At 39.2% G+C, this 56851-nt stretch carries 59 protein-coding genes, 3 tRNA genes and 1 pseudogene (2 of these 63 only partly in view); 36 read left to right on the plus strand and 27 right to left on the minus strand.

The window, feature by feature from the left end:
• A protein-coding gene (locus INP95_RS03895) for a factor H binding protein domain-containing protein (protein WP_197560933.1) crosses the window boundary here: on the plus strand, positions 1-1638 show its 3' portion. Its footprint begins 309 nt before the window's first position; the window shows 1638 of its 1947 coding nt (coding positions 310-1947); the start codon falls outside the window, past its left edge; the stop codon is at positions 1636-1638.
• Between the two features lie 213 nt (positions 1639-1851).
• A complete protein-coding gene (locus tag INP95_RS03900; RefSeq protein ID WP_197560934.1) occupies positions 1852-3276 on the plus strand; it encodes a surface lipoprotein assembly modifier in 1425 nt (474 codons plus the stop codon).
• A gap of 84 nt (positions 3277-3360) precedes the next feature.
• On the opposite strand, the gene INP95_RS03905 is transcribed toward INP95_RS03900, so the two are convergent.
• Positions 3361-4575, minus strand: a complete 1215-nt coding sequence (locus INP95_RS03905; RefSeq protein WP_197560935.1) for an aromatic amino acid transporter — start codon at positions 4573-4575, stop codon at positions 3361-3363.
• Positions 4576-4751: 176 nt separating this feature from the next.
• Between INP95_RS03905 and INP95_RS03910 the strand changes: the two genes are divergently transcribed.
• The 8 genes from INP95_RS03910 (at position 4752) to murQ (ending at position 13429) form a co-directional block, all read left to right on the plus strand.
• Positions 4752-5615 (plus strand): YicC/YloC family endoribonuclease, encoded by an 864-nt coding sequence (locus tag INP95_RS03910; protein WP_197560936.1) that lies wholly within the window; start codon positions 4752-4754, stop codon positions 5613-5615.
• A gap of 8 nt (positions 5616-5623) precedes the next feature.
• Positions 5624-6463, plus strand: a complete 840-nt coding sequence (gene ygfZ / locus INP95_RS03915; protein WP_197560937.1) for a CAF17-like 4Fe-4S cluster assembly/insertion protein YgfZ — start codon at positions 5624-5626, stop codon at positions 6461-6463.
• Between the two features lie 290 nt (positions 6464-6753).
• Positions 6754-8355 carry a lactate permease LctP family transporter gene (locus tag INP95_RS03920; protein ID WP_049380159.1) on the plus strand — a complete coding sequence of 534 codons (1602 nt, stop codon included), beginning with the start codon at positions 6754-6756 and terminating at the stop codon, positions 8353-8355.
• Between the two features lie 96 nt (positions 8356-8451).
• Positions 8452-9183: a (Fe-S)-binding protein gene (locus tag INP95_RS03925; RefSeq protein WP_005696932.1), complete on the plus strand. Its 732-nt coding sequence runs from the start codon at positions 8452-8454 to the stop codon at positions 9181-9183.
• Between the two features lies 1 nt (position 9184).
• Positions 9185-10597 (plus strand): LutB/LldF family L-lactate oxidation iron-sulfur protein, encoded by a 1413-nt coding sequence (locus tag INP95_RS03930; RefSeq protein WP_005634829.1) that lies wholly within the window; start codon positions 9185-9187, stop codon positions 10595-10597.
• 5 nt (positions 10598-10602) lie between these two features.
• Positions 10603-11301, plus strand: coding sequence for a LutC/YkgG family protein (locus INP95_RS03935; protein ID WP_049368675.1), 699 nt, complete (start codon positions 10603-10605; stop codon positions 11299-11301).
• A gap of 97 nt (positions 11302-11398) precedes the next feature.
• Positions 11399-12517 carry an anhydro-N-acetylmuramic acid kinase gene (locus INP95_RS03940; protein WP_197560938.1) on the plus strand — a complete coding sequence of 373 codons (1119 nt, stop codon included), beginning with the start codon at positions 11399-11401 and terminating at the stop codon, positions 12515-12517.
• A 3-nt stretch (positions 12518-12520) separates the two neighbouring features.
• A complete protein-coding gene (gene murQ / locus INP95_RS03945; protein WP_197560939.1) occupies positions 12521-13429 on the plus strand; it encodes an N-acetylmuramic acid 6-phosphate etherase in 909 nt (302 codons plus the stop codon).
• Positions 13430-13489: 60 nt separating this feature from the next.
• On the opposite strand, the gene INP95_RS03950 is transcribed toward murQ, so the two are convergent.
• A complete protein-coding gene (locus INP95_RS03950) occupies positions 13490-15148 on the minus strand; it encodes a phosphoglucomutase (protein ID WP_197560940.1) in 1659 nt (552 codons plus the stop codon).
• A gap of 189 nt (positions 15149-15337) precedes the next feature.
• On the minus strand, positions 15338-15907 hold the full coding sequence (locus tag INP95_RS03955) for a DUF5358 domain-containing protein (protein WP_080972310.1): 570 nt from the start codon (positions 15905-15907) through the stop codon (positions 15338-15340).
• Positions 15908-16059: 152 nt separating this feature from the next.
• Between INP95_RS03955 and menB the strand changes: the two genes are divergently transcribed.
• The 11 genes and pseudogenes from menB (at position 16060) to fis (ending at position 25509) form a co-directional block, all read left to right on the plus strand.
• A complete protein-coding gene (gene menB / locus INP95_RS03960; RefSeq protein WP_005698319.1) occupies positions 16060-16917 on the plus strand; it encodes a 1,4-dihydroxy-2-naphthoyl-CoA synthase in 858 nt (285 codons plus the stop codon).
• A 69-nt stretch (positions 16918-16986) separates the two neighbouring features.
• On the plus strand, positions 16987-17976 hold the full coding sequence (gene menC / locus INP95_RS03965) for an o-succinylbenzoate synthase (RefSeq protein ID WP_197560941.1): 990 nt from the start codon (positions 16987-16989) through the stop codon (positions 17974-17976).
• A gap of 60 nt (positions 17977-18036) precedes the next feature.
• Entirely contained in the window at positions 18037-18489 is a 453-nt protein-coding gene (aroQ, locus tag INP95_RS03970) for a type II 3-dehydroquinate dehydratase (protein ID WP_049368670.1), read from the plus strand.
• A gap of 161 nt (positions 18490-18650) precedes the next feature.
• Entirely contained in the window at positions 18651-19115 is a 465-nt protein-coding gene (gene accB, locus INP95_RS03975) for an acetyl-CoA carboxylase biotin carboxyl carrier protein (RefSeq protein ID WP_049368669.1), read from the plus strand.
• 60 nt (positions 19116-19175) lie between these two features.
• A complete protein-coding gene (gene accC / locus INP95_RS03980; protein ID WP_197560942.1) occupies positions 19176-20522 on the plus strand; it encodes an acetyl-CoA carboxylase biotin carboxylase subunit in 1347 nt (448 codons plus the stop codon).
• A gap of 96 nt (positions 20523-20618) precedes the next feature.
• On the plus strand, positions 20619-20873 hold the full coding sequence (locus INP95_RS03985) for a YhdT family protein (protein WP_070591851.1): 255 nt from the start codon (positions 20619-20621) through the stop codon (positions 20871-20873).
• A complete protein-coding gene (gene panF, locus INP95_RS03990) occupies positions 20873-22297 on the plus strand; it encodes a sodium/pantothenate symporter (protein ID WP_197560943.1) in 1425 nt (474 codons plus the stop codon). The genes INP95_RS03985 and panF overlap by 1 nt, the downstream gene beginning before the upstream one ends.
• 16 nt (positions 22298-22313) lie before the next feature.
• Positions 22314-23188: pseudogene (locus INP95_RS03995) on the plus strand (EamA family transporter).
• Between the two features lie 12 nt (positions 23189-23200).
• Positions 23201-24088, plus strand: a complete 888-nt coding sequence (gene prmA, locus INP95_RS04000; protein ID WP_005696910.1) for a 50S ribosomal protein L11 methyltransferase — start codon at positions 23201-23203, stop codon at positions 24086-24088.
• 147 nt (positions 24089-24235) lie between these two features.
• A complete protein-coding gene (gene dusB / locus INP95_RS04005; RefSeq protein ID WP_197560944.1) occupies positions 24236-25216 on the plus strand; it encodes a tRNA dihydrouridine synthase DusB in 981 nt (326 codons plus the stop codon).
• Positions 25210-25509, plus strand: a complete 300-nt coding sequence (gene fis, locus INP95_RS04010; protein WP_005696908.1) for a DNA-binding transcriptional regulator Fis — start codon at positions 25210-25212, stop codon at positions 25507-25509. The genes dusB and fis overlap by 7 nt, the downstream gene beginning before the upstream one ends.
• Before the next feature lie 50 nt (positions 25510-25559).
• Here fis and INP95_RS04015 read toward each other — a convergent pair whose 3' ends face one another.
• The 4 genes from INP95_RS04015 to bcp all read right to left on the minus strand — a co-directional run bounded on the left by INP95_RS04015 (position 25560) and on the right by bcp (position 27892).
• Complete coding sequence (locus tag INP95_RS04015; protein WP_197560945.1) at positions 25560-26360, minus strand: energy transducer TonB; 801 nt, start codon at positions 26358-26360, stop codon at positions 25560-25562.
• Complete coding sequence (exbD, locus tag INP95_RS04020; RefSeq protein WP_049373578.1) at positions 26357-26794, minus strand: TonB system transport protein ExbD; 438 nt, start codon at positions 26792-26794, stop codon at positions 26357-26359. Before exbD ends, INP95_RS04015 begins: the two co-directional genes overlap by 4 nt.
• Before the next feature lie 2 nt (positions 26795-26796).
• Positions 26797-27249, minus strand: a complete 453-nt coding sequence (gene exbB, locus INP95_RS04025) for a TonB-system energizer ExbB (RefSeq protein ID WP_049365293.1) — start codon at positions 27247-27249, stop codon at positions 26797-26799.
• Positions 27250-27424: 175 nt separating this feature from the next.
• Entirely contained in the window at positions 27425-27892 is a 468-nt protein-coding gene (gene bcp, locus INP95_RS04030) for a thioredoxin-dependent thiol peroxidase (protein WP_049368659.1), read from the minus strand.
• A 117-nt stretch (positions 27893-28009) separates the two neighbouring features.
• On the opposite strand from bcp, the gene dapA reads away from it, so the two are divergent.
• Both dapA and bamC read left to right on the plus strand, forming a co-directional pair.
• Positions 28010-28906, plus strand: a complete 897-nt coding sequence (gene dapA / locus INP95_RS04035) for a 4-hydroxy-tetrahydrodipicolinate synthase (protein WP_197560946.1) — start codon at positions 28010-28012, stop codon at positions 28904-28906.
• A 100-nt stretch (positions 28907-29006) separates the two neighbouring features.
• On the plus strand, positions 29007-30008 hold the full coding sequence (bamC, locus tag INP95_RS04040; protein WP_197560947.1) for an NlpB/DapX family lipoprotein: 1002 nt from the start codon (positions 29007-29009) through the stop codon (positions 30006-30008).
• Positions 30009-30069: 61 nt separating this feature from the next.
• On the opposite strand, the gene INP95_RS04045 is transcribed toward bamC, so the two are convergent.
• The 3 genes from INP95_RS04045 to arsC form a co-directional block, all read right to left on the minus strand.
• Positions 30070-30366: a DUF5377 family protein gene (locus INP95_RS04045; RefSeq protein WP_049365297.1), complete on the minus strand. Its 297-nt coding sequence runs from the start codon at positions 30364-30366 to the stop codon at positions 30070-30072.
• A 25-nt stretch (positions 30367-30391) separates the two neighbouring features.
• Complete coding sequence (locus INP95_RS04050; protein ID WP_070591812.1) at positions 30392-30646, minus strand: alternative ribosome-rescue factor A; 255 nt, start codon at positions 30644-30646, stop codon at positions 30392-30394.
• Between the two features lie 65 nt (positions 30647-30711).
• Positions 30712-31062 (minus strand): arsenate reductase (glutaredoxin), encoded by a 351-nt coding sequence (gene arsC / locus INP95_RS04055; RefSeq protein ID WP_070591810.1) that lies wholly within the window; start codon positions 31060-31062, stop codon positions 30712-30714.
• A gap of 94 nt (positions 31063-31156) precedes the next feature.
• Here arsC and INP95_RS04060 point away from each other — a divergent pair, with 94 nt between their 5' ends.
• Complete coding sequence (locus INP95_RS04060) at positions 31157-32203, plus strand: AI-2E family transporter (protein ID WP_054419087.1); 1047 nt, start codon at positions 31157-31159, stop codon at positions 32201-32203.
• Between the two features lie 36 nt (positions 32204-32239).
• Here the strand turns inward: INP95_RS04060 and tsaA are convergent, their stop codons facing one another.
• Positions 32240-32977 carry a tRNA (N6-threonylcarbamoyladenosine(37)-N6)-methyltransferase TrmO gene (tsaA, locus tag INP95_RS04065; RefSeq protein WP_197560948.1) on the minus strand — a complete coding sequence of 246 codons (738 nt, stop codon included), beginning with the start codon at positions 32975-32977 and terminating at the stop codon, positions 32240-32242.
• 61 nt (positions 32978-33038) lie between these two features.
• Here tsaA and INP95_RS04070 point away from each other — a divergent pair, with 61 nt between their 5' ends.
• From INP95_RS04070 to INP95_RS04080, 3 genes are all read left to right on the plus strand, one after another.
• A complete protein-coding gene (locus tag INP95_RS04070; RefSeq protein WP_197560949.1) occupies positions 33039-33950 on the plus strand; it encodes a 1,4-dihydroxy-2-naphthoate polyprenyltransferase in 912 nt (303 codons plus the stop codon).
• 45 nt (positions 33951-33995) lie between these two features.
• Positions 33996-34496 carry a ribonuclease E activity regulator RraA gene (gene rraA / locus INP95_RS04075; protein WP_049368652.1) on the plus strand — a complete coding sequence of 167 codons (501 nt, stop codon included), beginning with the start codon at positions 33996-33998 and terminating at the stop codon, positions 34494-34496.
• Between the two features lie 163 nt (positions 34497-34659).
• Complete coding sequence (locus tag INP95_RS04080; protein ID WP_197560950.1) at positions 34660-36045, plus strand: DASS family sodium-coupled anion symporter; 1386 nt, start codon at positions 34660-34662, stop codon at positions 36043-36045.
• 60 nt (positions 36046-36105) lie between these two features.
• Here the strand turns inward: INP95_RS04080 and plsB are convergent, their stop codons facing one another.
• Positions 36106-38562, minus strand: coding sequence for a glycerol-3-phosphate 1-O-acyltransferase PlsB (gene plsB / locus INP95_RS04085; protein ID WP_197560951.1), 2457 nt, complete (start codon positions 38560-38562; stop codon positions 36106-36108).
• A gap of 217 nt (positions 38563-38779) precedes the next feature.
• On the opposite strand from plsB, the gene lexA reads away from it, so the two are divergent.
• Both lexA and dapF read left to right on the plus strand, forming a co-directional pair.
• The gene (gene lexA / locus INP95_RS04090) at positions 38780-39406 is read left to right on the plus strand and encodes a transcriptional repressor LexA (protein ID WP_005698192.1); all 627 of its coding nucleotides are present in this window, start codon (positions 38780-38782) and stop codon (positions 39404-39406) included.
• Positions 39407-39527: 121 nt separating this feature from the next.
• Positions 39528-40352 carry a diaminopimelate epimerase gene (gene dapF / locus INP95_RS04095; protein ID WP_197560952.1) on the plus strand — a complete coding sequence of 275 codons (825 nt, stop codon included), beginning with the start codon at positions 39528-39530 and terminating at the stop codon, positions 40350-40352.
• Positions 40353-40404: 52 nt separating this feature from the next.
• On the opposite strand, the gene INP95_RS04100 is transcribed toward dapF, so the two are convergent.
• From INP95_RS04100 to dauA, 6 genes are all read right to left on the minus strand, one after another.
• On the minus strand, positions 40405-41157 hold the full coding sequence (locus INP95_RS04100; protein WP_197545217.1) for a carbonic anhydrase: 753 nt from the start codon (positions 41155-41157) through the stop codon (positions 40405-40407).
• Between the two features lie 154 nt (positions 41158-41311).
• Positions 41312-42244 (minus strand): tRNA dihydrouridine(16) synthase DusC, encoded by a 933-nt coding sequence (dusC, locus tag INP95_RS04105; protein WP_049384455.1) that lies wholly within the window; start codon positions 42242-42244, stop codon positions 41312-41314.
• The gene (gene djlA, locus INP95_RS04110) at positions 42244-43110 is read right to left on the minus strand and encodes a co-chaperone DjlA (RefSeq protein WP_005698193.1); all 867 of its coding nucleotides are present in this window, start codon (positions 43108-43110) and stop codon (positions 42244-42246) included. Before djlA ends, dusC begins: the two co-directional genes overlap by 1 nt.
• 106 nt (positions 43111-43216) lie before the next feature.
• Complete coding sequence (gene pyrE, locus INP95_RS04115) at positions 43217-43858, minus strand: orotate phosphoribosyltransferase (RefSeq protein WP_197560953.1); 642 nt, start codon at positions 43856-43858, stop codon at positions 43217-43219.
• A gap of 9 nt (positions 43859-43867) precedes the next feature.
• Positions 43868-44584, minus strand: coding sequence for a ribonuclease PH (rph, locus tag INP95_RS04120; RefSeq protein ID WP_197560954.1), 717 nt, complete (start codon positions 44582-44584; stop codon positions 43868-43870).
• A gap of 62 nt (positions 44585-44646) precedes the next feature.
• On the minus strand, positions 44647-46389 hold the full coding sequence (gene dauA, locus INP95_RS04125; RefSeq protein ID WP_197560955.1) for a C4-dicarboxylic acid transporter DauA: 1743 nt from the start codon (positions 46387-46389) through the stop codon (positions 44647-44649).
• A gap of 124 nt (positions 46390-46513) precedes the next feature.
• Here dauA and INP95_RS04130 point away from each other — a divergent pair.
• Positions 46514-46603 (plus strand) — tRNA-Ser (locus INP95_RS04130).
• A 114-nt stretch (positions 46604-46717) separates the two neighbouring features.
• Here the strand turns inward: INP95_RS04130 and INP95_RS04135 are convergent.
• The 3 genes from INP95_RS04135 to INP95_RS04145 all read right to left on the minus strand — a co-directional run bounded on the left by INP95_RS04135 (position 46718) and on the right by INP95_RS04145 (position 48240).
• The gene (locus INP95_RS04135) at positions 46718-47851 is read right to left on the minus strand and encodes a YadA C-terminal domain-containing protein (RefSeq protein ID WP_197560956.1); all 1134 of its coding nucleotides are present in this window, start codon (positions 47849-47851) and stop codon (positions 46718-46720) included.
• A gap of 183 nt (positions 47852-48034) precedes the next feature.
• A tRNA-Arg gene (locus INP95_RS04140) sits at positions 48035-48111 on the minus strand.
• Between the two features lie 52 nt (positions 48112-48163).
• Positions 48164-48240 (minus strand) — tRNA-Pro (locus tag INP95_RS04145).
• Positions 48241-48417: 177 nt separating this feature from the next.
• Here INP95_RS04145 and folD point away from each other — a divergent pair.
• Positions 48418-49275, plus strand: coding sequence for a bifunctional methylenetetrahydrofolate dehydrogenase/methenyltetrahydrofolate cyclohydrolase FolD (gene folD / locus INP95_RS04150; protein ID WP_197560957.1), 858 nt, complete (start codon positions 48418-48420; stop codon positions 49273-49275).
• 42 nt (positions 49276-49317) lie between these two features.
• Here folD and INP95_RS04155 read toward each other — a convergent pair whose 3' ends face one another.
• The 6 genes from INP95_RS04155 to INP95_RS04180 all read right to left on the minus strand — a co-directional run bounded on the left by INP95_RS04155 (position 49318) and on the right by INP95_RS04180 (position 54833).
• Positions 49318-50652, minus strand: coding sequence for an NAD(P)/FAD-dependent oxidoreductase (locus INP95_RS04155; RefSeq protein ID WP_197560958.1), 1335 nt, complete (start codon positions 50650-50652; stop codon positions 49318-49320).
• Between the two features lie 100 nt (positions 50653-50752).
• On the minus strand, positions 50753-51376 hold the full coding sequence (locus INP95_RS04160) for a glucose-6-phosphate 1-dehydrogenase family protein (RefSeq protein ID WP_197560959.1): 624 nt from the start codon (positions 51374-51376) through the stop codon (positions 50753-50755).
• Positions 51377-51385: 9 nt separating this feature from the next.
• Positions 51386-52213, minus strand: a complete 828-nt coding sequence (gene apaH / locus INP95_RS04165; protein WP_049383887.1) for a bis(5'-nucleosyl)-tetraphosphatase (symmetrical) ApaH — start codon at positions 52211-52213, stop codon at positions 51386-51388.
• 14 nt (positions 52214-52227) lie between these two features.
• Complete coding sequence (rsmA, locus tag INP95_RS04170) at positions 52228-53091, minus strand: 16S rRNA (adenine(1518)-N(6)/adenine(1519)-N(6))-dimethyltransferase RsmA (RefSeq protein WP_197560960.1); 864 nt, start codon at positions 53089-53091, stop codon at positions 52228-52230.
• 40 nt (positions 53092-53131) lie between these two features.
• A complete protein-coding gene (locus tag INP95_RS04175) occupies positions 53132-54163 on the minus strand; it encodes a glycosyltransferase family 9 protein (protein WP_197560961.1) in 1032 nt (343 codons plus the stop codon).
• A complete protein-coding gene (locus INP95_RS04180; RefSeq protein ID WP_197560962.1) occupies positions 54156-54833 on the minus strand; it encodes a glycosyltransferase family 25 protein in 678 nt (225 codons plus the stop codon). The genes INP95_RS04175 and INP95_RS04180 overlap by 8 nt, the downstream gene beginning before the upstream one ends.
• A gap of 328 nt (positions 54834-55161) precedes the next feature.
• Here INP95_RS04180 and infA point away from each other — a divergent pair, with 328 nt between their 5' ends.
• The 5 genes from infA to rplI all read left to right on the plus strand — a co-directional run.
• A complete protein-coding gene (infA, locus tag INP95_RS04185) occupies positions 55162-55380 on the plus strand; it encodes a translation initiation factor IF-1 (RefSeq protein WP_005627617.1) in 219 nt (72 codons plus the stop codon).
• Between the two features lie 190 nt (positions 55381-55570).
• On the plus strand, positions 55571-55948 hold the full coding sequence (gene rpsF, locus INP95_RS04190) for a 30S ribosomal protein S6 (RefSeq protein ID WP_005627620.1): 378 nt from the start codon (positions 55571-55573) through the stop codon (positions 55946-55948).
• Entirely contained in the window at positions 55935-56261 is a 327-nt protein-coding gene (priB, locus tag INP95_RS04195) for a primosomal replication protein N (protein ID WP_005627623.1), read from the plus strand. Before rpsF ends, priB begins: the two co-directional genes overlap by 14 nt.
• A gap of 11 nt (positions 56262-56272) precedes the next feature.
• Complete coding sequence (rpsR, locus tag INP95_RS04200; protein WP_005696867.1) at positions 56273-56503, plus strand: 30S ribosomal protein S18; 231 nt, start codon at positions 56273-56275, stop codon at positions 56501-56503.
• Positions 56504-56517: 14 nt separating this feature from the next.
• Positions 56518-56851: the 5' portion of a 50S ribosomal protein L9 gene (rplI, locus tag INP95_RS04205; RefSeq protein WP_049368816.1), read on the plus strand. The gene runs 116 nt beyond the window's last position; 334 of the gene's 450 nt are visible here — the first part of the coding sequence; it begins with the start codon at positions 56518-56520; its stop codon lies off the right edge, out of view.

Raw genomic sequence — 56851 nt, forward strand, 5'->3', positions numbered from 1 at the left:
GCCTTAAAACAAGCGGAATTTCAATCAGCGGTAAGCCAAAAAGAAAGAGATTCGCTACAGAAACAATTGCGTCAAGCCGAACAAGATTTATCTAAGGCTCAACAGGAAAAATTATTAGCTGAAAAAGAGCTAAGTAATAAACTTACTGAAGCCAATAAGCTTATGAGCCGTAAAGAGGTGTTAGATTTTGCTTTACATAATGGATTGCATACTCAGGATTCAGAAGAGTTTGCAGATGATTTCCAAAATAAACCAAAATCCTATGTTATCGATCAATTACTTGATGTCCATAAAATCATTGCCATTAAAAATTTAGCAAGAAGATATGGTTTGCCTGAAGCTGATGTGCGTCAATTTGCTAAAGAGAATAAAAATAAAACATTAGAGGAATCAACTAAACTTCTGGATAGTAAAAAAGAAGAAATTGCCCAAAAACGTGAAGCACTTAACAAAGAAGTATTTGAACTAGCTAAAGCAAAAGGTTTAGAGGAGTGGGAAGCTCGTAATTTTGCTTATGGCAGACATCATTCAGATAAAGCGGGAGCGTTAGAGGACTTAAATAAATATCTTACTGAAAAAGCGGAAAGAGAAAATAAAATTAATGAATTAATTAACCTTGCTAAAGAAAAAGGATTGGAGGAGTGGGAAGCTCGTAATTTTGCTTATGACAATCTTAATAATGATCGAGAACAAGTGCAAAAGAATTTGGCTCAAATTGAAAATAGAAAAAGCGTTATTAAGGAATTGACTAAGTTAGCTAAGGAGCATGGTTTAACAGATATTGATGCTAATAGATTTGCTAATGAAAATGTAGATAAGGAAAGTTCAACTATATTAGAACATCTGGAAAAATTTATCATGGATAGTGCAGTTGAACAAGCTAATGAAATTAAGCTTAAAGTTGGAGATAATATACCACAAGGGTTTACACCAAAATATGATGATAAAACTCAATCAATATATAATCAACAGGCAAAAGAAATTGGTAAAGAAAGAACATATAAAGATATTTATAATCAAAGATACTCAATTGTTGCTGCAAAATATGAAAGCTATGATAACTCTCAGAACCCAGAATCATCTGGGGTAGATTATAGTTTAAGTATACAACCTATAAGCGGAAGATTTGGGGGATTTGAAACTAAAATACTACCAACAGAAGGGAGTGCAATATATCAGGGGAAAGCATTTACTATCGAGCGTCAGGGTAACCTAACTTACAATGTTGATTTTGCAAGAAGAGAAGGGGAAGGGAATATTACTGAACTAAAAGATTTAGGAACTTTACATCTTGATAAGGGAAATATTGTTCGTCCATTTAATTATGAGGGCTGGGGATTAGGTATAAATTCTAGTATAACAGCAAAAGAATGGCAGGGACAAAATGTGAAAGGGCAATATCAATTGTTTTTTTATGGTCCAAATGCCGAGGAAATTGCTGGTGTAGCGGGGATAGTTCAAGTCCAATCAGATAGCAATGCTAAAAAACTATCTGATGTGCTTCCTACCTCTGGAGGCTATAGTGGATATTCAGAAAATCTTTTACAAGAACTACCTAATACCTATCGAAATGATCCTAATGGGGGATTCGGAGTTGATATAGGTTTCGGTGGCACTCGCGGCGAAATTCAAAAATAATCTAAATATTTAGTAAAAATGCCGTTTAAATTGGTTTAAACGGCATTTGTTATTAAAAAATTTCAGAATGTATACTTATGCCGATGAGGCTAATAACTTCATTATGATGATTTGATAGATTAACATGAGAAGCCATATAAAAATATGGCAATCATAATAATCTTTAAAGTTTTGGTATTCGCGGTTTTACACCTCTATTTAGAGATCTATCACATGAAAAAAATTATAAATTTCCTTATTTTTCTGCCACTTGTTGGTCAAGCGGAAACCTTTCACGCACCACAACCCGTTTTTTTTGAAAATAACATCTTACCAAAACAGTCCGAGTTGCAAATTAAAACTCAATCTAAAACTGAAAATCTAACAGCACCTTCAATTACACTGTCAGAGCAAGATCACGCAAAGAACAAACTGGAGAAATTGATTAATTATGGCGTTGTAAAACAACAATGGGCTTTGCTAAAACAAGTTTTACCGTTGTATCAACAGCAAGCTAATTATGATGTTACGCTTTATCGCTACGCAAAGGGAGCGATGCTGAGAGCTGAACAGGAGTATGCAGAGGCTATTGCTCTTTATCAACAAATTTTAGTAGATAAACCTGAGTTATCTTATCCTCGCTTTGATTTAGGTGTGATGTTATTTGAGAACAAGCAATATCGACAAGCCGAGATGGAGCTAAAACAAGCGAAACCAATGCTTTTCCCTCAAATGCAACAATTAGCAGATCGTTATTTGCAAGCAATAACAGAACGCCAAAGTTGGCAGCCAGATGTTGAATTGCAATATACGCAAACAGATAATGTGAACAATGCGTCCTCTCAACAAGATATTATTTTAGGTGGTTTACGTTTTAAAAAAGATGAAGAATCCTTACCACAAAAGGCGCATGGTTTTCGTTATGGTTTGGGGCTGAATCGTGAATTGAACCTGGATGGTAATCATTTTATTGCGTTTAATAGCCGTTTCAGTGGAGTACATTATTGGGATAATCAAGATTATAGCGAAAAATCACTTTATGCTTCTCTTGGATATCGACATCGTTCAGCTTTACAAGCTTTTGGATTTATGCCATTTTTTGAACAGAATTGGCTAGGTTCTCCACGTTATAGTAAAAATTATGGGATGGTTGCAGATTTTCGGCGAGAATTAAGCACTTATTGGGCAATTTCAACTTCGATTTCTCATACGCAAAAACGTTATGTTGATCCATCAGTTGCTCGCCGACATAATGGTTACATTAATGGCGTCACACTCTCTTTAAGCTATCAAGTCAAACCGAATTGGCTATTGTTTGGTGGCGTTGAAGGAAGCATTGACCGTAGTAAAGATAAAGCTGAGTCTTCACTTCGCCGTGGCGTAAATATCGGTACAGTATGGGAGCTCAAAGATTTTGTGAATCGTGTGAGTTTACGTTATATAAAACGTGATTTCCGAGCAGAAAACTTTTATTTTCCCGAGAAAAAACGACAAGATAAGGAATATAGTTTGAATGCAACGCTTTGGCATAACAAATTGCAGTGGAATGGTTTTATACCTAAACTGAATTATCGTTATCGTAAAATTGATAGTAATATTCCTGAATTCTATTCACGTAAAAGTAGTGAGTGGTTTGTTTCGGTGGAAAAGCAATTTTAAATTTGATCAAAATAAATAAAAAGTCTTGCTCATTTGCTGTGAGCAAGACTTTTTTATTGAAGTGCGGTCTTTTTTTGTTTCATTTTAACCCACGACAAAAGGTAAGTAACCCGCTCGGATGGCAAAAGGAATCGAAGTAATAATTACCCCAAGCACTAAGACGAGCACTAACAATGCTTTACCGCCCCATACTCGGTATGGCAAGTTTGGATGAATTTTGCGTGCTTTCCAAACTAATGCTACCGGTAAAACTACAGCGTAGAACGCGAACATTTGACCGGCATAACCCAGAGCGAGAATAAAACCTTCCGGATAGAAAAGGGAGAAAAGCACTGGGGGAATAAAGGTCATTAGACCTAATGAAATACGCCCTGCATGAATATCAAAAGATTGTTTGAGTAAGTCTTCAATACATTCTAATAAGCCTAATGCCACACCTAAGAATGAGGTTACTAACGCTAAAGTCGAGAAGATTTTTACTGCATTAGCAATAATTGGGCTTTGGGTGATTTCTAAGGTTGCTTTCACTAAGCCATTTAATGTAGCGTCTTCACGTAAAATTTGTAAAAACTCATTTTGGCTGAGTAAGCCGTGCGTAGAAAGCTGCCATAAAAAGTAAGCAAATAACGTGATGCCAGAACCCACTAAAATCGCAATGCGTAAGGATTTTACATTACCGTCTAAGTATTTATTTAAACTTGGAATGGAACCATGGAAACCAAATGCCGTGAAAAATACAGGGCTTGCAGAAATAATTAAAGCGTTATCAATTGGCATCGCCATTAAGTTATCAAATTTGATGTTCGGTAGCATTAACGCGAGTACTAAGATAAAAGCAGCAATCATCACAAAGAATAACACGCGATTGATTTTATCTACACTGTGTGTGCCGATGACAATAAAACTACCGAAGAAAATGGTGAATACAAGCACCGCGATTTTGTTCATGGTGTCTTTATCGCCCATGGCTGGGAGTAAATCCATTAATAAGGAACCACCACCACTTACGTAAGCAGCAATTAAGGCATATAAGAAGACAATTAAAACCGCGGTGGAAATAATTCGCCCTGCTTTACCAAAATATTGAGCAGCAAGTGTGCCGATCCCCGCATCGCTGTCAGCGGTTTGATACAGTTCCACGAATAAAAGTGCGGTGAAAGTAAGCACTGCCCACAAGCCAATTAATAAGAAAACAGTTGCAGTTAAGCCAATTCCTGCAGAGGTCAGTGGCATTGCCAACATCCCCGCCCCAATCATGGTTCCTGCAACAAGTAAGGTACTTCCCACGGTCTTGTTCATTTTATCTTCCTTAGGTTGTAATAATAAATTTACGTTGATTGTATTTTAATCTTTACAGTGTGTAAAGTAGGGAAAACAAAATTCTTCTACAAAATGTACGGTAGAAATGACCGCACTTTCCCGATAAAATAGCCGGCAAATCAATTAAGACAAGAGACAATAGTAGGAGAGCGCTTATGATTTATAGTATGACAGCCTTTGCACGCCTTGAAATCAAGAAAGATTGGGGCGATGCAGTTTGGGAAATTCGTTCGGTTAACCAACGTTATTTGGAAAACTTTTTCCGCTTGCCAGAGCAATTCCGTGGCTTGGAAAATGCTTTGCGTGAGAAACTTCGTCAAAATCTCACTCGCGGTAAAATTGAATGCTCATTGCGTATTGATAGCAAAAAACAAGCAGCGGCTGAGATCAATTTAAATAAAGAATTAGCGAATCAAGTTATTCAATCTTTACAATGGATTAAGTCGCAAGCTGGCGAGGGCGAAATCAATTTAACGGATGTATTGCGTTATCCTGGCGTGGTGGAAGCGGCTGAGCAAGATTTAGATGCGATCAGTCAAGATTTGTTGACAGCTTTTGATGAGTTGTTGGTGGAATTTATTGCAATGCGTGGACGTGAAGGCGAAAAATTACAAGCTATTATTCAACAACGTTTAGATGGCATTACGGTAGAAGCCGAAAAAGTGCGGTCACAAATGCCGGCGGTTTTACAATGGCAGCGTGAGCGTTTATTGCAACGTTTTGAAGAAGCGAAAATTCAACTTGATCCACAACGTGTCGAACAAGAAATGATTTTATTGGCGCAACGTGTGGATGTGGCGGAAGAATTAGATCGTTTGCAAATGCACGTGAAAGAAACCAATAATATCTTGAAAAAAGGCGGGGCAGTGGGCCGTAAATTGGATTTTATGATGCAAGAGCTGAATCGTGAATCTAACACGTTGGCATCAAAATCCATTAATGCAGAGATCACCGCTTCTGCTGTGGAATTAAAAGTATTAATCGAACAAATGCGTGAGCAAATTCAAAACCTTGAATAGGAAAAATCATGGCAACATTTATTTCATTAAACCACTATGATTTGGTGGAAGTGGCGGGCGTGGATGCAGAGAAATATCTGCAAGGCCAATTAACTTGTGATGTGGTGAATTTAGCAGCTGGCGCTTCAACGCTTACAGCACATTGCGATCCTAAAGGCAAAATGAATTCGTTATTCCGCTTAATTAAGCTTTCAGTAGAGCAGTTTTTGATTTTAATGCCGAAAACTTTATTGGCTCCACTCGATCATTTAAAAAAATACGCGGTGTTTTCAAAAGTCACTTTCCAAGTATTGGATTGGCAAATTGTCGGCTTGATTGGTGAAAAGTGCGGTCGAATTCATGCGCAGATTGAATTAGATATTGATGAAAACCGTGCAATTTTGATCAATCCAACACCGTTAGATGTCACTTTTAATGGCGATGAAAAACAATGGCTTTGTGCGGATATTCAAGCGGGCTTACCAAGCTTGAGCGCGGAAACGCAAAATGAATTTATCCCGCAGGCATTAAATCTACAAGCGATTGAACAAGCGATTTCTTTTACTAAAGGCTGTTATATCGGGCAAGAAACTGTTGCGCGAGCCAAATATCGTGGCGCCAATAAACGTGCGATGTATGTGCTTTCGGGGGAAACCACGGTTACACCGAAAATCGGCAGCGAAATTGAAATGCAGTTAGAAACAGCTTGGCGTAAAACTGGCACTATCGTAAGTGCGGTCAATTTTGACGGCGTTTTATGGTTACAAGTGGTGATGAACAACGATTTAGAAGAAGGGACGCATTTCCGTTTACCTGAAGATGGAACAGTTCTGAAAATTAAATCTCTTCCTTATTCCATAAACAACTAAAGATATTGTCTCTTAATCTATTTTAAACTTAAAAATCCTTGGCGAAGTCAATCTTTGCAAGGATTTTTTTATTATGCCTTTTGTAATGAAAATTTATTTTCTAGCACAATTTCTGTATTTTTGTCAGATTTTTTGAATAGTTAAAAAAATGTTACAAGGATAAAAGGGAAATGTTAAAAAATTATGAGATCTTTGTCACATTTTCAATAAATTTCACTTAATAGGGTATAGGTTTTTTCTTTAAAACCCATAGAATACGCGCAATTTTTAGTTATGTAAGAGGAGTAAGTATGACCCTATCTTTTATTCTTAGTGTTTTTCCGATCATCCTGTTGATCTATTTAATGGTAAAGCGTAATGCATTACCTTCTTATGTTGCATTACCTTGGATTGCAACTCTAGTAATGGGGGTTCATCTTCTTCATTTTAATACCGATATAGTGACAATTAGTGCGAATGTGACTGCAGCAATCGTGGCTGTTCAAACACCAATTACTGTTATTTTTGGTGCAATTCTCTTTAACAAATTTTCAGAAGTATCTGGCGCAACTGATACGATGCGTAAATGGTTAGGCAATATTAATCCAAACCCAGTTGCACAATTAATGATTATCGGTTGGGCATTTGCTTTTATGATTGAGGGGGCAAGCGGCTTTGGTACACCAGCAGCGATTGCAGCTCCAATTTTAATGGGGTTAGGTTTTAATCCATTAAAAGTCGCCATGTTAGCTTTAGTGATGAATTCGGTTCCGGTTTCTTTTGGAGCTGTAGGTACACCAACTTGGTTCGGTTTTGGTCCGTTAAAATTAGATTCAAAATCGATTCTTGAAATTGGTTCGATGACAGCGTTTGTCCACTCCATTGCGGCATTAGTGATTCCATTGATGGCATTACGCATCATGGTGACCTGGAAAGAAATCCGTCAAAATATTGTTTTCATTTATATCAGCGTATTCTCTTGCGTGATTCCTTACTTCTTAATTGCACAATTTAACTATGAGTTCCCATCATTAGTTGGTGGCGCAATTGGTCTCTTTATTTCTGTATTTGTAGCGAATAAAGGTATTGGTTTAGCGAAAGTTGAAAACAAGTTAGATAATAATGCTGTTAGCGCAGGCCAAGTTGCTAAAGCATTACTACCAACCGGTTTATTAATTTTATTCTTAATCGTTACACGTATTCCAGAATTAGGCTTAAAAGGCTTAATGAATAACAAAGATGTGTGGTTCTCCACAGCGTTAGGTTCATTAGGCACATTTGAAGTCAGCAAAGGTTTAATTTTTAGTTTGAAAAATATCTTCGGTTCAGAAGTGAGTGAAAGCTATAAACTTCTTTATGTACCTGCGTTAATTCCATTTGTAATTACCGTATTAATTTCATTACCACTTTTCGGAGTGAACTTCAGCAGAACAAAAGGCATTTTTAGTACAAGCTTAAGCCAAGTAAAAAATCCATTTATTGCCTTAATGGGAGCCTTAGTGATGGTAAACTTGATGTTAGTGGGTGGCGAGCATTCTATGGTAAAAATCATAGGTCGTACCTTTGCAGAAGTTACCGGTAGTGACTGGACAATCTTCTCATCCTTCTTAGGTGCTGTAGGCGCATTTTTCTCAGGTTCAAATACCGTATCTAACTTAACATTCGGTAGCGTACAATTATCGACAGCAGAAACTACAGGTTTATCTGTGACTTTAATTCTGGCGTTACAATCAGTCGGTGGTGCGATGGGTAATATGGTATGTATTAATAATATCGTAGCAGTTTCTTCCGTGTTGAATATTCAAAACAAAGAAGGAACAATCATTAAGACTACGATTGTACCAATGGTCGTTTACGGTATCATTGCAGCCCTTTGCGCAAGTTTCTTAATTCCGCTATTCTATGCGCTCTAAAATAGAGGCAAAAAGCAACCGCACTTTGTGGGCGGTTGCTTAACTTTTATCGAATATTTTACTTTTTATTTTCTATTATTGTTGGAGTAATTATTTATGAACGTAAATTTCTACGTTACTTGTATTGCCGACGTAGTAAAGAGCGGTGTGGCAAAAAACACTGTATTACTACTGGAAAAACTCGGTTGTAATGTTATCTTCCTTGAAAAACAAGGCTGTTGTGGGCAACCAGCATTAAACAGCGGTTACACCAAACAAGCCATCCCTGGCATGAAAAACTTAGTCGAAACCTTTGAAGTGAACGATTATCCCATTGTTGCCCCTGCAGGTTCCTGTGTTTATGCTATCAAAAACTATCCTGACTATTTCACTAAAGCTGGTGAGTTAGGTTGGGCTGAGCGAGCGAAAAAGGTCGTCGCACGTTTCTGTGATTTAACGGATTTCATCGTCAATAAATTAGGTGTAACAGATGTTGGCGCCTATTTGCCTGGTAAAGCGGTTTATCATCCTTCTTGTAGTCTTACTCGTAAATTAGGCATTGTTGATGAACCAATCGCTCTCTTGAAAGGTGTAAAAGGGTTAGATCTTCTTCCTATTCATAATCAACAAACTTGCTGTGGCTTTGGTGGAACTTTCTCTGTGAAAATGGCAGAGATTTCTGGCGAAATGGTGAAAGAAAAAGTTGAGCATATTGAAGAGGTTGAACCGCAATATTTAATCGGTGCAGATGTAAGTTGTTTATTAAATATTGGTGGTCGTTTACAACGCGAAGGCAGCAAGATCAAAGTGATGCACATTGCGGAAGTATTAATGCAAGGGGAGAAATAAGATGTCATTGAAAACCAGTAATCTTCCTTTTAAAGCGCGTGTCGATCATGAAGTGCATAACACCATCATGCGTAAAGCGGTGGTGAAAGCTCAAGAAACTATTGGGGCTAACCGTCAAAAAATGGTGGACGAATTAGGTCATTGGGAAGAATGGCGTGATTTATCTAAACAGATTCGTAACCATGTTTTAGCTAATTTAGATGCTTATTTGTATCAATTAAGCGAAAAAGTGATGGAAAATGGCGGTAAAGTGTATTTTGCTGAAACGGCCGAAGAAGCGAGTGCTTATATTCGCAAAGTAGCATTAGAGAAAAATGCGAAGAAAATCGTAAAATCCAAATCCATGGTGACAGAAGAAATCGGTTTAAACGAAGTGCTTGAAAAAGAGGGCATGCAAGTGATCGAAACCGATTTGGGTGAATATCTATTACAAATTTCAGGTGATAAACCATCCCATATCGTTGTGCCTGCAATTCACAAAGATCGTCACCAAATCCGCAAAGATTTATCTGAAAAACTCGGCTATGAAGGTGAGGAAACGCCTGAAGATATGACGCGTTTCGTACGTGAAAAAATTCGTCAAGATTTTTTAGAGGCTGATATCGGTATCAGTGGTTGTAACTTTGCTGTAGCGGAAACCGGCTCAGTTTGTTTAGTGACAAACGAAGGTAACTTACGTTTAGCGACGACCTTACCAAAAACACATATTGCCGTGATGGGAATGGAGCGTTTAGCGCCAACTTTCCAAGAGGTGGATGTGTTAATTACGATGCTTGCTCGTAGTGCGGTAGGGGCGAAATTAACTGGTTATAACACTTGGTTAACCGGTCCTCGTCTTGCTGGTGAAACCGACGGTCCTGAAGAATTCCATTTGGTTATTGTGGATAATGGCCGTTCAGATATTTTAGCGTCTGAATTCCAAGAAGTTTTACGTTGTATCCGTTGCGGTGCTTGTTTGAATACTTGTCCGGCATATCGTCAAATCGGTGGTCATGGATATGGTTCTATTTACCCGGGGCCAATTGGTGCAGTGATTTCTCCATTATTGGGTGGCTACGATGAGTTTAAAGAATTGCCGTATGCTTGTTCTTTATGTAATGCGTGTAACTCTGTCTGCCCAGTGCGTATTCCATTAGCGCAGTTAATCTTAAAACACCGTGAGAAAATGGTAGAGTTAGGTAAAACTCCCGCGATGGAACGTTTATCTATTTTTGGTTTCACCACAGCCAATGCCAACCCAACACTATGGAAAACAGGTGTGAATATCGGTGCAAAATTAGCGGGTAAGCTGATCAAAAATGGGAAAGCACCAATTACATTTGGTGCATTGGGTGAATGGACAAAAGCACGAGATTTACCACAAGCAGATGGCGAAAGTTTCCGTCAATGGTTTAATAATAGAGAGAGAGGGTAATAAGCATGGATTTACAAAATCGCGAAAATTTTCTTAATAAATTAGCGGCGAAAATGGGTAAAGCCCGTGCTATCATACCTGAACCGATGGATGTACCAGTCAATACATACCCAACTGAGCGTTTAACTCATTTAAGTGCGGTTGATTTAGCGAATGAATTTACCAATTCTGCTAAAACCATGATGGTGGATGTAAATGTGTGTAGAGAGTCTGATGCAGTACAAACCTTACTTGCTCTCTGTGAAAAATATGGCGGCGGTGATGTTGTGCTTAATTCCGATGAAAGATTGACCGCACTTGGTATTCCAGCGGCGCTTGAAGCGAAATATACTTGCCATACATGGTCACCAGAAACGGCACAAGATAATATTAGTTTTTCTGAAAAAGCTAATCTTGGTGTGGTTTATGCAGAATATGGTTTGGCGGAAACTGGCGGAATCGTCTTATTCTCTAGTGCAGATCGTGGACGTTCAGTGAGTTTATTACCTGAAAAATCGATTGTTGTTGTACGTAAAAGCCAAGTACTTCCACGTGTTGCACAAGTGGCGAAAGTATTACACGATAAAGCACAACAAGGCGAGCGTATGCCATCTTGTATCAATATTATCTCAGGTCCAAGTTCAACGGCAGATATTGAATTGATTAAAGTGATTGGCGTACATGGCCCAGTAGCAAAAATCTATTTAGTCATTGACGACTTATAAGAATCATCCATGATGAAAAGAGAGAACTACAATGTTCTCTCTTTTTTTATTTTTTTAAAATCCGCTATAATTCTGAAAAACTCACGAATTGAATATTATGACTTATTATCTTGGCATTATGTCGGGCACCAGTCTTGATGGTGTCGATATTGCTCTTACTGACATCCATTCGAATCAAACCAAATTAATTGCGGCCGATTTCACGCCGATGCCAGCAAATTTACGTGAAAAAGTGACCGCACTTATTCAATCTGGCGAAACCACTTTACAGGCTCTAGGGGAGCTTGATCATCAATTTGGCTTGCTTTATGCCGATTGCGTAAATGCCTTTTTACGTAAACACCAGTTAAAGCCAGAACAGATTGAAGCCATTGGCTGTCATGGACAAACAGTGTGGCATTCCCCAAAAGGTCAATTTCCGTTTACCATGCAAATCGGTGATATGAATTTATTAGCCGCTAAAACAGGCATTACGGTCGTAGGTGATTTGCGCCGTAAAGATATGGCGTTTGGTGGACAAGGTGCGCCTTTGGTACCCGCTTTTCATCAAGCGGTCTTTTTTGATCCTCATTGGGCAACAGTGGTGCTGAATATTGGCGGTATTAGCAATGTATCGTTATTGATACCCGAACAGCCAGTCATTGGCTTTGATACGGGAACGGGTAATACCTTGCTTGACCAATGGATCGAAAAACATCAAGGCAAAGCCTACGACCAAAATGGTGAATGGGCATCTTCAGGTCAAGTGAATTCAACCTTGTTAGAAGCTTTATTAGATGAGGATTTTTTTCAACTCCCTCTACCGAAAAGCACGGGGCGTGAATTATTTAATCTAACTTGGTTAGAGAATAAAATTCAAAAAATAGCAGCCAAAACAACCGCACTTTTACCACAAGATGTGCAAGCCACTTTGGCTGAATTTACCGTGCAAAGTATTGTTTTAGCCCTTAATAATATTCAGACGACATTACCATGTCTATTACTTGTTTGTGGCGGAGGTGCTAAAAATCAGGCGATCATGAATGGCTTAAAACAGGCGTTGCCAACTTGGCGTATTCAACTGACGACTGAATTAGAGCTTGATATCGATTATGTGGAAGCGGCAGCTTTTGCTTGGTTGGCTTATCGTCGTATGCATAATTTGCCGGCTAATTTGCCGAGTGTGACGGGCGCCACAAGTGCGGTCAGTTTAGGGGCGATTTTTCCAAAGGAATAAACCATGGCAGAAAATTTATTACAAACCCTTTCAACTTTAATTACTGAACAACGGAATCCGAATTCCATGCATGTAGATAGCTTGTCTGCATTGGAAATTGTGCAGTTAATGAATGAGGAAGATAAACAAGTGCCTTTAGCAATTGAAAAATGTTTACCTCAAATTGCCCAAGCGGCCGAATGTATCGTAGCTGCATTTCAACAAGGCGGTCGATTAGTCTATATTGGCGCTGGAACCAGTGGTCGATTAGGCGTACTGGATGCCTCTGAATGCCCGCCAACATTTGGCGTGTCACCTGAAATGGTGAAAGGTATTATTGCAGGCGGCGAGCGCGCATTGCGTCATCCAATTGAAGGGGCGGAAGACAGTAAAGCACAAGCTGTGGTTGACTTACAAACAATTCACTTTTCCTCAAAAGATGTGTTGGTGGGTATTGCTGCAAGTGGACGAACACCTTATGTGATCGGTGCATTGGAATATGCGAAAAGTCTAGGTTCAGTAACTGTTTCGATTGCAAGTAATCCGAATTCAGCGATGGCGAATATTGTGGATATTGCCATTGATACAGTAGTAGGGCCTGAAGTGCTGACTGGTTCGAGCCGTTTAAAATCAGGCACAGCACAAAAATTAGTACTGAATATGCTGACTACGGCTTCTATGATCTTAATGGGTAAATGCTATCAAAACTTAATGGTGGATGTTCAGGCAAGTAACGAAAAGCTGAAAGCTCGTGCCATTTGTATCGTCATGCAAGCCACGGATTGTGATAAAGCACTCGCAGAAGAGACATTAAAGCAGGCTGATCAAAATGCGAAATTAGCGATTATGATGATTCTGAGTGGATTAGATCGTGCTCAAGCAGAGGCTTTATTAGAAAAACATCAGGGCAAGTTACAACTTGCATTGAAATAAGCAAAAATAAAACGCTAGGCATCAAACCTAGCGTTTTTTATTATTTAATAGTTTGCTCAATTAGCAATCTTGTTTGCCGTAAGCATCTTGACGCAGAATTTGGCGAACGCCTTCATCAAATTGAGCTAAAACTTGATCCGCGTCTTTTGGATCTTTACCGCGAGCATCAAGATAGAACTTGATTTTTGGCTCAGTACCAGATGGGCGAACGATTAAGCGGCTACCGTTTTCTAGTACGAATACGAGGATGTCGCTTTGGCGATCAGTTTTAGTGTGGTCGATGAATTGTGCCACTTTAACACCACCTACTTCAGCTGGAGGCGTGTTACGAAGTGCAGTCATTAATTTACCAATTTCAGATAAATCGCTTACACGGATAGAAATTTGGCCGCTTACATAAGCACCGAATTCTTGTGTGAAGTCATTGGCATAATCCGCTAAGGTTTTGCCTTGTGCTTTTAAATGACGCACTAAATCTAAGAATACGATCGCCGCTGAAATACCGTCTTTATCGCGTACTTTATCTGGGTCTACTAAGTAACCAAGCGCTTCTTCGAAACCGAATAATAAGCCTTGAACTTTACCGATGTATTTGAAACCGGTTAAGGTTTCTTCTGATTGGAAGCCGTATTTTTTCGCAATTTCAGCAAGTGCAGGAGAAGACACTAAAGAACACGCTAATACGCCTTTCTCACCTTTTGCATGATATTGTTTTGCTAAATACCAACCTAAGAAACAGCCTACTACGTTGCCGTGTAAAGATTTCCAGTTACCTTGTGCATCTGGAACAGCCACCGCTAAACGGTCTGCATCTGGGTCATTAGCAATAATGAATTCTGCATTGTGTTCTTTTGCTACTTTAATGGCTAAATCTAATGCACCTTTTTCTTCCGGGTTAGGGAAGTTTACTGTTGGGAATGTGCCATCTGGCCATACTTGTTCAGCCACAATATGAGGTTGTGGAAGACCTGCTTTGGTTAAGGTTTTGCTTAATACTTCATAGCCTACACCGTGCATCGCGGTATAAACGTAGTTAATGTCTGCTTGAGGTTCTTTAGCAAGAGAAGCGGTTTTTTCAATATAAGCGTTAACCACTTCATCATCTAGCACAACATAATCTTGACTACGTGGTAAATCTTTTACATTGCCTGCTGCTACTTTGTCGATTAATGCCGCGATATCTTTATCTGCAGGAGAAACGATTTGGCCACCGCCGTTCGCTTTACCCAAATAAACTTTATAACCATTATCTTCTGGTGGGTTGTGACTTGCAGTCACCATGACACCTGCGGTGGTATCAAAATATTGGATTGCGTAAGCTAATACTGGCGTTGGTAATTTACGTGGAAGTAAATAAGCTTTCACGCCTGCACCCGCCATGATTTCAGCGGTATCACGTGCGAAAACATCAGAGTTTTTACGACCATCGTAACCAATCACGATGGAAGGTTGTTTGTCGTAATCTTTTAAATAATCTGCTAAACCGCCCGCAGCTTGTGCCACTAAAACACGGTTCATACCCATAGGGCCTGCTTGTAATGGTCCACGAAGCCCCGCAGTACCAAATTGTAAACGGCCACTAAAGCGAGCTTGTAATTCAGATTGTGCTTTTTCATCACCATTTTTCGCCGCCGTTAAAAGTGCGGTTAATTCTGCGTGAGTTTCTGCATCAGGATCTTGATTTAACCAGTTTTGTGCAATATCAAAAAGCGTTGTCATGATGTTTTCTCCTTGTAAAAACTAATTCTTGTTAGACTAGCTGAAAATGACTTTAATTTAAATGACTATTTTGCTTTTTTACTGAAAATTTAAGCTTTTTTTGATCGCAACCGTTTTCTCTTGATATAAAAACGGCGTAAAAATATTTACGCCGTGAGAGTGATATAAATTTATATAAAATAATAAAAATTAGAGAAGAAGGGCAGAACCCCATTTAATAATATCAAAGAAGAATTTGTTTTGATTGGTTGCAATACCATCACCCGTTTTCTTCAATGTGCCGTCATCATTTTTCGTTTCATCTACCATGCCATTTACATACTGGCCTTTCACCACATCTAAGTCTTCTTTTGCCTGAGTACGTAAGATTTGGCAAGCTTTTGGTTCTAATGCATCGACATCACCAATTTCTGCGCGGAATTTCTTAAATTGATAGGTTGCATAATTCATCGATTTTTCATCTTTTTGAATCATTTTTACATAATCTTCACCGATGATTTTTTCTAACGGATAGAAAAAGACATATTGGGAATGAATATAGCTATCTTCTTTGGCAAAATGTTGTTGCTGAATACGAGTTAAATTTGGATAGATACATTGCTCAGCTTGTTTACTTGCTGTAGCCCATGCTTTCGCATTCTCATCTGAAAGGAGATAATCAGCTTGTGCGAATTCAGCAGGAATAGTTGATTGTGATGAACCAAATAAACTACAAGCATTCAATAACATGATGCTGCTTAAAAAAATAATTTTTTTCACTTAAATTTCCTTATAACATCTAGAATGGCAAAATTTTAACAACAACAATCTGATTGTAAAGTGATTCTCTAATTGAGAAGTGATTTTCTTTCCCGAACTAAAAAACTTCCGCTATAATGACCGCACTTTTTACACTTATAAAGGAAAGAACAATGCAAAATCCAAAAGATGATGTTTTATATGCACCAGTTGAGTGGGTTGATCATAGCGAAGGTTATACTGATATCCGTTTCCACAAATCGACTGATGGTATTGCAAAAATCACGATTAACCGTCCGGAAGTGCGTAATGCATTTCGTCCGCAAACAGTCAAAGAAATGATCCATGCTTTTTCTAACGCGCGTTTCGATGAAAAAATTGGCGTGATTGTGTTAACCGGTGAAGGCGAAAAAGCATTCTGTTCTGGTGGTGACCAAAAAATTCGTGGTGACTACGGCGGTTACAAAGATGAAAGCGGTGTGCATCACTTAAATGTATTGGATTTCCAACGTGATATTCGTACTTGTCCAAAACCAGTGGTGGCAATGGTCGCAGGTTATGCGATTGGTGGTGGTCACGTACTTCATATGTTATGTGATTTAACTATTGCGGCAGACAATGCGATTTTCGGTCAAACTGGTCCTAAAGTCGGTTCATTTGATGGTGGCTGGGGCGCAAGCTATATGGCACGTTTAGTGGGGCAGAAAAAAGCCCGCGAAATTTGGTTCTTATGCCGTCAATATAATGCACAAGAAGCATTAGATATGGGCTTAGTGAATACTGTTGTACCTTATGCAGATTTAGAAAAAGAAACTGTGCGTTGGTGCCGTGAAATGTTACGTAACAGCCCAATTGCATTACGTTGCTTAAAAGCCGCATTAAATGCAGACTGTGATGGTCAATCAGGTTTACAAGAGCTCGCAGGTAATGCAACCATGTTGTTCTATATGACTGAAGAAGGTCAAGAAGGTCGTAACGCGTTTAACGAAAAACGCGCACCAGACTTCAGCAAATTCAGACGTAATCCTTAATTTGAACATGAAAGTGCGGTTAGAAATCTGTGTGTTTTTAACCGCACTTTTGTCATCAAGGAGAATAAGATGGAAACCAAATCATTTAATCTTTATCGTTATTCTATTCCCGTCGATAGTCAGTTGATTTTACGTGGACGTTTTTTAAAACGCCGTGAAGGCTTGATTGTGCGTGTTGCTTGCAGTCGTGATGGATGGGGAGAAATTGCACCTTTACCTGGTTTTAGCGAGGAAACCATCGAGCAAGCGCAAGAGCAAGCTATTGAATGGCTGACGAATTGGTGTCATGCAAGTTGTGAAGCACCAAGAGTCCCCCTTGATGGTTGTTATCCTTCTGTTGCTTTCGGTATTAGCACAGCGATGGATGAGATGAAACGTTATTTAAATGAGGAAGGTAACTATCATACGGCACCGTTGTGCTATGGCGATCCTGATGAGTTATATGCAGAACTGAATCAAATGCCAGGTGATAAAGTCGCTAAAATTAAAGTCGGCATGTATGAAGCTAATCGTGATGGCTTGATTACGGATATGTTTCTTGAAGCCATTCCTGATTTGCAATTACGTCTAGATGCGAATCGTCAATGGACCTTGGAAAAGGCGTTAAAATTTGCGGAGAAAGTAAAACTACAACATCGTTCTCGCATTCAATTTTTGGAAGAACCTTGTAAAACCCGTGAAGAAAGCCGCCAGTTTGCTGCTCAAACAGGTATTAATATTGCTTGGGATGAAAGTGTGCGAGAGCCAGATTTTCTTTTAGAAAAAGAACCTCACTTAAGCGCCATTGTGATTAAACCAACATTGATTGGCTCGCTGCAAGATTGTCAAAAGCTGATTGCACAAGCGCATAGCTTAGGCATAAAAGCGGTGATCAGCTCGAGTATTGAAAGTAGCCTTGGATTGACGCAACTCGCTCGTATCGCTGCGCAATATACGCCTAACGTGATGCCTGGATTAGATACATTGAATTTGATGCAACATCAGGTATTACGAGCATGGCCGGGCTCAGATTTACCGTTAATTGATCTAAATTCAGAATTTATTACCAAAATTATCTAGAGATACGACCACCATTACACAAAAAATCGCTATAATTCGCACAAGTTAAAGGATGTGAAAATGTCAAAAAAATTCAATATTTTGCTGTTAAATGGCCCGAACTTGAATATGTTGGGCGCAAGGGAACCAAAACATTATGGTTCACTTTCATTATCTGCCATTGAAGAAAATGTGGGTAAACTTGCTGAGCAGCATGGTGTGAATTTGGAGTGTTTCCAAGCAAATAGCGAAGAAAAGTTAATTAATAAGATTCATCAAAGTTTTCAGAAAGTGGATTTTATTTTAATTAACCCGGCAGCTTATACGCATACCAGTGTTGCATTGCGCGATGCGTTGCTTGCGGTGTCAATTCCTTTTGTCGAAATTCATTTGTCTAATGTACATAAACGCGAGCCATTCCGTCATCATTCTTACTTTAGTGATGTGGCTGAAGGTGTGATTTGTGGCTTAGGTGTAAAAGGCTATGAGTTTGCTCTCCAATTTGCGTTAGATTTTTTAAATAAAAAAGCATAAAATTTCACAAAATTTACAGATTTTCGCAGAAATTTATCGCAAAGTTCATGATTTTGCGGTAATCTTGCCGACACAAAAAAACAGGTTTCAAAATGACCGCACTTTGGAAATCAATTCTGAAAGTGCGGTTAACAATTCATTATTATTTTTAGGAAGAACGTATGGACATTCGTAAAATCAAAAAACTGATTGAATTAGTAGAAGAATCGGGTATCACTGAATTAGAAGTGCAAGAAGAAGAAGGTACAGTACGTATTAGTCGTGCGGCACCAGCTGTTGCACCTGCTGCAATTCAATATGCAGCGGCGCCAGTCGCACCGGTTGCGGCTCCGGCAGCAGCCTCAGCACCTGCAGCGGCTGCACCTGCGGAAGCGCCTGCAGCTGAAGTGTCTGGTCACCAAGTACGTTCACCAATGGTGGGTACATTCTATCGCAGCCCAAGCCCAGAAGCGAAAGCTTTCGTAGAAGTGGGACAAACAGTCAAAGTAGGCGATGCACTTTGTATCGTTGAAGCAATGAAAATGATGAACCGTATCGAAGCAGATAAAGCTGGTGTGGTAAAAGCAATCTTAGTAAATGATGGCGAAGCGGTTGAATTTGATCAACCATTGATCGTTATCGAATAATCCCTATCAATCTGAAATGGCGAGCTTTCTCGCCATTTTTTCACACAAGTGGAAATTGTTATGTTAGAAAAAGTTGTGATTGCTAACCGTGGTGAAATTGCACTGCGTATTTTACGTGCCTGTAAAGAATTAGGCATTAAAACTGTGGCGGTTCACTCTACCGCTGATCGTGATTTAAAACACGTGTTACTTGCAGATGAAACAGTCTGTATTGGACCTGCTCCATCTGTAAAAAGTTATTTAAATATTCCAGCTATTATTGCAGCTGCAGAAGTAACTGGTGCGGATGCTATTCACCCTGGTTATGGATTCCTTTCTGAAAATGCAGATTTTGCAGAGCAAGTTGAGCGTTCAGGCTTTACTTTTATCGGTCCAACAGCAGATGTCATTCGTTTAATGGGTGATAAAGTTTCTGCGATTAAGGCAATGAAAAAAGCGGGCGTACCTTGTGTTCCAGGTTCTGATGGTCCAGTAGGTAGCGATATCGCAAAAAATAAAGAGATTGCAAAACGTATTGGCTATCCAATTATTATCAAGGCGTCTGGTGGTGGCGGTGGTCGTGGTATGCGCGTGGTACGTAGCGAAGATGCACTTGAAGAATCCATTGCGATGACAAAAGCAGAAGCAAAAGCAGCGTTTAACAATGATATGGTTTACATGGAAAAATATTTAGAAAATCCACGCCATATTGAAATTCAAGTTTTAGCTGATACGCATGGTAATGCAATCTATCTTGCTGAGCGTGATTGTTCAATGCAGCGTCGTCACCAAAAAGTTGTAGAAGAAGCGCCAGCACCAGGTATTACCGAAGAAGTTCGTCGTGATATCGGTTCTCGTTGTGCGAAGGCTTGTGTTGAAATTGGCTATCGCGGTGCAGGTACATTTGAATTCTTATATGAAAATGGTGAGTTCTATTTCATCGAAATGAATACTCGTATTCAAGTAGAGCATCCAGTAACAGAAATGATTACTGGTGTGGATTTGGTGAAAGAACAATTGCGTATTGCAGCTGGTTTACCACTTTCTTATAAACAAGAAGATATTAAAGTGAAAGGTCATGCAATTGAATGTCGTATCAATGCAGAAGATCCAAAAACATTCTTACCATCTCCAGGTAAAGTGGTACACTTGCACTCACCAGGTGGTTTAGGCGTTCGTTGGGATTCTCATGTGTATGGTGGTTATACCGTTCCTCCGCATTATGATTCTATGATCGCAAAATTAATTACATACGGTGATACTCGTGATGTAGCAATCCGTCGTATGCAAAATGCATTATCAGAGACGATCATTGATGGTATCAAAACCAATATCCCACTTCATGAACTCATTCTTGAAGATGAAAACTTCCAAAAAGGTGGCGCAAATATCCACTATTTAGAGAAGAAATTAGGAATGTATGATTAATTTATAATTTTCTAGGCAAAGGCAGAATATTTCTGCCTTTTTTGTTTGTCGTTTAATATAATTATTGACGTTAAAGTATTCTAACGGGAGTTCATAATGGATTTATCACAACGGTATAAGCTAGCGGCTAAGGAAGCTCGCTGGGCATTAGGATTAGCTATTTTTTATGTAATTGGATGGTGTATTTGTGCTTATTTACCCAAAGACTCACCTGGGCCGATAGGTTTTCCGTTATGGTTTGAATTATCCTGTATTTATTTACCCATTTTGTTTGTTGTCATTGGATATTGGATTGTCAAAATTGTCTTTTTAGATATCCCGCTAGATGTTGAGTCAAAGGAGAATAAATAATGAATTTAGGTATTATTCTCCCCTTAGTCATCTATTTAGTCTTCATCTTTGGCGCAGCATTATTTGCTTATGTAAAACGTAGTAAAGGGGATTTCCTTACCGAGTATTATGTGGGAAATCGTTCCATGACGGGCTTTGTTCTTGCGATGACAACGGCTTCCACTTATGCCAGTGCGAGTTCTTTTGTTGGTGGACCAGGGGCTGCCTATAAATATGGGCTAGGTTGGGTATTACTCGCCATGATCCAAGTGCCAGCTGTGTGGTTAGCCTTAGGTGCATTGGGCAAAAAGTTTGCATTACTTTCTCGCGAAACCAATGCACTCACCATCAATGATCTATTTCTCTATCGTTATAAAAATAAATATCTCGTTTGGATTTCCAGTCTAGCATTGTTGCTTGCCTTCTTTGCTGCCATGGTTGTGCAATTTATTGGTGGGGCGAGATTGCTCGAAACCACGATAGGGATTCCTTATACTCATGCGTTACTTATTTTTGCCTTAACTGTTGGCATTTATACATTTATTGGTGGTTTCCGAGCGGTCGTATTAACCGATACGATTCAAGGTACGGTAATGATTTTGGGTACAATCGTGCTGTTAGTCGGGGTTGTTTACCATCTCGGTGGTGTAGAAAGTGCGGTCAATAAATTAACTGAAATTGATCCGAGTTTAATAAGCCCTTACGGTCCGAATGAGATGCTTGATTTTCAATTTATGGCCTCATTTTGGATTTTAGTTTGTTTTGGTGTGGTTGGTTTACCGCATACAGCAGTCCGCTGCATGGCTTTCAAAGATAGTAAAGCCTTACATCGAGGCATGCTTATTGGGACGATTGTCCTTTCAGTCATTATGTTTGGTATGCACTTGGCGGGCGCCTTAGGTCGTGCGGTTGTACCTGATTTAACGGTATCAGATAAAGTCATTCCAACCTTAATGTTGGAAGTGCTTCCGCCAATTGTTGCAGGGATTTTCTTAGCCGCACCGATGTCTGCGATTATGTCCACAGTCGATGCACAACTGATTCAATCCTCTTCAATCTTTGTGAAAGACTTATATCTTGCAAGCAAACCAGAAGCGGCGAAGAATGAAAAACGAATTAGCCGTATTTCATCCGTCATTACACTGATTTTATCGGCATTACTAATTCTCGCAGCACTCAATCCACCTGATATGATTATTTGGTTGAATTTGTTTGCTTTTGGGGGATTAGAAGCCGCATTCCTTTGGGTAATCGTATTAGGCATTTATTGGGATAAAGCCAATGCTGTCGGTGCAATAAGCTCTATGGTGGTGGGATTGAGTAGTTTTGTGTTATTGACTCAATTTGGTATTAAATTATTTGGTTTTAATGCCATTGTACCCGCACTTGTATTTGGTTTGATTGCTTTCATTTTAGGTAACCAATTCGGCGCCAAAAAACAGTAAAAATGGACCGCACTTTATGATTTACCAGATCCTAGCGTTGTTTATTTGGAGTAGTGCCTTTGTAGCCGCTAAATACACGTTCACAATGATGGATACTATTTTAATGATCCAAGCCCGTTTATTCATGGCGGCGATTATTGTGATGCCACTCTTTTTTCGTCGTTGGAAAGGCGTGTCTAAACCTATGCGAAAACAGCTTTGGTGGTTAGGTTTTTTTAATTATACTGCCACCTTTTTGCTGCAATTTATTGGCTTAAAATATACGAGCGCGGCGAGCGTAACGACCATGATTGGATTAGAGCCGTTATGTGTAATTTTTATAGGGCATTTTTCTTTCAAGATCGTGCTAAATGGTATCATTGGGTGTGTGGGGCTTTTGCTTTTTTAGGCGTGGCCATTTTAATTTTAGGTGGGCAGGGCAATGAAGGCTCAAGTCAAATTAGTTTATTGGGTTGCTCCTTAGTAGTGGCGGCAAGTATTGTGTTTGCTTGTTGTTTACGTTGGACGAAAAAAGTGGTGGCAACGGTTTCAGCACAAGCTTATACATCCATTTCAATTGTGTTGGCAACTATCACCATGCTGCCATTTACTTTATTGATGACTGAAAACTGGGATATCCATTTTAACTGGCTTGGTTTCTTCGGTTTGATTTATCTTGGCGTAGCATGCAGTTGGTTTGCCTTTTGGTTATGGAATAAAGGCTTAAATTCAGTAGATGCAAAAATCTCGGGAATTTTGACCGCACTTGAGCCGATTTTTGGTGTCTTTTTAGCGGTATTATTACTTAACGAAGAGGTTTCACTTGTTTCAGCGCTTGGGATTATCATTATTGTGGTTTCAGCCTTAGGCGTAAGTTTATTACCGAAATGGTTACATAAAGAAATTAATTAAAAGGAAAAGAAGATGGCGTGGATTCAAATTCGCTTAAATAGTACAAATGAAAAAGCCGAGAAAATTAGCGACTTTTTAGAAGAAATTGGCTCAGTTTCGGTGACATTTATGGATAGCCAAGATACGCCGATTTTTGAACCACTTCCGGGCGAAACACGTTTGTGGGGAAATACCGATGTGATCGCCTTGTTTGATGCAGAAACGGATATGAATGAAATTGTGAGCCTGCTAAAACAAGCACATCATCTAGATGAAAATACGGCTTACAAAATTGAGCAAATCGAGGATAAAGACTGGGAACGTGAATGGATGGATAACTTCCACCCAATGCAATTTGGCAAACGCTTATGGATTTGCCCAAGCTGGCGTGAAGTACCGGACCAAAATGCGGTGAATGTGATGCTTGATCCTGGTTTAGCTTTCGGGACAGGTACCCACCCGACAACTGCACTTTGTTTAGAGTGGTTAGATGGTTTAGATTTAACAGGCAAAACTGTCATCGATTTTGGTTGTGGGTCAGGAATTCTTGCTATTGCGGCCCTTAAATTAGGCGCAAAAAATGCGATTGGTATTGATATCGATCCACAGGCGATTCTCGCCAGTCGTAATAATGCGGAACAAAATGGGGTGGCAGATCGTCTTCAGCTTTTCTTATCCGATGATAAACCTGCAGATTTAAAAGCGGATGTCGTTGTGGCGAATATTCTTGCGGGTCCATTAAAAGAACTTTACCCGATTATTTCTCAATTAGTGAAAGAGGGCGGTGATCTTGGATTATCTGGCATTTTAGAAACGCAAGCACAATCGGTATGCGATGCTTATGCACAATCCTTTGATTTAGATCCTGTTGCGGTGAAAGAGGAATGGTGCCGTATTACAGGTAAATTAAAATCGGCTTAATTTCTTTTTGTCAATTAAAAAAAGTGCATTTTTTGAACAAATTTCACTTTGCAAAAAAAAGAAAAATGCGTAATATAGCACCCCTTGTCGGTTGCTATTGTCGCCTGACTTGTTGGAGATAGGACTTGTAATTGGGGATAACATAAAATGCGAATTGGTTCTTACGAATTAAAAAATCGTATTTTATTGGCACCCATGGCAGGTATTACGGATCAACCTTTTCGACGTTTATGTGCCCATTATGGTGCGGGATTAACGTTTTCAGAGATGATGTCCACTAATCCACAAGTTTGGCATACAGAGAAATCTAAACTTCGTTTAGCACATAGTGAAGAGTTAGGATTAAATGCGGTGCAAATCGCAGGTTCTGATCCTTTAGAGATGGCCCAAGCTGCAGCAATTAATGTAGCCTATGGTGCTGAAATTATCGACATCAATATTGGTTGTCCCGCAAAGAAAGTAAATCGAAAATTAGCGGGCTCTGCACTGCTTCAATTTCCTGATTTAGTGGAAAAAATTTTAAAAGAAGTGGTGAATGCTGTTGATGTGCCTGTGACGTTAAAAATTCGCACAGGTTGGGATAAAGCAAATCGAAACTGTGTGCAAATCGGCAAAATTGCAGAACAATCTGGTATTCAAGCTTTAACCATTCACGGGCGGACGAAAGAATGCTTATTTGAGGGTGAAGCGGAATACGACAATATTCGAGCAGTGAAACAATCAATTTCAATTCCAGTTATTGCGAATGGTGATATTGATTCTGCCTCGAAAGCGAAAAAGGTACTTGAGTACACAGGTGCCGATGCAATAATGATCGGTCGTACCGCACTAGGCAATCCATGGCTTTTTCAAGCCGTCGAGGCCTTAGTGGAACATGATTCGATAATTCAAACTCCAAGTTTGCGTGAAAAGTGCGGTCATATTTTGCGTCATATTCAGGAACTTCATCAGTTTTATGGTGAGCAAAAAGGCTATCGAATAGCCCGTAAGCACGTGGCTTGGTATTTACAGGGAATTCAACCCGATTCCGTTTTTAGACAGACTTTTAACGCAATTAATGAACCGAAAGAGCAGTTAATTGTGCTGGAAGATTTTTTAAATTCAATTTTGGATAAAGAAAAATGTTAGAACAACAACGTAGTCCGTCTGAAGCGTTAACCGTTTCAGTTTTAAACTCTCAATCACAAGTAACAAACAAACCATTACGTGATTCAGTAAAACAAGCTTTACGCAATTACTTATCACAATTAGATGGTCAAGATGTGAATGATCTTTACGAATTAGTATTAGCGGAAGTTGAACACCCGATGTTAGATATGATTATGCAATACACCCGCGGTAACCAAACTCGTGCAGCGAACATGCTCGGTATTAACCGTGGTACATTGCGTAAGAAATTGAAAAAATACGGTATGGGCTAATTAAGATTAGCAAAAGAAAAGGCGAACATGATGTTCGCCTTTTTATTTATCTATTGAATGGTGAAGCTAATTGGCACACTGACTGAAGAGGTAAATCCAGCTGGTTTTGGACCAACAGGTCTCGCACTTCTCACCGCTTCCAGTGCTGCGTTGTCTAAGCTTTCATCTCCAGAGGAATTCGTTACTCGTTCTCCTGATAAGGAACCATCTGTCCCTACGCTAAAACTCACGCTCACAATACCTTGTTTACGCATCATCTTCGCACGAGCAGGATAGCGTTTGTGCCGTTCAATTTCACGTCGAATAGCCGCACGATAAGCATTTAGTTCATCCGTATTGGTACCTGAGCCACCTTGAACGCCATTTGTACCAGGTTGACCTGTAGTCGTTGCTTTAGAATTTGCCGTAGCCGTTGAATTAATATTCTTATCGCCAATCGGTAAACTCTTCGGCATTTCTACCGCTTTCTCTGCTTTTACCTCATTTTTAGGTTTTTCTTTTGGCTTCTCTTTCGGTTTTGGTTTCGGTTTTTCTATTGGTTTTTCTGGCTTTTTCTCAGGTTCTTTTTTCTTCTCAGGCTCTGGTTTCTTCGTTGGATCCGCGACGACTTCCTGTTTTTCAGGTTCCGGTTCTGCCTGTTGAGGTTCAGGTTCCGGCTCTGGAGCCTGTTCTTCTACTCGCATTCCTTGAATCATTTCCATCGAAATCGTTGTAGATATTTCACCTGTAGCATTACTTGCGGCTTCACTTGGCTTATGCCAGTTCCAAAGCAATGCGCCTACAATGGCACCATGAATTAATAGAGAAATAAGCAAGCCTAATAGTGATCGTTTAGCTTGTTGGCTGTTCATTGTTTATGCCCTACTCCGACGCCTCCCACTGCTGGCGAATTTTTGCTCGAAGCGCCTTTATCTTTCATCGAAACAATAGCGACATTTTTAATTTCGTTTTTCGATAACATGTCAGTAATCGTCACAAAATCTTGGAAAGAGGCTTCTGCATCAATTTTTAATGTCACTTTCTGATCTTTATTCCAACCTGCAATCTCTTTTTCAAGTGCTTCTTGCGAGATAGGTTTGTCATTAAAATAAAGTTGTTTATCTGCCGTCACAGTCAATAATTTGGCTAATTCATCTGATTTGAATGCAACCGTTGAACTGGCTTTTGGCACATTGACTTGAATTTTTCCTTGAGAAATAAAGGATGCGGTGATCAACACTATCGCTAATAGCACCAACATAATGTCGATGAAAGGAATAATATTGATTTCATCAAATTTTTTCACGATTATTCCTTATCTTTTTGAGCGTTTAATACTTTCCATTTCAATAAGTTAACTTCTACTTTACGACCTAAGCCGTTATAGAACATCATAGATGGAATCGCGACTAAAATACCTAGTGCGGTTGCTTTTAATGCAAGAGAGAGGTGCATCATGATTGCGCCAGCATCGACATCACCTCCAGCTTGACCAATTTGATAGAAGGTTAACAAAATACCAATTACTGTTCCTAACAAGCCCACATAAGGTGCGTTTGCACCAACTGTTGAAATGATCGTCATATTGCGATTTAAATCAATTTCAAGCGAATGGATATTGGAATATTTAGCGACATTGATACGGCTTAAAAAGATAAAGCGCTCAATTACAGTAGCAAGCATAATTACGCTCATAAGAAGTAAAAGCCCGATAATAATGTAATCACTATATTGTTCTAAAAACTCAAAAAGTTTTGGCATCTGATAGTCCTTTTATGTGTAATAAAGAATACAAAATGAATTGATAATGAATTTCAATTAGATTGAGAATTCTATCAAATGGAAAATAGAGCGTAAATATAAATTAGAAAAATGGCTGTTTTTTTACCGCACTTTGAGGTAAATTATAGAAAGTACGGTTGTTTTGAGAGGGGATTTAAAGGGATTGCAGGTAATCTAAGACAACCTGATGATGTTCGCCTGTTTTGAATTTATCAAAAACATGTTGAATTTTGCCTTGTTCATCAATGAGGAAGCTAATACGGTGAATGCCGTCATAGGTGCGTCCCATAAATTTCTTTTCACCCCATACACCAAATTGCTCGGCAACCTGGTGATCTTCATCAGAAAGCAAGGTGAAATTGAGCGACTTTTTCTCAACAAATTGAGCCAGTTTTTTTGGCGCATCTGTGCTGATGCCTAAAATAATCACACCTAATTTTTCTAACTCACTTTTAGCATCACGTAAACCGCAGGCTTGAGTTGTACAGCCTGGTGTTAAGGCTTTGGGATAAAAATACACAAGTACTTTTTTGCCTTTAAAGTCGCTAAGTGAAATTGGCTGATTGTCTTGATTTAAAAGGGTGAATTGCGGTGCTAAGTCACCCGCTTGTAATGTTTTCATAAAAAATCCTTAAAAATGTAAAAAATGATTTGTAAATTCAAGCTATTTTAGCGATTATAACCAGATATTTTCAAATGTTATTGTCAAAACGCAAAATAGATGTAAATGGAGTGCCTTATGACTACGCAAACCCCCTTATTTTCAGGCAGTATTGTTGCTTTAGTAACCCCGATGGATAACCACGGAAACATTGATTTTGAAACATTAGAAAAACTTATCGAGTTTCATATCAATGCAGGTACAGATTCAATTGTATCTGTGGGTACAACAGGAGAGTCCGCCACATTAAGTATTGAAGAAAATGTGAAAGTGATTGAAAAGACGGTTGAGTTAGCAAAAGGACGTATTCCAATCATTGCTGGTACCGGTGCTAATGCAACGAGTGAAGCCATTGTGATGACAAAATTATTACGTGATAGCGGTGTTGCAGGTTGTTTATCTGTTGTTCCTTACTACAATAAACCAACTCAAGAAGGCATGTTCCAACATTTTAAAGCGATTGCAGAATGCACGGATTTACCACAACTTCTTTATAACGTACCAGGTCGTACCGGTAGTGATATGAAACCTGAAACCGTCGCACGTTTGTCTCAAATTGAGAATATTGTAGGGATTAAAGAAGCAACAGGCGATTTAACTCGCATTACTGCGATTAAAGAATTAGCCGGTAAAGATTTCATTGTATTAAGTGGAGATGATGCCACAGGGTTAGAAGCGATGAAATTAGGCGCAGAGGGTGTTATTTCTGTGACAAATAATCTTGCTGCCAAAGATATGGCCGCGCTGTGTCGCTATGCTTTAGCGGGGGATTTTGCGAAAGCGGAAGAAATTAATGCACGTTTAATGCCTTTACATCAAGATTTATTTATTGAATCAAACCCAATTCCAGTTAAATGGGCAGCATATCGTTTAGGTTTAATTAAGACTCCACATTTACGTTTACCACTTACTGTGTTAAGCGAAAGCGCGCAAGTAAAAGTAGAAGAAGCATTAAAAATTGCTGGCTTAATTTAATGAATTAAAGGGTTGTTTTTACAGCCCTTTAAACTTTCGGCTTTTTTATTTGTCAAAGAGCGGTTATTATTTTAATTATTTTTATTGAAGGATTTAAGGAATGAAAAAAATCGTACTGAGTTTAGTCGCGGCAGCATTATTATCGGCGTGTTCAAACAGCGTAGAAAAAATGCAGACGGCTAATGATACTTATCAAAATTCTGATCGTGAAATACCGAGCTTTTCTCCTTTAGCAAGTGGTGGTGTAACATTGCCGCAAGCGGATCCGACTTATGAACTTCCTCAGCTTAATGCGAAAAAAGAACGCGTGGATATTCGTCCGCCTTCAACACCATTAGCGATTATCAAAAATTCTTTAACACAATTTGATGGCGAACGTGCATTGATTGTTTATACGGATGCACAAGCAGAGCTTTATAACCTCAAACAAATTGAGCGTTTATTGAAAGAAGAAGGCACGAATTCGACTTTAAATGGTGCTGTATTAATTAGTGATTGGGCGCCAACGGGTCGTGCAGATGATAAAGCCAATACAGAGATCCGTTATAAAATTGAACAAGTTACGGCGCAAGATGCAAGTGCGTTAGCGGTTTCTGTAGAACAAATGCGTCGTGATGGTGTGATTTACACACCAAATCAAGCAGATAAACAGCGCTATGCATCTGATCGTTTAAATCGTTTTGTTTCGGCGCTCACTAGCGCTTATAACAAGCAACAACAAGATTTAAGTAGTGCTTCTGTAGGACCTTTCCAATCTGGTTTAATTACTGATACGAATGGCAGAATGGCATTGGGTATGGATGCAAGCTTTGGTCAAGCATGGCAACGTTTAGGTTCAGCCTTACCGAAATTAGGCTTTAAAGCCACATCGGAATCTGCAGGCCGTGGTTATCGTGAATTGAAATATAAACCATTGGATAAACAAGAGTGGTTACGTTTAGGTGTGAATCCGCCTAATCTAGAAAAAGGCGTTTACCAAATGCAAATTTCTGCGGTGGGTAAACAAAGTGCGGTCGTGATCACTGATGAAGATGGTAAGGCATTACCAAATGAAGCGGCTCAATCCTTGTATTCTGCATTAAGTGTATTACTTGCACAATAATAGAAGTTGAGAAATAAAAAGTGCGGTTCAATTTGACCGCACTTTTTTATTGGAAACCGATTTATTCGGCTTTCACGCCTAAGTTACCTATTTTTACGCCGAGGTTACCGAGTGAAACCGGATCCAGATAATCTCCTAAGAATTTGAACAACTCACTTAATTCTGTAAATGAGCGTTTGATTTTTACTTGATCTTCTACTTTACGCACAAATTCATAACGCACATTTTCGCCTTCAAAATAAGCCGTGAGCGTGAGATAAATGGTTTCAAAAAAGTGGCTTTGAGCCCCTTCTTCACCCGGATCACTGATACGGACATTCCAAGTATTGTTAAATAAAACTTCTGTTTTGATTGACATATAGACTTCCTCTGTTTGTTATTTTTTATACTGAAATTGAAACGAAAAACCCGATGATAAAATTTCTGAAATCAAAAACTTTATCATCGGGCTTTTCAAACCAATTGCTCGCATATTTTGCTTTTCGTTGGTAACTGCCTTTGCCTTTACGTTTTTTCTCAACGCGTTGGCGGAATAATTTGTCATGTAATAGTGCCATCACAGCATTATCTTTCACGATTCCTTTGGCGTGTTGATAAATGGGCTGATTCTCAACCGCACTTTTTGTTTTTTTTGTCATATTTACCTCTAAAAAATTGCCGTGAAGTGTTTCACGGCAAGTTATTATAGCGAAAATGAATAGAATTACAAAATGGCGAGTACGCTTTCAGGCGGTCGTCCAATTTTAGCTTTTTTACCATTTACCACAATCGGGCGTTCTAATAAGGCTGAATTTTCACTGATGGCTTTTAATAACTCATCCTTAGTTAATGCAGGATTATCTAACCCTAATGATTGATAAAGCTCATCTTTGGTACGCATCATTTTTCTAACATCATCTAATCCTAATTTATTAGCCAGTTGCTGTAATGCTTCAACAGAGTAGTGTTGTTGCAAATAAAGTTCTATAGTTGGTTGGATACCTTTTTCTTCTAATAAAGCTAAGGTTTCACGGCTTTTTGAACAGCGCGGATTATGGTAAATCTTAACAGACATAACGTTTCCTTCTATTTTATGTTGAATGAGTGGATATAGGATTGATTTAAATTTTAACTTATAATGACAAAAAATACTTGTTTAGGAAAACTTTATGTTAGAAATGCTAAAAAATTGGTATAGCCGTCGCTTAAGCGATCCGCATGCGATGGGACTACTTGCCATTTTGTTATTTGGCTTTATTGCGATTTATTTCTTTAGTGATTTAATCGCTCCGTTGCTGATTGCCATTGTATTAGCATATTTGTTGGAAATGCCGATTAATTTTTTAACGAAAAAATTAAAATTTCCTCGAATGCTTGCCACGTTAATTATTTTTGGTGGCTTTCTAACCTTAGCGTTATTAATTTTCTTCGGGCTTGTACCAACATTATGGAATCAAACGATTTCCTTATTAAGCGATTTGCCAGCCATGTTCAATAAGTTACATGAATGGTTATTAGCCCTTCCTGAGCATTATCCTGAACTCATCGATTACACCATGATTGACACCTTTTTTAGTGCGGCTCGAGCGAAGATTTTGGGCTTTGGTGAATCTGCGGTGAAATTGTCGATTACTTCATTAATGAACCTTGTATCACTGGGTATCTATGCATTTTTAGTGCCATTAATGATGTTCTTTATGCTGAAAGATAAAACAGAACTTCTTGCTGGTGTAAGCCGATTTTTGCCTAAAAACCGTCTTTTAGCGTCTAAAGTATGGAATGAGATGCAGCAACAAATTGCGAATTATATTCATGGCAAATTGTTAGAAATTTTGATTGTTGGCGTGGTGACTTATATTATCTTTTTAAGCTTTGGTTTAAATTATCCGCTGTTACTTTCTGTTGTCGTAGGTCTCTCTGTCTTAGTCCCTTATATTGGTGCGGTATTGGTGACGATTCCCGTTGCTTTAGTCGCCATGTTCCAGTTTGGCATTTCCCCAACGTTTTGGTATTTAATTGTGGCCTTTGCGGTGAGTCAACTTCTAGATGGAAACTTGTTGGTGCCGTATTTATTCTCTGAAGTTGTTAATTTACATCCTTTAGTAATCATTATTTCAGTATTAATTTTTGGCGGATTATGGGGGTTCTGGGGCGTATTTTTCGCTATTCCATTGGCAACGCTCGTCAAAGCTGTGCTGAATGCATTGCCAGATTAGACAGAATTAAAACGATAAAAAGAAAGCTGACGAAAGTCAGCTTTTTTGTTCTTTTAATTTCTGGATATCCAGAATTTCGACACAGTCTGTTGTCCCTGCTTTAATATGCCATTTAATATTAAATTCGTACAGACTAATACCGTAAATACGATCGGTTTCTTTACCTTGTTGATAAGCCGGGCGAGGATCTTGTGCGATCACTTCTGTAATAAATCTCGCTAAGTGCGGTCGGTTTTTGTGATATTTTTCAACCGCACTTTGGGCGATTTCTGTAAATTCTACGTTTAATTTTGCAGGTGGTTTTTCTTGTGCAAAACTTGATTTTGCCTCAGGTTCACTATCAGCATAGGCAATATAAGGCTTAATATCAAAAATAGGTGTACCATCGACAAGATCCACGGAGCCCAAATGCAGAAAAACACGTCCATGAATACATTCCACTTGGCGTAATTCAACTTTGGATAAGCCTAGCGGATTAGGGCGATGCGTAGCGCGTGAAGCAAATACACCGACACGTTGATTGCCGCCTAAACGAGGGGGACGAACAGTGGATTGCCATTTCCCATGGGGTACTTTGTCGAATTGGAAAATAAGCCAAAGATGGCTAAATTGCTCTAATCCTCGCACTGCCTCTGGTGAATTATACGGAGGGAGCAGTTCCACAATACCAATGCCATCCTGTACTAAATCTGGCTGACGAGGTACCGAGAATTTTTCTTTATAAGGTGTGTGAATCACCGCAATCGGGTGAAGAGTCAGTGTTAAATCATTCATAAAAAGGCAATTTCCGTGTAGAATACGCCCTTTATTGTAATCAAAAGTGCGGTCAAAAAAAATGACAAATCATAAATTGAAAATGTGGTGGGAAACCGCTCGCCCAAAAACCTTGCCTTTGGCGTTAGCTTCTATTTTTACTGGTTCGGCATTGGCATATTGGGCAGATAAAGAAAGTTTTAATCTCACCGTGATGTTACTTTGCTTGCTCACTACCATTTTATTGCAAGTCCTTTCCAACTTTGCTAACGATTACGGCGATCATCAAAAAGGGTCAGATACTGAAGAACGTATTGGGCCTTTACGCGGTATTCAGCAAGGTGCGATTTCCGCGAATGAACTTAAGTGGGGCTTAATTTTAATGGCGGTGGGAGCATTTTTCTCAGGTGCATTCTTAATTGGTATCGCATATCAAAGTCTCACAGATTTATTGGCCTTTGCGGGTTTGGGTATTCTAGCTATTATTGCTGCTATTACTTATACCGTAGGAGCTAAACCTTATGGTTATTTAGGTTTAGGCGATCTGTCAGTATTGCTCTTTTTTGGTTTATTGGGTGTGGGTGGAACCTATTATTTACAAACTCACAGCATTGATAGCTTAATTACGTTACCAGCGTTAGGCTCAGGTTTATTAGCAACAGCCGTTTTAAATATCAATAATTTACGTGATATTGAGCAAGATGCGAAAGTAGGAAAAAACACCTTAGTTGTACGTATTGGACCTAAGAAAGGACGTATTTATCACTGTGTTTTATTAAGCGTTGCCGCTTTATGTTATGTGCTATTTGCGACATCAACCGCATTTAGTCCTTGGCATTTCTTATTTTTATTAGCATTTCCATTATTATTAAAACACGCATTATTTGTTTATCGTAGTAAAGAGCCTGCAGTGTTACGTCCGATGTTAGCACAGATGTCAATGATTTCTTTATTTATCAATATCTTGTTTAGTTTAGGCTTGCTTATCGGCTAAATCGGCTTATACTAGAGAGAAAATTTTAACGACAAGGGGTACATTATGTATATCGATACTTCAGAACTTTGTGATATTTATGCTGATCAAGTGGATGTAGTTGAGCCAATTTTTTCTAGCTTTGGTGGCGTCAGCAATTTCTACGGCAAAGTGACGACAGTAAAATGTTTTGAAAATAATGGATTAATTGCCGAGATCCTTGAAGAAAATGGTGAAGGCAGAGTGCTTGTCGTAGATGGTGGTGGTGCAGTTCGCCGTGCTTTAATTGATGCTGAGCTTGCACAACTTGCCGCAGATAATGACTGGGCGGGCATCATTGTTTATGGTGCAGTGCGTCAAATTCAACAACTTGAAAATATTGATATTGGTATTCATGCGCTTGCCCCAATTCCAGTTGGTGCAGATGAAAATAATCATGGTGAAAGTGATCTTCCTGTGAATTTTGGTGGTGTAACATTCTTCCCTGAAGATTATATTTATGCCGATTTAACAGGTATCATTCTTTCACAGGAAGCATTAGATTTAGAAGACGTCGAAGAAGAATAATTTTGAAATTATTGACCTTTTTAAAGTGCGGTTAGAAATAACCGCACTTTTTTTGTTAAAATTTTTTTGAACAAGATCACATTTTAGACATTTGTTAGTTGAAAGTTTGTAACATTCATTTAACATCGAAAATAGTTCATTTGTAATCAGTTTGGAGGGACTCATGAACGAAACAAACACAACTAAAAATTATAAAAGTGGGATTATCTTTCTGCTGGCGATAGCCTGTTTTTTTATCTTATTAAAATCTTTACCTTTCGCACCTAAGGAAAATGCTGGTTTAGCATTATTAGCCTTTGTGGCGATTCTTTGGTTAACTGAGGCATTGCATGTCACAGTAACCGCTCTGTTGGTGCCATTACTTGCGATTGCACTTGATTTGGTGACAACTAAGCAAGCTTTAGTCGCGTTTGCCGATCCTACCATTTTCTTATTCTTTGGTGGCTTTGCTTTAGCGACAGCATTGCATATGCAAAAGCTTGATAAAATGATTGCTAATAAAATCATGGCGATGGCCCGTGGTAATTTATTTGTAGCTATTATGTATCTTTTCTCCATTACCGCTTTCCTTTCTATGTGGATGAGTAATACAGCAACAGCAGCCATGATGTTGCCTCTAGCGATGGGGATCTTAAGCAAACTTGATAAAGAAAAAGAACATAATACTTATGTCTTCGTATTATTAGGGATTGCATATAGTGCGAGTATTGGTGGTATGGGTACATTAGTGGGTAGCCCACCAAATGCTATCGTTGCAAGTAACTTACATTTAACCTTCTCTGATTGGTTATGGTATGGCTTGCCAATTATGATTATTTTGATGCCATTGATGGTTGGTACACTTTTCATTGTATTTAAACCAAAACTTAACTTACGTTTTGAGCAAAACTTTGAACGTATTGAAATGAATGGCCAACGCGTTTTAACGCTTGTGATTTTTGCTTTGATTGCACTTTGCTGGGTATTCAGTAGCTATATCAATCCAATCATTTCAGGTGTATTTGGTCTTGCTAAAAATATCGGTAGTTTTGATAGCGTCGTCGCATTACTTGCGGCTGTCATTATTTGTTCAACCGGTGTAGCAAATTGGAAACAAATCCAAGAAAGCACTGACTGGGGCGTATTGATGCTTTTCGGGGGCGGTTTAACCTTGAGTGCGGTGTTAAAAGATTCGGGCGCAAGTAAAGTGTTAGCTGACGGTATTGTATTCTTAGTTCAAGGACAACATTACTACCTCATCGGTTTATTGGTCGCAACCTTCATTATTTTCTTAACTGAATTTACTTCCAATACGGCAAGTGCGGCGTTATTAGTACCAATCTTTATTTCTATCGCACAATCTCTCGGTATGCCGGAAATTGGTCTTGCGTTAATTATCGGTTTAGGTGCATCTTGTGCCTTCATGTTACCAGTGGCGACACCGCCAAATGCAATCGTATTTGGTACAGGTGAGGTTCGCCAAAGCGATATGGTTAAAGCTGGATTTATCTTAAATATTGTGTGTATACTCGTTATCGCGACAATAGGATATTATTTCTGGTTGAATTAATCATATAAAGAAAAGGGCGTGTTGGATATTCAACACGCCCTTTTATTATTTCAGTAAAGATTATTCATCTTTATTTGATTTATCCTCTTCTTCTACTTCAATCTCAACTTCATCTGCTTTATCTGCTGCGCCGTTGATTGTTAAGCAAATCTCGCTAGAAATTAAATGCTCTAAGATTGTTGCTAGTTCGTGTAATTTTTCTTTGTCATCATCGAAATAACCTTCTTCTTTTAAGTTAGCAATGAAGGCTGAGAATACCGCTTTATCAAAGAACTCTGGTGCGTTAATACCGTGTAATACAGAAAGACGCTGTGCCACTAATTGGCTTTCTTTTTCTAATAAGCCACGAGCAATTCCAGGATCTCTACGTAAAATACTCACAGTGATGTAGTAACGTTGTAAGATTTCACGCATACCGGCAGACCAAAGTTGTAAAATACGAACTTTAGCGCGGTGGATAGATAATAAATTATCATTGGCTTGGATAACATCCTGACGCGCAAATTCATCAATAATGGCTTTAATTTGTGTATTTAATTCTTCTTCATTGAAATGAAGGAAGAGTTCGCCTTTTAAGAATGGATAAATTTTACGTACTGCATCCAATAATAAATCTTTTTGGATTGCTTCATAATGTAAAACGATACTCGCAACAAGTGAAGGTAACACAAATAAGTGTTGAATATTATTGCGGTAATACGTCATAAGAACAGCAGAATTACGTTCTAAGCGAATAATTTCTCCAAAGTTATCTTTTTCAACTAACACACCCACACGATCTAAGCTTAATACGTGGTCAAGCATCGCTTTTGGTGTATCAGTTGGCAGTACCACATCTGTAGAATACGGTACATTTTTTAACATTTCTTGATAACTAGATAGTTGTTCTAATAGTTGCTCATGAGAAAGTGCACGTTGACGAGAAGAGAGCAGAGCGGTCCCTACTAAATTCATCGCATTGACTGCAGCAGCTTTATTAATATTCACCATCACTTGATTAGAAACCGATCCAACTGCATGGTTAAACCAGTGTGGTTTATCTTCATGATGTTGCTCTTTCCATTCTGGATAATGGTGATTGAGGTAATTGGAAAGTGTGATTGGCTCACCGAAATTCACAAAGCCTTGACCTAAATTACGTAATTTTTTAATCACACGTAAAACTAAGCCAGCATTTTCTTTTTCTTTCGCTGCGCCACGTAATTCTTTCGCGTAAGTATCTACTTCTAATACGTGCTCATAACCGATATACACAGGCACCACAGAAATTGGACGAGTTTGGTTATGTTGAAGCGCTTGTAGTGTCATCGACATCATACCGGTTTTCGGTGCAAGCAAGCGACCTGTACGAGAACGACCACCTTCAATGAAGTATTCGACGGAATAACCTCGGTGGAATAATTCCCCTAAATACTCACGGAAGATTGCAGAGTAAAGGCGGTTACCTTTAAACGTACGGCGAATAAAGAATGCCCCCCAGCTACGGAATAAAGGACCTGCTGGCCAGAAGTTTAAGTTAATCCCTGCTGCAATGTGTGGCGGTACAAGACCTTGGTGATAGAGCACATAAGAAAGCAATAAATAGTCAATGTGACTACGGTGACAAGGCACATAAACAATCTCATGTCCTTCTAATGCTAATTTACGTACTCGGTCGGCATTTTGTACATCAATACCAGAATACAGTTTGTTCCATAACCAACGTAAGAAACGATCCGCCGCACGAAGGCTTGAATGGCTTACATTAGCCGCTATTTCATGAAGAATTTTTTCGGCTTCAGCATAGGCTTTCTCACGGCTGATATTTTTTGATTTTGCCTCATCTTCAATCGCATTTTGAATTGCTTGAGAATTTAAGAGCTTATTAAACATCGCTTCGCGGTTTGGCAAACGAGGTCCAGTCGCGGAAATGCGTTGTTTCGCAAAGTGCATTTTAGCCACGCGAGCCAGTTTTTGTGCAATTTTTTCATCTGAACCGTGCTCATTTACCATGTAACGCAAAGAAAGTGCTTGAGAAAAACGCACAAAAGTATCACGTCCAAACCAAATGGCCGCAAAGGTTTTTTGAAGACCATTTAATAAGCGAAGATTAGGTAAGCTTGCTTTATCTTCTTTACCTGGTGAACGCCCCCAAAGCACAGAAACAGGGATCAGTTGTACATCTAAATCAGCAACATCACGGTGCAACTCTAAATATTTATTGAAGACTTTGACAGTTTCATCTTTTGCGCCTTTTGATTTAAAAAAGCGGCGACCTTCGTCTAAATAGACATAACGTGGTAATGCTACGCCATCAATCACATTCTTTTCAGCTGGATCAGGTAAACCGACGCTCAAACAGTTACGACGGAAAATCACGAAGTCAGTTTGAGAGGTATAAGGTAAAACGTAAAGAATGGGTTGATTGATATTGAGTTGAAGCTCTTCGATGGGTTGAGCGGGAATAGGATTATTTTTTACTAGAACCGAAAGCGGTAATTCTAATAATTTACGATAAGTACTTACGATGCCAGACATAATTAATATTCTCTTTTTGTTAGACATTTCTAGGTATTGTCTGGCATTTTAACACATTCGACCAGTCAAATTCTAAAAATTTACATTTGAGATTTATGATGAACACGCAAAATATGAAAAAAATTGACCGCACTTTTATGACTAGAAAATAGTTGTTGCAATTGCCATCTTTCTGTATATACTAACAGTTATTCTGTATAAAGTAACAGGAGTGTATATGAGACCATTAACTGCCAGACAACAAGAAGTGCTGGAACTCTTAAAACGCCATTTAGAAACCACGGGTATGCCGCCTACTCGTGCAGAAATTTCTCGCGAATTAGGTTTTAAATCCCCTAATGCGGCAGAAGAACACTTAAAAGCACTTGCCCGCAAAGGTGCAATTGAAATTGTTGCTGGAGCTTCTCGCGGTATTCGCATTATTGATGACAGTGCAAATGATGAGGAAGAAGAGGGCTTACCACTCATTGGTCGCGTGGCCGCAGGGGAACCGATTTTAGCGGAGCAACATATTGAAGGTACTTATCGTGTTGATGCCAATATGTTTAAGCCACAAGCTGATTTCTTATTAAAAGTATATGGTCAATCCATGAAAGATATCGGCATTTTAGATGGCGATCTTCTTGCCGTGCATAGCACAAAAGATGTGCGAAATGGGCAGATTGTTGTCGCAAGAATTGAAGATGAAGTAACAGTAAAACGCCTAGAACGTAAAGGTTCAGTTATTTATCTGCATGCAGAAAATGAAGAGTTTCAGCCGATAGTGGTGAATCTTGAAGAACAACCTCATTTTGAAATTGAAGGGATTGCAGTAGGGATCATTCGTAATAACGCTTGGATGTAATGATGAAAGTGCGGAGAGAAAATAAAGTGTTTTTTGACTGCACTTTGTCTATTCTGGCTATTTGCCATTCGGCTTATTGCTCTCTATAATGCCAAAAAATTTTCAAATCAAGGAAGGAAGCATGCAGTTTTCCAAAATGCATGGCCTTGGCAATGACTTTGTCGTTGTTGATGCTGTGACACAAAATGCCTATTTTACCCCTGAAACCATTAAACGCTTAGCCGATCGTCATCGTGGCATTGGTTTTGATCAGCTTTTAATTGTTGAGCCTCCTTATGATCCAGATTTAGATTTCCATTACCGTATATTTAATGCAGATGGCAGTGAAGTATCGCAATGTGGAAACGGGGCAAGATGTTTTGCGCGTTTTGTGACTTTAAAAGGGCTGACCAATAAAAAGGATATTGCAGTAAGCACACAAAAAGGAAAAATGGTTTTAACGGTAAAAGAAGATGGGCAAATTCGCGTCAATATGGGTGAACCAATTTGGGAACCGAATAAAATTCCTTTTACAGCCAACAAATTTGAAAAAAACTATATTTTACGTACCGATGTTCAAACGGTGCTTTGTGGTGCAGTATCAATGGGCAATCCACATTGCGTTGTTCAAGTGGATAATATTGAAACGGCCAATGTAGCAGAGTTAGGTCCACTCTTAGAAAGCCACGAACGTTTTCCTGAAAGGGTAAACGCTGGATTTATGCAAGTCGTCAATCGTAACCACATTAAATTGCGTGTATATGAACGTGGTGCAGGTGAGACACAAGCTTGTGGCAGTGGGGCTTGTGCAGCAGCGGCAGTAGGAATGATGCAAGGTTTACTTGATAACAAAGTGCAAGTTGATCTACCTGGTGGTAGCTTGCTTATTGAGTGGGAAGGCGTAGGCTCACCGCTTTATATGACTGGCGATGCGACTCATATCTATGATGGCAACATTCACCTTTAATCTTTTCTAATCTGAAGAAAAAATGCGTGGAGATTATCCACGCATTTTTTATTTATTGTTCAACTTCCACATCACGCTGATTTAATGGTTGCGTTGGACGGTTGTTTTTCCCTTCCATTTCTTCTATCGCGGCAATTTGTGCTTTGCTTGCTTGAATTGGTGATTTAAAAATGGTCCAAGCCACGTTTTCACTACAAGGTGGAGTTGTGAGAGATCCATTTAAGCGGAAGCGTGCCATCTCTTTTGGCATTAGCGCTTTAATATCAATCTGTTGAGCCAATTTTTCTTTTTGTCCAACGGTGAGTTTTTTCTCAACTACCGGTGCTAATGCTGGATTCGCTTCGCCTTCATTGACCATTACGGCAACAACTGCCAAAGCTTTATCTTCACTTTGATGGACAAAATGAATTTCTAAAGGATAATGTTGGCGTTTAAAAGTATGTTCACTCGGTGTGTGAAAGTGAAATTGTTTTAAATAAAATGGTTTATTGTTGAGCGTAATAAATGGTGCATTTTCTTGTGCAACGCTAACTTGCACGGTATGTCCATTGTTTTCTACTTGATACTCTGCAGGGAAGTAATTCATCTTAAGTGGTTTATTTGCCACTTTCATGCCGTTATCAGCTTCCAGATTAACAGGCGACTGAACTTTCCCTAGCTTACAGGTTTGATATTCGGTGAGCAAATCACCCCAATGTTCAGGGCTTTCTTTTCCATTATAAGACCAATGCGCTTTATGCGTTTGGGCAAATGATGATGCGCTTAATGCGATAAGTAAGCTAGAAAGCAATAGACGAGTCTTCATAAGGCACCTCTCCTTTTTTGTGGTATATGCCTCATCGATTCTACTGATTCTGTATGATAGCTTTTTGATTTTGGTCAAGTTTTGTTTGAGTGTAAGCACTCATCGTACGAGTGGGGGTAATGCTAAAAAAGCCGTCTATTTTGACCGCACTTTTTTAGCTCTGATAGAGTCTTTCTCTAAGATCTTCTGCAGTTTTGCTGGTTTTAATTCGTTCAAAAACGATATCTGCTTCAGGATATTCTTTATTAAGATAGCGTAGCCATTGTTTGATCCGGGCAACATGATAAAAACTGGAATCATGGAAATTTTCCATTTCCGCATATTTTTGCAAGATTTTTTGAATATCCACCCAAGGCATTTTTTCGCAATTTTGTTTGAGTACAAGGCTTAAGTTTGGGATATTTAATGCACCACGCCCGACCATTAGATCTTCGCAACCTGTCGCTTTCAAACATGCTTGACCATCTTCCCAACGCCAAATTTCACCATTAGCAATCACTGGGATCGTCAAGCGAGATCTCACTTCACCGATTTTTTCCCAATTGATGCGATCGGCACGATAGCCATCGGCTTTAGTTCGACCGTGAATAGTGATTTCAGTCGCGCCACCTTGTTGTACGGCGTCGGCAATTTCAAACGCTTGTGAAGTACAATCCCAACCTAATCGCACTTTCACACTGACAGGTAAATGACTAGGTACGGTTTTTCGCAAGGCTAGAGTCGCTTGATAAATTAATTCAGGTTGTTTGAGTAGAGCTGCGCCTCCGTTGCTTCCATTAACGGTTTTGGATGGGCAGCCACAATTTAAATCAATACCATGCGAGCCAAGCTCAATAGCGCGATTGGCATTTTCAGCAAGACAGTTCGGATGTTGACCTAAAAGTTGGACACGAACGGGCGTTTTAGAAGGTGTAAAGCCCTGATTTTTGAGTTCAGGGCAAAGACGATAAAAGACTTTTTCGGGTAAGAGTTGATCCACCACGCGGACAAATTCGGTGATGCAGAGATCGTATTCATTCACTTCAGTTAGAAGTTGGCGAACGAAAGGATCAAGCACCCCTTGCATAGGGGCGAGGATAACACGCACTATTTCCAGCCTTTCACTTTACAAATTAAATCGTAAGCGGCCTGGATTTGTTGCGCTTTTTCTTTAGCCATCTCCATCATTTCTGGCGGTAAGCCTTTCGCAACTAATTTATCCGGGTGATGTTCATTCATTAAACGACGATATGCACGTTTTACGGCATTGCGATCATCACTTTCACTCACGCCCAATACTTTATAAGCATCACTTAATGTTGGGCCTGAAGATTGTTGGTATCCGCCCTGTTGTTGGTATTGGTAACCACCTTGCTGTTGATAACCGCCTTGTTGGTATTGGCGATAGAATCCACCTTGGGTAAATTGGCGAGCCGCAATTTCCATTGCCAGCATTTGCTCAAACTGCATACGGGAAAGACCAAGTTCTTCGGCTACCACATAAAGCACTTCTTTTTCTGACTCATGTAATTGAGAATCAGCAAAGGCAGCCTGCACTTGCACGTGTAAGAACATTCTCAGTAAGTCAGCACGTTGTCCACATCCAATGCGGAATTCACGAATCACCTGGCGTAAAGGGAAATCGGCTTCTTTACCGCGACGAAAGGCCTCTTGAGCGAGTTTGCGATGGCTCTCATCTAATTGCATCTGGTTCATCAACTGATTCGCCAGTTGAATATCTTCTTCCGTCACACGACCTTTGGATTTACTTAAATGCCCAAGTACCGCAAAAGTAGTTTGCATAAAGAGTGCTTGTCGGGTCGTTTTTTTCTTAAAAAAGCTAGAGTTAACCGAACCAAGCTCATAGAGTTTTTTATCTGCGATGGAGCCTAAAATAAGTCCAGCGATAGCGCCGAAAAAGCCCCCCCATTTAAAACCGAGAAAAACGCCGATAATCTTTCCAAAAAAATACATTCTTTTCCCCTAAAGTGCGGTCAAAAGGTCTTTTGACAATAATGGGCAGACGCTAATGTCTGCCCTTACATTAATATGGCTTTATTCTTATTTTTCAAGTAATAAATTACACACCATAACTTTCACGATAAGCCCGCATCGCAGGTAAATATTGCTGATAATCGGGTTCTTTTTCAATGAATTGCATTAAATCATCCAAATCAATAATGGAAAGCACTTGGCATTGATAGTCGCGTTCCACTTCTTGGATGGCAGAAAGTTCCCCTTTGCCTTTTTCCTGACGATTTAATGCAATAAAGACAGCGACTAATTTCGCGTGATTGGCTTCAAGAAGTGCCATGGATTCACGAATGGCTGTGCCAGCTGTAATGACATCATCGACTAACAACACATTGCCTGTTAATGGGCTACCGATCAAATTACCGCCTTCACCGTGATCTTTGGCTTCTTTGCGATTAAAGCAAACAGGTGTATCACGGTTAAATTGATTGAATAGTGCAATGGAAACGCTCGTCGCAATCGGAATGCCTTTATAGGCAGGTCCAAAAATGACATCAAAATCGACCGCACTTGATTGAATTGCTTTCGCGTAGTATTCACCTAAGCGAGCAAGATCTGCGCCAGTACTAAACAATCCAGCATTGAAAAAATAAGGACTTTTTCGACCTGATTTTAGGGTAAATTCACCAAATTTGAGCACTTGGCGACTCAACGCGAATTTAATAAATTCGATTTTGTAGCTTTCCATTTTTTGTTCCTATAAACCTAATGCTTCACGTTGTGCAGCGAAGATTTGTTCGCAGCCTTGTTTTGCTAAGCCTAATAAGGTGAGTAATTCTTCGTGGCTGAATGGTTCACCTTCTGCAGTACCTTGCACTTCGATCATGCGACCATCTTCCATCATTACAACGTTCATATCTGTTTCAGCGGCTGAATCTTCTACATATTCCAAATCACACACGGCTTCACCTTCAACAATTCCAACCGAAATTGCCGCAACCAGACCTTTGATTGGATTGGTTTTTAATGTGCCGTTAGTGATTAAACCATTGATAGCATCACATAAAGCCACTGCTGCACCAGTGATAGAAGCGGTTCTTGTACCGCCATCCGCTTGAATCACATCGCAGTCTAAGGTAATAGAACGTTCGCCAAGGGCTTCTAAGTCAACCATTGCACGTAATGAACGTGCGATTAAGCGTTGAATTTCCATGGTACGTCCACCTTGTTTGCCTTTTGCTGCTTCACGTTGCATACGGCTGTGTGTAGAGCGTGGCAACATGCCATATTCTGCTGTCACCCAACCTTGATTTTGCCCTTTTAAGAAACGCGGTACGCTTTCATCAACACTCGCCGTACATAATACTTTGGTATCACCAAATTCAACTAATACTGAGCCTTCAGCATGTTTAGTATAATTACGGGTGATTTTAATTGGACGAGATTGATGATTTTCACGATTATTTGGACGCATTCTGAATTCCTTTATTTTTATTGATAAAAAAGCGTGCCTATTTTAGCACGCTTTTCACTGTTTTATGGATTTGCTTGTTCAAACTCACGAATTTTATTAAAGACATCTTGTAAATCTGAGCCGTAGTTGATTTTCTGCAATTCCGGTACCGAGTTTGATTTCACTAACATTCTGAGTGGTTGGAACTGCATATTACACAAGTAGATTTGTTGATGTGGCAACATATGTTGTACGAAGTGGGTGAGTGCATGAATGCCTCCAGTATCGAGCACGGTCACGGCATCGCATTGCAATACAATATGTTTGATCTCGTGATCCGTATGTACGGTTTTATCGTGCAAATCCGCAAAGAGTTTATCTGCCGCAGCAAAGAATAATGGACCACTGATACGATAAGCTAACACATCATTTAGATCTTCTGGCACGGGTTGTTCAATCGTTTTTGTCATTTCTGCAATGGTACGGATAAATAAGAGGCTCGCTAATAATACGCCGACAGAGATTGCGATCACCATATCAAATAACACGGTGAGAATTAAGCAAGTGAACAACACAGCAATTTCATTTTTTGTTGACCGACGTGCTAAACGAATGATTTCAGGTACATTCGCCATATGCCAAGCTACCATTAATAGCAATGCAGCCATAGAAGAGAGTGGCAAATAAGACAGGGCATTCGCAAAGAATAATAGCGAGAATAAAACTAAGAGTGCATGAATTACACTGGCTATTGGTGATACAGCCCCAGATTTAACGTTGGCTGCAGAACGTGCAATTGCTGCAGTTGCCGTAATTCCGCCTAAGAATGGTGAAATAATATTACCTAAACCTTGGGCGAGTAATTCATTATTGGAATGATGTTTGGTATCCGTCATATTATCTAAGATGACCGCACAAAGTAGAGATTCAATCGCGCCTAATACCGCCATTGAAAAGGCGGCAGGCAAGATATCTTGTATGCGATCAAAATTCCAATTGATGACTTCACCTTGTGCATTAGGAATATTCCAAGGTAAGGCAAATTCAGGCAAGACATTAGGGATACCATGTCCTGTTGTACCATCAGATAAGGTGTATTGGAATGCCGTACCAATAGTTTCAACCGAGAAACCAAATTGTCCTAAGGCTAATGCCATGAGTGTCCCAATAATGACCGCAGGTAAATGACCCGGCACGGGTAAACGAAGCTTATGCCATTGGGTGAGTACAAATAAGGTGACCACTCCAACAGCGGTGTCTGCCCAGTTAATCGTCGGAAGTGCGGTCAAGATAGCTTGCACTTTTTCAATATAGTGAGGTGGCATCTGAGCAATGTCTAGACCTAAGAAATCTTTGATTTGCAAGGTGCCGATAGTGATCCCAATTCCGCAGGTAAAGCCAAGTGTAACGGGGAGAGGAATGTACTCAATTAATCGCCCTAATCGAGACAATGCCATGATGACTAAAATAATCCCCGAGAGCAGCGTAGCCATGAGCAAACCACTGAGTCCAAATTGTTGGGTAACGGGATATAAAATCACGACAAATGCCGCGGTTGGTCCAGAAATATTGAAACGCGATCCACCAGTTAATGCAATCACAATACCCGCCACAATAGCAGTATAAAGGCCATGTTGTGGTGGAACACCGCTGGCAATGGCTAGAGCCATGGAGAGGGGAATCGCAATGACTCCCACGGTGAGTCCCGCAATAATATCTTTAATTAACTTTTGTTTTCCGTAACCTTCACGGAAAGATTCTTTCAATGCGCTAAATGGTTTTACGGCCAAAAACACATTTTTAGAAAAGAGAGATTTGATTTGCATAAAAATACGATAATAAAAAGGAATAAGTTTATATTTTAGCTAAAAGGAACAGGATTTTTTATGTTCTAGCTCAAAAAACTTGACTAATCTTAGATAAATCTTTATATTTCACGCACTTCAAAACGGTGAGATGTCCGAGTGGTTGAAGGAGCACGCCTGGAAAGCGTGTATGTGCGAAAGTGCATCGGGGGTTCGAATCCCCCTCTCACCGCCATTCAAATTACAATCCTTTATAAATATCCGATTATTTTTTAAATCATAGATGATATTTTATGGATATAAAAAAGCACGCATTAAGCGTGCTTTTGTTATTTATACGAGTATTTAGTTAGCGCCAACGTATCCCAACACCTGCACCCGCACCAAAATCACCACGGCTACTTGCAGTACCGCCTACTTTAAATAGCAGTTTGCCATTATCAGAAGCACGAGAATAACCGACTGCTAGCGCACTTTCATTACGGAAAGTTCCTGCACCTACACCAAGCACGCTTTCCCCAGAAGTAATTGCTTGGGGGACTTGTGTTAACGCAATAGCGCTGGAAATGCCTGCACGTAATTTTTTCACGTTGTGTTTCAAATCTGAGCGCAATGATTCAGTAGAACGTGTCATTTCAGAGCGTAAATCAGAAATCTCTTTTGTATTTGTCATCACTTGATTTGATAAGTGATCTAAACGTGAAGCGTTATTAGCAATATTTTGCACGTTATTGTTTACTTTATCAGCAAGTGCTTTGGTGTTTTGAGTATTACTTGATGAATTATGGCTGATTCTATTTTTTAGATCATCGATATCAGTTCTGTTCGTTTGAATATTGTTTGTATTATTTTTTACTTGGTTATCTAGGTTATTTAGATTTTTTTGGGTATCCCTAACTCGCTCTTCTACACCCGTGATACGATTATCTAAATCCTTACGATTCTCTGTAATTCGTTCATCTAAATCTTTGCGATTCTCCGTAATACGATTATCTAAATCTTTGCGATTTTCTGTAATTCGTTCATCGAGCGCTCGGCGATCTTCAGTAATGCGACTATCTAAACGACCTACTTCATCATTAATGCGGTTGTTGAGATTTTTATCTGTTTCATTAATGCGATCATTTAAGTTTTTATCTGTTTGGTTTAAACGCTCATCAACGCCAGTAATACGATTATTTAAATCTTTCTGAGCATTGGTAATGCGATCATCAAGGCGCCCCACTTCAGTTGTTACACGATTATCAATTTCAGTTTGAGTATTCGTAATACGTTCATCGAGCACTCGGCGATCTTCAGTAATGCGACTATCTAAACGTCCCACTTCGTCATTGATGCGGTTATTGAGATTTTTATCTGTTTCATTAATACGCTCGTCGAGTCTTCCCACTTGAGCATAAACTTCAGTTTTTGTTGCTGTATCTTCTGCGAAAGCAAGAGATGCACTTCCAAATAAACATACAAATAAGAGTGTTTTTTTCATCAGGTTTAATTCCTTTAAATAGAAAATATCCGAAATATTATAAAAGTTTCATTTGGTATGAAACGAAATGAATAATACTTGTATGAGATTATTTGGTAAATATTTAGACTTGGAAATTTACAAAAATTTACATTGCAAAACAATGGCTTACGGGGGTATGCTTCGCTTGAATGAGTATTATAATGGCACGCCCTAAAGGATTCGAACCTTTGACCCACGCCTTAGAAGGGCGTTGCTCTATCCAGCTGAGCTAAGGGCGCATTTCAAGGGTTACATCTTTTGTATGGAATTTCGAGGGAAATATAAAAGAAGTGGTCGGCGAGATAGGATTTGAACCTACGACCCACTGGTCCCAAACCAGTTGCGCTACCAAGCTGCGCTACTCGCCGACGATTGAGCACAATTATAGTGAGCTTTTCTTTTCAGTCAATTAATTTTTTAGATTCCTCTTTCAATTGCTCAAAATTATTCCAGTTTTTTAACCGCTCTTTTGTTGTCTTTGTAAAATAAGGCGTTGTCAGTTAAAATAGCAAACGTTTACTTAATGCCACCTTGAGGAAAAATGCATGACCGCCCAAATTATTTCAGGTACTGAACTATCAAAAAAAATCAAATCGGATGTTGCCAATAAAATTGAACATTATCGTGCTCAAGGTAAACGTGCACCAGGACTTGCGGTAATTTTGGTGGGGGCCGATCCCGCTTCTCAAGTCTATGTAGGCAGTAAACGAAAAAGTTGTGAGGAAATCGGGATGGTTTCAAAGTCCTATGACTTACCTGAAGCAACGTCGGAAGCAGAACTACTACAACTGATAGATCAATTGAATGCCGATGAAACCATTGATGGTATTCTCGTGCAACTTCCATTGCCTGAACAAATTAATAGTACATCAGTGATTGAGCGTATTAGCCCTGAAAAAGATGTGGATGGTTTCCATCCTTATAATGTGGGGCGCTTATGTCAGCGTATTCCAACTTTACGCGCTTGCACCCCTTATGGCGTGATGAAATTATTAGAAACCACAGGTATCGATTTGCACGGTAAGCATGCGGTGATCGTTGGAGCATCAAATATTGTGGGTCGTCCAATGTCGCTTGAATTATTATTGGCTGGCGCTACTGTCACAGTGACGCACCGTTTCACCAAAGATTTAGAGCATCATATCCGTCAGGCTGATGTTTTAGTAGTGGCCGTGGGCAAACCTCGTTTTATTTCGGGCGATTGGATTAAAGAAGGGGCAACAGTCATTGATGTAGGGATTAACCGTATCAATGGTAAATTAGTGGGTGATGTGGAATATGATGTGGCGATACAAAAAGCGGCCTATATTACACCAGTACCGGGTGGAGTAGGGCCAATGACGGTTGCCATGCTGATGTTTAATACACTTTATGCTTATGAGCATAACAATCAACTCGTTTAAGAAATGAAAAAAGTGCGGTTAAATTTGACCGCACTTTTTGTCTTAATGTAATTTCAATCTTGGTTTTAAATAGTGGTTAAGTTTATCCACTAAAATAATCAAGCCAATCTTAATACATCCATGCAAAGCATGTTGATGCATACGATATAAAGATACATACGCAAACTGTGCAAATTTACCTTGAACAGTTAGTGGATTTTTCCCAAATTTATTTGAAATGCTACCCAATGCGGTAAAGCTTGAAAGAGAAACCAAGGTTCCTTTATCGTTGTATTTGAATGCTTTTAATGGTTTTTGCTCAAAAAGTGCAAAGATGTTTTTCGCACAAGCTTTTGCCATTTGGTGTGCAGCTTGCGCTCTTGGTGGAACTAATTTACCGTTTGGTTGCATTAATGCTGCACAGTCACCAATGGCAAAAATACTGTCATCTACCGTAGTTTGAAGGGTATCTTTTACCACTAATTGATTGATGCGGTTAAGCTCTAACCCATCGAATTGCTGTGTCACCGTTGAGGTGCGAACACCCGCCGCCCATACAATCAGATCAGCTTTGATTTCTTCGTCATCTTTGGTGATAAGTGTATTTGGTTGGGCTTCCGTGATCATCGTATTTAATTTCACGTTAGCACCCATTTCTTGCAATTCATCTAATACTGCTGCAGATAAATTTTCAGGTAGAGCAGGCAATAAGCGAGGACCTGCTTCAACTAAGGTGACTTGCAAGCAAGAATTATCAATTTTACCGTAACCGTAAGAAGACAAGTCTTCCGTCGCATGATAAAGCTCAGCAGTTAATTCCACGCCAGTTGCACCACCGCCAACAATCGCAATATTGACTTTGTTTTCATCCACTAGTTTTTGTTTAAATTCTTCTTCACCAATATCATCTAATGCGCGGTTTTCAGAGAATTTAAGGAATAATTCCAACATTCTTTGTTGGAAGCGAAGAGCTTGATCAGAGCTGTCTAAGAAAATGCAATTATCAGCGACGCCTTTTGTATTGAAATCATTCGATTTACTGCCAATCGCAATTACTAAGTAATCATAAGGAATACGACGAGCAACCACGAGCATATCGCCTTCTTGCCCATAAACAGGGGCAAGTTCAACATATTTTTGCTCTCGATTAATGCGTGTGATCGAACCTTGCTCAAAACTGAAATGGTGGTTTTTACCATGTGCACGGTAGCTCAGAGAATCTGTGCCATCATCCATTACACCTGTAGCAATTTCATGTAATAAGGGTTTCCACAAGTGGGTCGCATTGCGATCCACAAGCGTCACTTTAGCCTGTTTTTTGCGACCTAATTTATCGCCTAAAAATGTCGCTAATTCAATGCCACCGGCGCCCCCGCCAACGATCACGACGTTTTTCATAAAGTACTCCTAAAAGCAAAATTGTTAAAAATGTTAAACTAATGTAATGATAGCATAACAAGTAAACAAGACGAAAAAATTTAATGGAAATGACCGCACTTTATTGATGACAGCGATCGTAAAGCGGTTGCAATTGTTGAATGGTTTGGGTGATAAATAAAACGGGATCGATTTGATGGAGTTCAGCTTTTTCAATGCTTTTTCCAATGCACCAAAAATCTTCATCTGAACGTAAGAGAAGATCTTTTTCAGAAATGTCCTTCACTTGGCGAAAATCATCATATTCGCTTTCATCTTCTCGCCAAATATCAAAATCTGCAAATTGTTTGAAATCAAATTGATCAAGCCACTGATTATATTGTTGCACATTAATTTGTGAGCGATCTGCACGATAGCAATGCCAATCTAAACACACTCTTAGTCGGCGACGATTTAATAGCACAGAAAAGATTGCTGCAGAATTTTGGTTGAACTCGTATTTAAAATAAGCAAAGAAATGAGCGCGTACCTGCCAGCCATTGGTCCAGCTTTCAATATGCGGTTTCGCAAAAGGCATGCCAAGCTGCTTTGCCACTTCTTGAATAATCGCTTTCCAATTATCCCAATGTAATTTGTAATTAGCTTTGATCGCCGGAATATCTTCCGGACAAAATTTCTTCATCTGGGCGAATTGGTAGAACGGAATATTGAACAGTTCGCAAGATTCAGCATTAAGTGAGAGCATAGTGTTTCCTTAAAAATCACAGTAATTTTTGACCGCACTTTGTGTGAAGAGCTGTTTATCTTCCCAACGCAACATAGTCATTCGATTATTCCACACACAACCTGTATCTAAGGCATAAATACCTTGAGGGAGATTCTCATCGACTAAACTTGCCCAGTGCCCAAATACAATCGGGATCTGTTTATAAAGAGGATTATCCAAATTAAACCAAGGTATAAGCTCCGCCGGCGCATCTTTCAAAGAGGATTTACAGGCAAAATCAAAGCGATGATCTGAATAGCAAAAACGCATTCGAGTGAACGCATTAATAATGTAACGATGACGTGCTAAGCCCTGCAAATCTGGCGACCAACGATTGGGTTGTTCTGAATACATATTTTCAATGAGATAATAAAAATCACCATGCTGTAAAATGTGTTCCACTTCAGCTGCACAAGATTTCGCGGTTTCCAAATCCCAATCTGGCGAAATGCCTGCATGTGCCATCAGGAAGTTTAATTTTTCATTATGCACAAGTAAGGGTTGATGGCGTAACCAGTCAATGAGTTCATCAAAATCGGGTGCATTAAAAATAGCATCGACACGGTCACGAGGCTTCACTTTTTTAATACCCAGTGCGGTTGCAATTAGATGCAGATCGTGATTACCAAGGACAGTCTTTGCCGCATTTCCAAGTGATTTTACAAAACGAAGACATTCAAGTGATTTATCTCCACGTGCTACAAGATCTCCCACAAGATAAAGTTTATCTTGCACAGGATTGAAGTCTACTCGTTCTAATAAAAGCTGTAATTCATCATAACAGCCTTGTAAATCACCGACGAAATAGGTTGCCATTTTTGACCGCTCTTTTACTCTTCTGAATTTAAGATTTCATCTTTATTGACATCTACTGGTGGATTATCCGCTAACCAGTTTGCTAGGCGTGCATAATCTGCGATAGCTAAATTTTCTGCTCGTGCATTTAGATCAATACCAAGTGCGGTCAGATTTTCAGGTGAAAATAGTGTTGAGAGAGCATTACGCAATGTTTTACGACGTTGATTAAACGCTTGGGAGCAAACACGGTTCAACCAATATAAATCTTTTACAGGGTGAGGTAATTCTTTATGCGGAATTAAACGCACAACGGCTGAATCTACTTTCGGTGCAGGTTTAAATGCAGAAGGTGGCACTTCAAGTACAGGCATCACTTGGCAGAAATATTGCGCCATAATGGTTAAACGACCGTAAGCTTTGATGTTTGGGCCTGCGCATAAGCGTTTTACCACTTCTTTTTGTAGCATGAAGTGCATGTCTTGAATCACATCGTGATACTTAAATAAGTGGAACATCAATGGGGTAGAAATGTTGTAAGGCAAGTTACCAAATACGCGTAACTTCTGACCTTTTTCCGCTAAATTCTCTTTTGTATAAAGCTCACCAAAATCAAATTGCATCGCATCCGTTTCAATGACGGTGAGCTTTTGATGTAAAAATGGATGATGACGTAAACGTTCTGCAAGGTCTCGGTCAAGCTCGACCACCGTAAGATGATCGACAAGCTCTCCAACAGGCTCCGTTAATGCACCAAGCCCTGGGCCAATTTCTACTAAGAATTGATTCGGTTGTGGATGAATTGCCGCCACGATACCTTGAATCACAGAAGTATCATGTAAAAAGTTTTGTCCAAAGCGTTTACGGGCTGTATGGCCTAAGTGTTTTTTTGAGTTCATAAAATAGTCTAGTAAATGATAAAGTTTGTGGTTTATATCTTTAAATATCTAGCCACTCTGGTTTTATTTCTCTCGGAGATATCTCATTAACATTATCATGGTAATGAATAATATGGCATGCATTCTTAGAATTTGGATGCCAATGTGTAAAATTTTCTTTGTCTTGCGAGTAAAAACAAATCATAGGTTTATTTAACCCTGAAGCAATATGAATCGTTGATGTATCAACCGAAATAAGTAGGGCACAGTTTCTAATCAATTCAATTGTATGGTAGATCGTTGTATGAGGATTTGGGTAAACAAATACATTATCAAATTGATTAGCGATTCTACTTAAATGTTCATGAGTATCAGGCGTTACAAGTAAGACTAACTGATGTTTATGAGAGTCTCTAATATATGTTAAATAATCTATAATGTGAGCATCATCAAACTTTCTATTTTTCCCCGCGCCATAGAAGTTAATTGTAATGTAATTATTTAACTTGTTATCAGTAATAAACTGAAGAATTTCTTCTTTAGTTGAGCCATCTTGCGGAATATCATAGCTTTCATCACTTAGACTGATATTTGACTGGGCTAAAGCCTCTTTATAAATCTCTGAAAAATGACCGTCTTTAGTAATATTTATATTAAAAATATTATAATCCGCTTTTCTATAGCCTATATAATTACGCGCATTGAGTATTCTCAATAGCAACAAGTCTCGGTTTCTAAGTACAATGGTTGGATCAATGACAACATCGTATCTTTCTTTTCTAATAAGCAGTGCTGTCTTAATGTAGTCGAGAATGCTTCTTTTCTTTACAAGATAAATCTCATCAATATTATGATTTTTTTGGAACAGATAAGCGTTCTGTTTCGTGCAGATGACACCAATCTTTATCAAGGGGTTAAATTTCTTTATCTCCCGAAAAACAAAAGAACTAACGATATAGTCGCCAATTTTCCCATCTTGTCGCAAAAATAAGAAACTCTTAGGATGTTCTAAACTTTGGGGATTAGCTGATCTTGATGATTTATCGAGTATCCATTTCCCCATTTTTAACCTTAGTGCTTTTAGCTTATTCATATCGATGTTCAATTTTGTCTATTTCTGAGTCACTGTTTAATCCTCTAAATACACATGGTGGTTCAATACCATAGGCATCAACACGTGTTTTTTGGATTAATCCCGTCAGATAATCAGCAGGCAGTCTTATTGGATAAGCGTAATTAAGTAATTTTTTAGCGCCCGATAGTGTAATTAAATAAGCGGTTGCATAGATAATGCATCTTCTTGAATTTTTTGAAGGTGCCTTGTAATGTGCAAGTCTATATCCTTCCACAATCCGTTTCTTAAAGAAATGGGATTTAACTTTTCCGTGATCAAAAAAGATCAGCTCATGATTTTTATTAATTTTATTGAGCGTATCCTCAACAATTTCCTTAAAGTGCTGTGAAACGATCGCATCGTCTTCAAGAATAATGGCTCTTTCAATATTGTTTTCTACCATGTGCTCATAAACTTTAATATGGCTTATTGCACAGCCAATTTCGCCGAGCGTTAAGGGCTTAGGTGATAAATAGTGTTTCGGATAGAAATCATAATCAACAGATTCTAATACGGAAGCGGGCAGTTTTTTTCCATCTGTCGCATCAAAAAAAGTAAAGTCTAACCCCAAACCAGAAAGGCGTTTAGCAATATTTTCTCTTCTTGTTGAATTTTTTAAACTAATTACAATTATTTTAGGTATAGCCATAAATAACCCTTGGGTTGAAGTCATTGGTTGACATACAAATTGACGAAAATCTAAGTAAAGTTTGCTTTAGCCTTTTTCGATAGAACAGTCCTCTTGGAAAGTGGATGTCATATAAGGCTTAGATCTTACTGGTTTCGAATGCTAAATTAAATTTCTACCAGATCTACTTTTTGAAATATTATAATCGAATTATTGAAAAAATAACGGGGATTTCAACAAAATACCATTTTAATCTTTCGTCTAACATTAAAAACGGCTATAATTCGCCCGTTTTTCATTTATAGCCGCAAAAAGTGCGGTCAAAAAAATCATTATTTTAGAGGATAAAATGGCAAAAGAAGATTGCATTGAAATGCAAGGCACAATTTTGGAAACCTTACCAAATACCATGTTCCGTGTTGAGTTAGAAAATGGTCACGTGGTGACTGCACATATTTCTGGCAAAATGCGTAAAAACTATATTCGTATCTTAACGGGCGATAAAGTAACTGTAGAAATGACACCTTATGACTTAAGCAAAGGTCGTATCATTTTCCGTAGCCGTTAATTTAGAAATGAAAAGAAAAGCCGATATGTTGATATCGGCTTTTTTTGTTTGAAAAGCGTACAAATTATTTGAAGTCTGAAAAAAAATCTGTATAATCAGCACCCTTAGCCACGTTCATTTTTTCGTTCCTTGCCTTTGCAGATTGGTGGCTAATCTACGTCAAAGGCTGATTAACCCGTAAGGAGCAGTAATGCGTCACTACGAAATCGTGTTTATGGTTCATCCGGACCAAAGCGAGCAAGTACCAGGTATGATCGAACGTTACACAGGTTCTGTTAAAGAAGCTGGTGGTCAAGTTCATCGCCTAGAAGATTGGGGTCGTCGTCAATTAGCGTACCCAATTAACAAATTACACAAAGCACACTACGTGCTTATGAATGTAGAAGCGCCTCAACAAGTCATCGACGAGCTAGAAACGACTTTCCGTTATAACGATGCTGTATTACGCAGTCTTGTTATCCATACTAAGCACGCCGTAACCGAAGCGTCCCCAATGAAAGCGGCTAAAGAAGAACGTAAACCTTTAGCTGAAGTTGAAAACAACGATTTTGAGGATGCTGAAGAGTAATTCAAAACTTGATAATCGCTTCTCGTTAATCGGCACAGTGTGTCAATTACCTAAACGAAGCAAAAGTCCTAACGGGATTGCGCATTGCCAGTTTTGGCTGGAACATCGTTCCGAACAAGTCGAAAGTGGTTTATCACGCCAAGCGTGGTTAAAGATGCCAGTTCAAGTCAGTGGCAATCAGTTAATAGAAAAAACTCAAAGCATTACGGTCGGCAGTAAACTTCTTGTGGTGGGGTTTATAACTTCACATAAAACCTCAAATGGTTTAACGCAGTTAGTATTGCATGCCGAGCAAATCGAATTTATAGATTAGGAGACAGCCAAATGGCACGTTATTTCCGTCGTCGTAAGTTCTGCCGTTTCACAGCGGAAAATGTTGTTGAAATCGATTACAAAGATATCGCTACATTAAAGAACTACATTTCTGAAAGCGGCAAAATTGTACCAAGCCGCATTACCGGTACTCGTGCGAAGTACCAACGCCAATTAGCACGCGCAATCAAACGCGCTCGTTATTTAGCGTTATTACCTTACTCTGATTCTCATCACAATTAAGAAGGAGTTAGGAAATGCAAGTAATTCTTTTAGATAAAATCGTTCACCTAGGTAACGTAGGTGATCAAGTTAATGTTAAATCTGGTTTCGCTCGTAACTTCTTAATCCCACAAGGTAAAGCGGTTATGGCAACTAAAGCTAACATTGAACACTTTGAAACTCGTCGCGCAGAGTTAGAAGCAGCGGCAGCCGCAAGTTTAGCAGCAGCTCAAGCTCGTGCAGCACAAGTGACTGCATTAGGTTCTGTAACTATCGCATCTAAAGCTGGTGAGGAAGGCCGTTTATTCGGTGCAATCACTACTCGTGATGTAGCAGAAGCAGTAACTGCAGCAGGCGTTGAAATTGCGA

The sequence above is a fragment of the Haemophilus parainfluenzae genome, from assembly GCF_014931375.1.
GTDB lineage: Bacteria > Pseudomonadota > Gammaproteobacteria > Enterobacterales > Pasteurellaceae > Haemophilus_D.

Excerpts from the sequence above, each read along its gene's own strand:
- INP95_RS03900 (WP_197560934.1), top strand. The coding sequence starts at position 1,852 with ATGAAAAAAATTATAAATTTCCTTATTTTTCTGCCACTTGTTGGTCAA.
- INP95_RS03905 (WP_197560935.1), bottom strand. The coding sequence starts at position 4,575 with ATGAACAAGACCGTGGGAAGTACCTTACTTGTTGCAGGAACCATGATT.
- INP95_RS03910 (WP_197560936.1), top strand. The coding sequence starts at position 4,752 with ATGATTTATAGTATGACAGCCTTTGCACGCCTTGAAATCAAGAAAGAT.
- ygfZ (WP_197560937.1), top strand. The coding sequence starts at position 5,624 with ATGGCAACATTTATTTCATTAAACCACTATGATTTGGTGGAAGTGGCG.
- INP95_RS03920 (WP_049380159.1), top strand. The coding sequence starts at position 6,754 with ATGACCCTATCTTTTATTCTTAGTGTTTTTCCGATCATCCTGTTGATC.
- INP95_RS03925 (WP_005696932.1), top strand. The coding sequence starts at position 8,452 with ATGAACGTAAATTTCTACGTTACTTGTATTGCCGACGTAGTAAAGAGC.
- INP95_RS03930 (WP_005634829.1), top strand. The coding sequence starts at position 9,185 with ATGTCATTGAAAACCAGTAATCTTCCTTTTAAAGCGCGTGTCGATCAT.
- INP95_RS03935 (WP_049368675.1), top strand. The coding sequence starts at position 10,603 with ATGGATTTACAAAATCGCGAAAATTTTCTTAATAAATTAGCGGCGAAA.
- INP95_RS03940 (WP_197560938.1), top strand. The coding sequence starts at position 11,399 with ATGACTTATTATCTTGGCATTATGTCGGGCACCAGTCTTGATGGTGTC.
- murQ (WP_197560939.1), top strand. The coding sequence starts at position 12,521 with ATGGCAGAAAATTTATTACAAACCCTTTCAACTTTAATTACTGAACAA.
- INP95_RS03950 (WP_197560940.1), bottom strand. The coding sequence starts at position 15,148 with ATGACAACGCTTTTTGATATTGCACAAAACTGGTTAAATCAAGATCCT.
- menB (WP_005698319.1), top strand. The coding sequence starts at position 16,060 with ATGCAAAATCCAAAAGATGATGTTTTATATGCACCAGTTGAGTGGGTT.
- menC (WP_197560941.1), top strand. The coding sequence starts at position 16,987 with ATGGAAACCAAATCATTTAATCTTTATCGTTATTCTATTCCCGTCGAT.
- aroQ (WP_049368670.1), top strand. The coding sequence starts at position 18,037 with ATGTCAAAAAAATTCAATATTTTGCTGTTAAATGGCCCGAACTTGAAT.
- accB (WP_049368669.1), top strand. The coding sequence starts at position 18,651 with ATGGACATTCGTAAAATCAAAAAACTGATTGAATTAGTAGAAGAATCG.
- accC (WP_197560942.1), top strand. The coding sequence starts at position 19,176 with ATGTTAGAAAAAGTTGTGATTGCTAACCGTGGTGAAATTGCACTGCGT.
- INP95_RS03985 (WP_070591851.1), top strand. The coding sequence starts at position 20,619 with ATGGATTTATCACAACGGTATAAGCTAGCGGCTAAGGAAGCTCGCTGG.
- panF (WP_197560943.1), top strand. The coding sequence starts at position 20,873 with ATGAATTTAGGTATTATTCTCCCCTTAGTCATCTATTTAGTCTTCATC.
- prmA (WP_005696910.1), top strand. The coding sequence starts at position 23,201 with ATGGCGTGGATTCAAATTCGCTTAAATAGTACAAATGAAAAAGCCGAG.
- dusB (WP_197560944.1), top strand. The coding sequence starts at position 24,236 with ATGCGAATTGGTTCTTACGAATTAAAAAATCGTATTTTATTGGCACCC.
- fis (WP_005696908.1), top strand. The coding sequence starts at position 25,210 with ATGTTAGAACAACAACGTAGTCCGTCTGAAGCGTTAACCGTTTCAGTT.
- INP95_RS04015 (WP_197560945.1), bottom strand. The coding sequence starts at position 26,360 with ATGAACAGCCAACAAGCTAAACGATCACTATTAGGCTTGCTTATTTCT.
- exbB (WP_049365293.1), bottom strand. The coding sequence starts at position 27,249 with ATGCCAAAACTTTTTGAGTTTTTAGAACAATATAGTGATTACATTATT.
- bcp (WP_049368659.1), bottom strand. The coding sequence starts at position 27,892 with ATGAAAACATTACAAGCGGGTGACTTAGCACCGCAATTCACCCTTTTA.
- dapA (WP_197560946.1), top strand. The coding sequence starts at position 28,010 with ATGACTACGCAAACCCCCTTATTTTCAGGCAGTATTGTTGCTTTAGTA.
- bamC (WP_197560947.1), top strand. The coding sequence starts at position 29,007 with ATGAAAAAAATCGTACTGAGTTTAGTCGCGGCAGCATTATTATCGGCG.
- INP95_RS04045 (WP_049365297.1), bottom strand. The coding sequence starts at position 30,366 with ATGTCAATCAAAACAGAAGTTTTATTTAACAATACTTGGAATGTCCGT.
- INP95_RS04050 (WP_070591812.1), bottom strand. The coding sequence starts at position 30,646 with ATGACAAAAAAAACAAAAAGTGCGGTTGAGAATCAGCCCATTTATCAA.
- arsC (WP_070591810.1), bottom strand. The coding sequence starts at position 31,062 with ATGTCTGTTAAGATTTACCATAATCCGCGCTGTTCAAAAAGCCGTGAA.
- INP95_RS04060 (WP_054419087.1), top strand. The coding sequence starts at position 31,157 with ATGTTAGAAATGCTAAAAAATTGGTATAGCCGTCGCTTAAGCGATCCG.
- tsaA (WP_197560948.1), bottom strand. The coding sequence starts at position 32,977 with ATGAATGATTTAACACTGACTCTTCACCCGATTGCGGTGATTCACACA.
- INP95_RS04070 (WP_197560949.1), top strand. The coding sequence starts at position 33,039 with ATGACAAATCATAAATTGAAAATGTGGTGGGAAACCGCTCGCCCAAAA.
- rraA (WP_049368652.1), top strand. The coding sequence starts at position 33,996 with ATGTATATCGATACTTCAGAACTTTGTGATATTTATGCTGATCAAGTG.
- INP95_RS04080 (WP_197560950.1), top strand. The coding sequence starts at position 34,660 with ATGAACGAAACAAACACAACTAAAAATTATAAAAGTGGGATTATCTTT.
- plsB (WP_197560951.1), bottom strand. The coding sequence starts at position 38,562 with ATGTCTGGCATCGTAAGTACTTATCGTAAATTATTAGAATTACCGCTT.
- lexA (WP_005698192.1), top strand. The coding sequence starts at position 38,780 with ATGAGACCATTAACTGCCAGACAACAAGAAGTGCTGGAACTCTTAAAA.
- dapF (WP_197560952.1), top strand. The coding sequence starts at position 39,528 with ATGCAGTTTTCCAAAATGCATGGCCTTGGCAATGACTTTGTCGTTGTT.
- INP95_RS04100 (WP_197545217.1), bottom strand. The coding sequence starts at position 41,157 with ATGAAGACTCGTCTATTGCTTTCTAGCTTACTTATCGCATTAAGCGCA.
- djlA (WP_005698193.1), bottom strand. The coding sequence starts at position 43,110 with ATGTATTTTTTTGGAAAGATTATCGGCGTTTTTCTCGGTTTTAAATGG.
- pyrE (WP_197560953.1), bottom strand. The coding sequence starts at position 43,858 with ATGGAAAGCTACAAAATCGAATTTATTAAATTCGCGTTGAGTCGCCAA.
- rph (WP_197560954.1), bottom strand. The coding sequence starts at position 44,584 with ATGCGTCCAAATAATCGTGAAAATCATCAATCTCGTCCAATTAAAATC.
- dauA (WP_197560955.1), bottom strand. The coding sequence starts at position 46,389 with ATGCAAATCAAATCTCTCTTTTCTAAAAATGTGTTTTTGGCCGTAAAA.
- INP95_RS04135 (WP_197560956.1), bottom strand. The coding sequence starts at position 47,851 with ATGAAAAAAACACTCTTATTTGTATGTTTATTTGGAAGTGCATCTCTT.
- folD (WP_197560957.1), top strand. The coding sequence starts at position 48,418 with ATGACCGCCCAAATTATTTCAGGTACTGAACTATCAAAAAAAATCAAA.
- INP95_RS04155 (WP_197560958.1), bottom strand. The coding sequence starts at position 50,652 with ATGAAAAACGTCGTGATCGTTGGCGGGGGCGCCGGTGGCATTGAATTA.
- INP95_RS04160 (WP_197560959.1), bottom strand. The coding sequence starts at position 51,376 with ATGCTCTCACTTAATGCTGAATCTTGCGAACTGTTCAATATTCCGTTC.
- apaH (WP_049383887.1), bottom strand. The coding sequence starts at position 52,213 with ATGGCAACCTATTTCGTCGGTGATTTACAAGGCTGTTATGATGAATTA.
- rsmA (WP_197560960.1), bottom strand. The coding sequence starts at position 53,091 with ATGAACTCAAAAAAACACTTAGGCCATACAGCCCGTAAACGCTTTGGA.
- INP95_RS04175 (WP_197560961.1), bottom strand. The coding sequence starts at position 54,163 with ATGAATAAGCTAAAAGCACTAAGGTTAAAAATGGGGAAATGGATACTC.
- INP95_RS04180 (WP_197560962.1), bottom strand. The coding sequence starts at position 54,833 with ATGGCTATACCTAAAATAATTGTAATTAGTTTAAAAAATTCAACAAGA.
- infA (WP_005627617.1), top strand. The coding sequence starts at position 55,162 with ATGGCAAAAGAAGATTGCATTGAAATGCAAGGCACAATTTTGGAAACC.
- rpsF (WP_005627620.1), top strand. The coding sequence starts at position 55,571 with ATGCGTCACTACGAAATCGTGTTTATGGTTCATCCGGACCAAAGCGAG.
- priB (WP_005627623.1), top strand. The coding sequence starts at position 55,935 with ATGCTGAAGAGTAATTCAAAACTTGATAATCGCTTCTCGTTAATCGGC.
- rpsR (WP_005696867.1), top strand. The coding sequence starts at position 56,273 with ATGGCACGTTATTTCCGTCGTCGTAAGTTCTGCCGTTTCACAGCGGAA.